53 protein-coding genes and 1 tRNA gene (1 of these 54 running past the window's edge) are annotated in these 56,684 nt (G+C 66.1%); 31 read left to right on the forward strand and 23 right to left on the reverse strand.

Annotation, left to right across the window (positions count from 1 at the left end; all coding sequences use genetic code 11):
• On the reverse strand, window positions 1-9,078 hold a 9,078-nt coding region (locus N7422_RS17620; protein ID WP_279807743.1), incomplete at its 3' end, for a non-ribosomal peptide synthetase.
• A gap of 231 nt (window positions 9,079-9,309) precedes the next feature.
• Between N7422_RS17620 and N7422_RS17625 the strand changes: the two genes are divergently transcribed.
• The 11 genes from N7422_RS17625 (at window position 9,310) to N7422_RS17675 (ending at window position 18,402) form a co-directional block, all read left to right on the forward strand.
• The gene (locus tag N7422_RS17625) at window positions 9,310-10,509 is read left to right on the forward strand and encodes a PepSY domain-containing protein (RefSeq protein WP_279807744.1); all 1,200 of its coding nucleotides are present in this window, start codon (window positions 9,310-9,312) and stop codon (window positions 10,507-10,509) included.
• On the forward strand, window positions 10,506-11,045 hold the full coding sequence (locus tag N7422_RS17630; protein ID WP_279807745.1) for a thiamine pyrophosphate-binding protein: 540 nt from the start codon (window positions 10,506-10,508) through the stop codon (window positions 11,043-11,045). The genes N7422_RS17625 and N7422_RS17630 overlap by 4 nt, the downstream gene beginning before the upstream one ends.
• Complete coding sequence (locus tag N7422_RS17635) at window positions 11,042-11,359, forward strand: hypothetical protein (RefSeq protein ID WP_279807746.1); 318 nt, start codon at window positions 11,042-11,044, stop codon at window positions 11,357-11,359. Before N7422_RS17630 ends, N7422_RS17635 begins: the two co-directional genes overlap by 4 nt.
• Entirely contained in the window at window positions 11,356-11,925 is a 570-nt protein-coding gene (locus tag N7422_RS17640; RefSeq protein WP_279807747.1) for a DUF6162 family protein, read from the forward strand. Before N7422_RS17635 ends, N7422_RS17640 begins: the two co-directional genes overlap by 4 nt.
• 16 nt (window positions 11,926-11,941) lie before the next feature.
• The gene (locus N7422_RS17645) at window positions 11,942-12,850 is read left to right on the forward strand and encodes a metal ABC transporter substrate-binding protein (RefSeq protein WP_279807748.1); all 909 of its coding nucleotides are present in this window, start codon (window positions 11,942-11,944) and stop codon (window positions 12,848-12,850) included.
• Window positions 12,847-13,593 (forward strand): metal ABC transporter ATP-binding protein, encoded by a 747-nt coding sequence (locus N7422_RS17650; RefSeq protein ID WP_279807749.1) that lies wholly within the window; start codon window positions 12,847-12,849, stop codon window positions 13,591-13,593. The genes N7422_RS17645 and N7422_RS17650 overlap by 4 nt, the downstream gene beginning before the upstream one ends.
• A complete protein-coding gene (locus tag N7422_RS17655) occupies window positions 13,593-14,492 on the forward strand; it encodes a metal ABC transporter permease (protein ID WP_279807750.1) in 900 nt (299 codons plus the stop codon). Before N7422_RS17650 ends, N7422_RS17655 begins: the two co-directional genes overlap by 1 nt.
• Window positions 14,489-15,358, forward strand: a complete 870-nt coding sequence (locus tag N7422_RS17660) for a zinc ABC transporter substrate-binding protein (protein WP_279807751.1) — start codon at window positions 14,489-14,491, stop codon at window positions 15,356-15,358. The genes N7422_RS17655 and N7422_RS17660 overlap by 4 nt, the downstream gene beginning before the upstream one ends.
• Window positions 15,359-15,448: 90 nt before the next feature.
• The gene (locus N7422_RS17665) at window positions 15,449-15,928 is read left to right on the forward strand and encodes a hypothetical protein (RefSeq protein WP_279807752.1); all 480 of its coding nucleotides are present in this window, start codon (window positions 15,449-15,451) and stop codon (window positions 15,926-15,928) included.
• Window positions 15,929-16,016: 88 nt separating this feature from the next.
• The gene (locus N7422_RS17670; RefSeq protein WP_279807753.1) at window positions 16,017-17,597 is read left to right on the forward strand and encodes a sensor domain-containing diguanylate cyclase; all 1,581 of its coding nucleotides are present in this window, start codon (window positions 16,017-16,019) and stop codon (window positions 17,595-17,597) included.
• Window positions 17,598-17,634: 37 nt separating this feature from the next.
• Window positions 17,635-18,402, forward strand: coding sequence for a hypothetical protein (locus tag N7422_RS17675; RefSeq protein WP_279807754.1), 768 nt, complete (start codon window positions 17,635-17,637; stop codon window positions 18,400-18,402).
• Window positions 18,403-18,438: 36 nt separating this feature from the next.
• On the opposite strand, the gene N7422_RS17680 is transcribed toward N7422_RS17675, so the two are convergent.
• A complete protein-coding gene (locus N7422_RS17680; RefSeq protein WP_279807755.1) occupies window positions 18,439-18,798 on the reverse strand; it encodes a VOC family protein in 360 nt (119 codons plus the stop codon).
• A 147-nt stretch (window positions 18,799-18,945) separates the two neighbouring features.
• Between N7422_RS17680 and N7422_RS17685 the strand changes: the two genes are divergently transcribed.
• From N7422_RS17685 to N7422_RS17700, 4 genes are all read left to right on the forward strand, one after another.
• On the forward strand, window positions 18,946-19,722 hold the full coding sequence (locus N7422_RS17685) for a ParA family protein (RefSeq protein ID WP_279807756.1): 777 nt from the start codon (window positions 18,946-18,948) through the stop codon (window positions 19,720-19,722).
• Window positions 19,723-19,820: 98 nt separating this feature from the next.
• A complete protein-coding gene (locus N7422_RS17690) occupies window positions 19,821-20,591 on the forward strand; it encodes a DNA/RNA non-specific endonuclease (RefSeq protein WP_279807757.1) in 771 nt (256 codons plus the stop codon).
• Between the two features lie 131 nt (window positions 20,592-20,722).
• Window positions 20,723-21,178, forward strand: a complete 456-nt coding sequence (locus tag N7422_RS17695) for a hypothetical protein (RefSeq protein ID WP_279807758.1) — start codon at window positions 20,723-20,725, stop codon at window positions 21,176-21,178.
• Between the two features lie 283 nt (window positions 21,179-21,461).
• Window positions 21,462-22,796 (forward strand): MFS transporter, encoded by a 1,335-nt coding sequence (locus N7422_RS17700; protein WP_279807759.1) that lies wholly within the window; start codon window positions 21,462-21,464, stop codon window positions 22,794-22,796.
• Window positions 22,797-22,838: 42 nt separating this feature from the next.
• Here N7422_RS17700 and katG read toward each other — a convergent pair whose 3' ends face one another.
• The 4 genes from katG to N7422_RS17720 form a co-directional block, all read right to left on the reverse strand.
• Window positions 22,839-25,073 (reverse strand): catalase/peroxidase HPI, encoded by a 2,235-nt coding sequence (gene katG, locus N7422_RS17705; RefSeq protein WP_279807760.1) that lies wholly within the window; start codon window positions 25,071-25,073, stop codon window positions 22,839-22,841.
• Window positions 25,074-25,426: 353 nt separating this feature from the next.
• The gene (locus tag N7422_RS17710; RefSeq protein WP_279807761.1) at window positions 25,427-26,839 is read right to left on the reverse strand and encodes a DOPA decarboxylase; all 1,413 of its coding nucleotides are present in this window, start codon (window positions 26,837-26,839) and stop codon (window positions 25,427-25,429) included.
• A gap of 95 nt (window positions 26,840-26,934) precedes the next feature.
• Window positions 26,935-27,879, reverse strand: a complete 945-nt coding sequence (locus N7422_RS17715) for a LysR family transcriptional regulator (RefSeq protein ID WP_279807762.1) — start codon at window positions 27,877-27,879, stop codon at window positions 26,935-26,937.
• Between the two features lie 86 nt (window positions 27,880-27,965).
• Window positions 27,966-28,676, reverse strand: coding sequence for a YebC/PmpR family DNA-binding transcriptional regulator (locus N7422_RS17720; protein ID WP_028688730.1), 711 nt, complete (start codon window positions 28,674-28,676; stop codon window positions 27,966-27,968).
• A 207-nt stretch (window positions 28,677-28,883) separates the two neighbouring features.
• Between N7422_RS17720 and ppnN the strand changes: the two genes are divergently transcribed.
• The gene (gene ppnN / locus N7422_RS17725) at window positions 28,884-30,257 is read left to right on the forward strand and encodes a nucleotide 5'-monophosphate nucleosidase PpnN (protein WP_279807763.1); all 1,374 of its coding nucleotides are present in this window, start codon (window positions 28,884-28,886) and stop codon (window positions 30,255-30,257) included.
• A 232-nt stretch (window positions 30,258-30,489) separates the two neighbouring features.
• On the forward strand, window positions 30,490-31,140 hold the full coding sequence (locus tag N7422_RS17730; RefSeq protein WP_279807765.1) for a TIGR04211 family SH3 domain-containing protein: 651 nt from the start codon (window positions 30,490-30,492) through the stop codon (window positions 31,138-31,140).
• 3 nt (window positions 31,141-31,143) lie between these two features.
• Here N7422_RS17730 and N7422_RS17735 read toward each other — a convergent pair whose 3' ends face one another.
• The 4 genes from N7422_RS17735 to N7422_RS17750 all read right to left on the reverse strand — a co-directional run bounded on the left by N7422_RS17735 (window position 31,144) and on the right by N7422_RS17750 (window position 34,251).
• Entirely contained in the window at window positions 31,144-32,079 is a 936-nt protein-coding gene (locus N7422_RS17735; protein WP_279807766.1) for a 5'-nucleotidase, read from the reverse strand.
• A gap of 41 nt (window positions 32,080-32,120) precedes the next feature.
• The gene (locus N7422_RS17740; protein WP_279807767.1) at window positions 32,121-32,819 is read right to left on the reverse strand and encodes an MOSC domain-containing protein; all 699 of its coding nucleotides are present in this window, start codon (window positions 32,817-32,819) and stop codon (window positions 32,121-32,123) included.
• A 137-nt stretch (window positions 32,820-32,956) separates the two neighbouring features.
• Window positions 32,957-33,226 (reverse strand): hypothetical protein, encoded by a 270-nt coding sequence (locus tag N7422_RS17745; protein ID WP_279807768.1) that lies wholly within the window; start codon window positions 33,224-33,226, stop codon window positions 32,957-32,959.
• Between the two features lie 104 nt (window positions 33,227-33,330).
• Window positions 33,331-34,251 carry a LysR family transcriptional regulator gene (locus tag N7422_RS17750; RefSeq protein ID WP_279807769.1) on the reverse strand — a complete coding sequence of 307 codons (921 nt, stop codon included), beginning with the start codon at window positions 34,249-34,251 and terminating at the stop codon, window positions 33,331-33,333.
• 111 nt (window positions 34,252-34,362) lie between these two features.
• Between N7422_RS17750 and N7422_RS17755 the strand changes: the two genes are divergently transcribed.
• Together N7422_RS17755 and N7422_RS17760 are read left to right on the forward strand one after the other, a co-directional pair.
• Window positions 34,363-35,097, forward strand: a complete 735-nt coding sequence (locus N7422_RS17755) for an SDR family NAD(P)-dependent oxidoreductase (protein ID WP_279807770.1) — start codon at window positions 34,363-34,365, stop codon at window positions 35,095-35,097.
• A gap of 18 nt (window positions 35,098-35,115) precedes the next feature.
• The gene (locus N7422_RS17760) at window positions 35,116-35,319 is read left to right on the forward strand and encodes a 4-oxalocrotonate tautomerase family protein (RefSeq protein ID WP_279807771.1); all 204 of its coding nucleotides are present in this window, start codon (window positions 35,116-35,118) and stop codon (window positions 35,317-35,319) included.
• 68 nt (window positions 35,320-35,387) lie between these two features.
• On the opposite strand, the gene N7422_RS17765 is transcribed toward N7422_RS17760, so the two are convergent.
• Window positions 35,388-36,269, reverse strand: a complete 882-nt coding sequence (locus tag N7422_RS17765) for a LysR family transcriptional regulator (protein ID WP_279807772.1) — start codon at window positions 36,267-36,269, stop codon at window positions 35,388-35,390.
• A 128-nt stretch (window positions 36,270-36,397) separates the two neighbouring features.
• On the opposite strand from N7422_RS17765, the gene argC reads away from it, so the two are divergent.
• On the forward strand, window positions 36,398-37,327 hold the full coding sequence (gene argC / locus N7422_RS17770; RefSeq protein WP_279807773.1) for an N-acetyl-gamma-glutamyl-phosphate reductase: 930 nt from the start codon (window positions 36,398-36,400) through the stop codon (window positions 37,325-37,327).
• A 66-nt stretch (window positions 37,328-37,393) separates the two neighbouring features.
• Window positions 37,394-38,080, forward strand: a complete 687-nt coding sequence (locus N7422_RS17775; RefSeq protein WP_279807774.1) for a GNAT family N-acetyltransferase — start codon at window positions 37,394-37,396, stop codon at window positions 38,078-38,080.
• Between the two features lie 68 nt (window positions 38,081-38,148).
• On the opposite strand, the gene N7422_RS17780 is transcribed toward N7422_RS17775, so the two are convergent.
• Genes N7422_RS17780 through N7422_RS17800 form a run of 5 tightly spaced genes read right to left on the reverse strand, consistent with a single transcriptional unit; the run spans window position 38,149 to window position 42,585 of the window.
• Complete coding sequence (locus N7422_RS17780; protein WP_279807775.1) at window positions 38,149-38,904, reverse strand: ABC transporter permease; 756 nt, start codon at window positions 38,902-38,904, stop codon at window positions 38,149-38,151.
• Complete coding sequence (locus N7422_RS17785) at window positions 38,904-40,109, reverse strand: ABC transporter substrate-binding protein (RefSeq protein WP_279807776.1); 1,206 nt, start codon at window positions 40,107-40,109, stop codon at window positions 38,904-38,906. The genes N7422_RS17780 and N7422_RS17785 overlap by 1 nt, the downstream gene beginning before the upstream one ends.
• Window positions 40,096-40,917 carry an ABC transporter ATP-binding protein gene (locus N7422_RS17790; RefSeq protein WP_279807777.1) on the reverse strand — a complete coding sequence of 274 codons (822 nt, stop codon included), beginning with the start codon at window positions 40,915-40,917 and terminating at the stop codon, window positions 40,096-40,098. Before N7422_RS17790 ends, N7422_RS17785 begins: the two co-directional genes overlap by 14 nt.
• Window positions 40,914-41,978: an acyl-CoA/acyl-ACP dehydrogenase gene (locus N7422_RS17795; RefSeq protein ID WP_279807778.1), complete on the reverse strand. Its 1,065-nt coding sequence runs from the start codon at window positions 41,976-41,978 to the stop codon at window positions 40,914-40,916. The genes N7422_RS17790 and N7422_RS17795 overlap by 4 nt, the downstream gene beginning before the upstream one ends.
• 46 nt (window positions 41,979-42,024) lie before the next feature.
• Window positions 42,025-42,585 carry a carboxymuconolactone decarboxylase family protein gene (locus N7422_RS17800; RefSeq protein ID WP_279807779.1) on the reverse strand — a complete coding sequence of 187 codons (561 nt, stop codon included), beginning with the start codon at window positions 42,583-42,585 and terminating at the stop codon, window positions 42,025-42,027.
• Between the two features lie 103 nt (window positions 42,586-42,688).
• Here N7422_RS17800 and N7422_RS17805 point away from each other — a divergent pair, with 103 nt between their 5' ends.
• Window positions 42,689-43,606: an AraC family transcriptional regulator gene (locus N7422_RS17805; RefSeq protein ID WP_279807780.1), complete on the forward strand. Its 918-nt coding sequence runs from the start codon at window positions 42,689-42,691 to the stop codon at window positions 43,604-43,606.
• A 48-nt stretch (window positions 43,607-43,654) separates the two neighbouring features.
• Here N7422_RS17805 and N7422_RS17810 read toward each other — a convergent pair whose 3' ends face one another.
• The 4 genes from N7422_RS17810 to sohB form a co-directional block, all read right to left on the reverse strand.
• Entirely contained in the window at window positions 43,655-44,071 is a 417-nt protein-coding gene (locus tag N7422_RS17810; RefSeq protein ID WP_279807782.1) for a hypothetical protein, read from the reverse strand.
• Window positions 44,072-44,115: 44 nt separating this feature from the next.
• Entirely contained in the window at window positions 44,116-44,448 is a 333-nt protein-coding gene (locus N7422_RS17815; RefSeq protein ID WP_279807783.1) for a hypothetical protein, read from the reverse strand.
• Between the two features lie 763 nt (window positions 44,449-45,211).
• Window positions 45,212-45,285 (reverse strand) — tRNA-Cys (locus N7422_RS17825).
• 144 nt (window positions 45,286-45,429) lie between these two features.
• Window positions 45,430-46,446: a protease SohB gene (sohB, locus tag N7422_RS17830; RefSeq protein WP_279807865.1), complete on the reverse strand. Its 1,017-nt coding sequence runs from the start codon at window positions 46,444-46,446 to the stop codon at window positions 45,430-45,432.
• A 198-nt stretch (window positions 46,447-46,644) separates the two neighbouring features.
• Between sohB and N7422_RS17835 the strand changes: the two genes are divergently transcribed.
• From N7422_RS17835 to N7422_RS17850, 4 genes are all read left to right on the forward strand, one after another.
• Window positions 46,645-47,358 (forward strand): histidine phosphatase family protein, encoded by a 714-nt coding sequence (locus N7422_RS17835; protein ID WP_279807785.1) that lies wholly within the window; start codon window positions 46,645-46,647, stop codon window positions 47,356-47,358.
• A 56-nt stretch (window positions 47,359-47,414) separates the two neighbouring features.
• On the forward strand, window positions 47,415-47,732 hold the full coding sequence (locus N7422_RS17840; protein WP_279807786.1) for an SCP2 sterol-binding domain-containing protein: 318 nt from the start codon (window positions 47,415-47,417) through the stop codon (window positions 47,730-47,732).
• 198 nt (window positions 47,733-47,930) lie between these two features.
• Window positions 47,931-48,998, forward strand: coding sequence for a phosphotransferase family protein (locus N7422_RS17845; RefSeq protein ID WP_279807787.1), 1,068 nt, complete (start codon window positions 47,931-47,933; stop codon window positions 48,996-48,998).
• A 27-nt stretch (window positions 48,999-49,025) separates the two neighbouring features.
• Window positions 49,026-49,793 (forward strand): SDR family oxidoreductase, encoded by a 768-nt coding sequence (locus N7422_RS17850; protein WP_011533483.1) that lies wholly within the window; start codon window positions 49,026-49,028, stop codon window positions 49,791-49,793.
• A 25-nt stretch (window positions 49,794-49,818) separates the two neighbouring features.
• Here the strand turns inward: N7422_RS17850 and N7422_RS17855 are convergent, their stop codons facing one another.
• Window positions 49,819-50,640 carry a class I SAM-dependent methyltransferase gene (locus tag N7422_RS17855; RefSeq protein WP_279807789.1) on the reverse strand — a complete coding sequence of 274 codons (822 nt, stop codon included), beginning with the start codon at window positions 50,638-50,640 and terminating at the stop codon, window positions 49,819-49,821.
• Window positions 50,641-50,773: 133 nt separating this feature from the next.
• Here N7422_RS17855 and N7422_RS17860 point away from each other — a divergent pair, with 133 nt between their 5' ends.
• Window positions 50,774-51,847 (forward strand): PAS domain S-box protein, encoded by a 1,074-nt coding sequence (locus tag N7422_RS17860; RefSeq protein ID WP_279807791.1) that lies wholly within the window; start codon window positions 50,774-50,776, stop codon window positions 51,845-51,847.
• Between the two features lie 14 nt (window positions 51,848-51,861).
• On the opposite strand, the gene N7422_RS17865 is transcribed toward N7422_RS17860, so the two are convergent.
• Entirely contained in the window at window positions 51,862-52,212 is a 351-nt protein-coding gene (locus tag N7422_RS17865; protein WP_279807792.1) for a hypothetical protein, read from the reverse strand.
• 69 nt (window positions 52,213-52,281) lie between these two features.
• Window positions 52,282-53,442: a GGDEF domain-containing protein gene (locus N7422_RS17870; RefSeq protein ID WP_279807793.1), complete on the reverse strand. Its 1,161-nt coding sequence runs from the start codon at window positions 53,440-53,442 to the stop codon at window positions 52,282-52,284.
• A 225-nt stretch (window positions 53,443-53,667) separates the two neighbouring features.
• Between N7422_RS17870 and N7422_RS17875 the strand changes: the two genes are divergently transcribed.
• The 4 genes from N7422_RS17875 to N7422_RS17890 form a co-directional block, all read left to right on the forward strand.
• Window positions 53,668-53,853: a hypothetical protein gene (locus N7422_RS17875; RefSeq protein WP_279807794.1), complete on the forward strand. Its 186-nt coding sequence runs from the start codon at window positions 53,668-53,670 to the stop codon at window positions 53,851-53,853.
• A gap of 74 nt (window positions 53,854-53,927) precedes the next feature.
• A complete protein-coding gene (locus tag N7422_RS17880; protein ID WP_279807795.1) occupies window positions 53,928-54,308 on the forward strand; it encodes a glycine zipper domain-containing protein in 381 nt (126 codons plus the stop codon).
• Window positions 54,309-54,487: 179 nt separating this feature from the next.
• Complete coding sequence (locus N7422_RS17885; protein WP_279807796.1) at window positions 54,488-56,317, forward strand: SLC13 family permease; 1,830 nt, start codon at window positions 54,488-54,490, stop codon at window positions 56,315-56,317.
• Between the two features lie 113 nt (window positions 56,318-56,430).
• Window positions 56,431-56,684, forward strand: partial view of a diguanylate cyclase gene (locus tag N7422_RS17890; RefSeq protein WP_279807797.1) — the beginning only. 1,177 nt of this gene lie beyond the right edge of the window; the window shows 254 of its 1,431 coding nt (coding positions 1-254); it begins with the start codon at window positions 56,431-56,433; the stop codon falls past the right edge of the window.

Consider the following 56,684-nt stretch of genomic DNA (forward strand, 5'->3'; position numbering starts at 1 on the left):
CTCGGCCACCGCGCGCTGCGGCTGGTCGACGATGCCCTGCAGCAGGTTGATGAAGTGCGTCGAAAGCCGCTCGATGGTCGAGTGATCGAACAGATCGGTGTCATACGTCAGGGAAATCACCAGCCCCTGCGCGGTCTCGCTGGTATCCAGCACCAGGTCGAACTGCGCGGTGGCACTGTCCCAGTGCAGCGGCTCGATACGCAGGTCGCCCCAGTCACGCTCGGCCGTCGCGCCGTGCTGGTGGTTGAACAGCACCTGGAACAGCGGGCTGTGGCTGAGGTTGCGCTCCGGCGCCAGGGCCTCGACCAACTGCTCGAACGGCAGGTCCTGATGGGCCTGGGCCTCCAGCGCCGCCTGGCGCACCTGGCGCAGCAACATGTCGAAGCCCTGGCCGCCCTCGACCTCGGCGCGCAGCACCTGGGTGTTGACGAAGAAGCCGATCAGGCGTTCGGTCTCGGCACGGGTACGGTTGGCCACCGGCACGCCGACGCGGATATCGGACTGGCCGCTGTAACGGTGCAGCAAGGCCTGGAATGCCGCCAGCAGCAGCATGAACAAGGTCGCATCCTGGGCCTTGGCCAGGTGTTGCAGGCCATGGCTCAATTCAGCGTCGAGCGGGAAGTCCAGGCGGGCGCCACGCAGGCGCCGCCGGGCTGGACGCGGCCGGTCGAACGGCAGCTCGAGCACGGTCTGCTCACCGCCCAGCCGCGCCATCCAGTACTCCAGCTGGCGCGCACGCTCGCCACCGTCGAGCCACTGGCGCTGCCAAGCCGCATAGTCGGCGTACTGCACCTGCAGCGGCGCCGGCTCACCGCCCTGATACCCCTGCAGCAGCTCCTCGACCAGCACCTCCAGGGACGCGCCATCGGAGACGATGTGGTGCTGGACGATCACCAGCACATGTGCCTGCTCGCTCAGCGCCAGCAGCTTGACCCGCAGCAACGGGCCGCGCACCAGGTCGAACGGTTCGCGGACCTGGGCATCGATCCAGGCCGCCACCGCGGCGTCGCCCTGCTCGTCCAGACGCTGTACCGCGATGGGCAGCGCCATGCCCGGGTGAATATGCTGACGCAACGGGCCGGCGGCGTCATCGAAGGTGGTACGCAACGGCTCATGGCGGGCGATGACGCGATCGAACGCCGCCTGCAACGCCGGCAGGTCGAGCGCGCCTTCCACACGCAAGGCGGCCGGGACGTTGTAAGCGGCGCTCTGCGGATCCAGTTGCCAGAGGAACCACTGGCGCTCCTGGGCATAGGACACCGCCATCGCCGGCTCGCGCGGCAGCACCGGGATCGTCGAGGTCGGCGCCTGGGCAAGCGTGGCGCAGCGGTCGGCGAAGGCGCCCAGGGTCGGCTGTTCGAACAGGTCGCGCAGGGGCACGTCGAGGCCGAGGGCCTGGCGGATGCGCGAGATCACCTCGGTCGCCAGCAGCGAGTGGCCGCCCAGGCTGAAGAACCCGTCGGCCAGGCCGACGCGCTCGACCTGCAGGGCCTGCGCCCAGATCGCCGCCAGTTGCGCCTGCAACGGCGTGCGGGGCGCCTCGTACGCCCGCTGCGCGGCACTGAAGTCCGGTGCCGGCAGGGCCGCACGGTCGAGTTTGCCGTTGTTGTTCAGCGGCAGCCGCTCCAGCACCAGCAGGTGGGCGGGGATCATGTAGTCAGGCAGCGCCTGGCCCAGCGCGCCGCGCACGCCTTCCAGCCAGTCTTCGGCCGGCGTGGCCTGGGCGGCGACCAGGTAGGCCACCAGCTGCGGCCCGGTCGGCCCTTCGAGGGCCAGGACCGCCGCCTCGCGCACCGAGGCCAGGCCTTGCAGGCAGGCCTCGATCTCGCCCATCTCGATCCGCATGCCGCGGATCTTCACCTGATGGTCGATACGCCCGACGTACTCCAGCACGCCCTGTTGGGTGTAGCGCGCCAGGTCGCCGCTGCGGTACAGCCGCGCGCCGGGTTGCGCCGCGTACGGGTCCGGCAGGAAGCGCTCGGCGGTCAGCCCAGGGCGATTGAAATACTGCTGCGCCAGGCAGTTCGGCGCGCCGATGCACAACTCGCCGACACCGTCGACCGGCAACAACTGGCCGGCGCTGTCCAGCACATACAACGAACGTCCCGCGATGGCCCGGCCGATCGGCACGCCATGGGCATCCCGTGCATCTTCCAGCTGGCAGTCATGCACGCTGGAGACCACGGTGGCCTCGGTCGGGCCGTAGGTATTGACCAGGCTGATCCCGCCCAGCCCCGCGGCATGCCACAGGCGCAGTCCTTCCACCGACATCGCCTCGCCGCCCACATGGACCTGACGCAGCGTGCCCAGGCCTCGACCCGGTTGCGCCGCGCAGGTCTTGGCCAGCATGTGCCAATAGGCGGCCGGCAGGTCAGCTAGGGTCACGCCCTGCTCGACGATCAACCTGGCCAGCTGATCGGCATCCCACAGTTCCTCGCCACGCATGACCAGCGCGGCGCCGACGCACAGCGGCGGATAGCACTGCTCGACGAAACCGTCGAAGCTGAACGTCGCGAACTGCAGCACCCGGTCATCGTGCTCCAGGCGGGAATAGGCCGTGGCGCTGTCGCTGAACTCGCGCAGCGCCGCATGGCTGATCGCCACGCCCTTGGGCCGCCCGGTGGAGCCGGAGGTGTAGATCACATAGGCGAGTTGCCCCTCAGCGACCGGCACCTGCGGGTCGTGATCGGCGAACGTCGCCGCCTGGGCACGCAGCGCGTCCAGTTCCAGACGACGCAGCCCCACCGGCAGCGCCAGCCCTGCAAGCAGGCCATCGTCGCACAGGAGCAGGTCCAGGCGGCTGTCCTCGACCATGTAGGCCAGCCGCTCGTGCGGATACTGGGCATCCAGCGGCACGTACGCAGCGCCGCACTTGAGTACCGCGAGCAGGTTGACCACCAGCTGCGGACCGCGTCGCAGAGCCAGGCCGATACGCTGGCCGGGGCGCACACCTTCGGCGATCAGGCAGTGCGCCAGGCGGTTGGCGCAGGCGTCGAGCTCGCCATAGCTCAAGCGCAGGTCACCGCACTGCAGCGCCAGCGCCTGTGGCTGACGGGCGGCCTGCGCGGCGATACGCTGGTGCACCATGTCCGGGCTGCTCAGCGCCACCGGCCCACCCTGGCTGTGGTCGCGCACGGCGACCTGGGACTGCGCGTCCAGCAGGCTCAGCGCGCCCACCGGCGCGGCAGGCTGCGCGACCATCTGCGCCAGCAACTGACGCAAGCCGGCGCACAACTGGCGAACCTGGGCCGCCTCGAACAGCGCGGGGTCGTAGCTGAACTCGAGGCTCACGCCCTCGCCCAGCTCGACACCGATCGTCAGCGGATAATGGGTACGCTCGTGGTTGCTCACCGCCCCGAAGCGCAAACCGGCCGGAGCGCCCTGGCGCAGAGCCTCGGCCACCGGGAAGTTCTCGAACACCAGCAGGCTGTCGAACAGCGCCGCGCCCTGCTGGCCCGCCCAGCCCTGGATGGCATACAGCGGCACATGCTCGTACTCACGCAGGCCCAGGTTGAAGTCCTGTACATCGCCCAGGTAGCGGGCGACTTCACGGTCCGGCGCCGCGTCGATCAGCACCGGCAAGGTATTGATGAACAGGCCGAGCTGGTCGTCGATGCCTGGCAGCGGTACCGAGCGCCCGGACACCGTCGCGCCGAAGGCCACGCAGGCTTGCCCGGTCAGGCGCTGCAGCAGCAGCCCCCAGGCAGCCTGGAACAGCGTGTTCAGGGTCACCTTGTGCTGGCGGGCGAACTGCTCCAGTTCACGGGTCTGGGCGGCGTCGATATGCGTACGGTATTCGCCTTCGCCCTGCGAAGGCACTGGCCGGCGCAAGGCCTGGGCGAGCAGCGTGGGTGCCTGCAGGGCGCCGAGGCGGGATTTCCAGAAGCGCTCGCCGGCACCGACGTCCTGGCGCTGCAGCCACGCCAGGTAGTCGTGGAAACGACCGACAGGCTCCGGCGCGTGGTCGCCGACGTAGTGCTGGATCACTTGGGCCAGCAACTGGGCGTTGCTCCAGCCGTCCAGCAGGATGTGGTGGCTGGTGTACACCAGGTGCCAGTCATCCTCTCCGGTGCGCACCAGCAACAGCCTGAACAGCGGCGCGCTGGAAAGCGCGAAGCCTGCCTCGCGCTCCGCGTGCGCCAACGCGTCGAGGTCGCTCACCGCCTCGTCGATGATCCGCAGTGGCAGCGCCAGCGCGCGATGGACGATCTGGTGGGCACTGTCCAGGCCCTGCCAGTGAATGCTGCTGCGCAGGATCTCGTGACGGGCCAGGGCTGCCTGCCAGGCCTCGCCGAAGCGTGCCAGGTCCAGGCCACCGATATCCAGGCGCAACTGGTTGATATAGGCCCCACCCTGCGTTTCATACAGCGAATGGAAGAACATGCCCTGCTGCATGGGCGACAGCGGATAGAGGTCCTCGATCTCGTGACCGGGCACCGGCAACGCATCCAGCTGCGCCTGGGTGATGCGCGCCAACGGGAAGTCCGACGGCGAAGGCTGCCCCGCAGGCACGCCCAGGCAGTGCTCGATGAGCGCCTCCAGCTCCTGGTCATAGGCCGTGGCCAGTGCCTGGATCGTGTCGGTGTCGAACATCGCCAGGCTGAAGCCCCATTGCAGCGACAACTCACCGTTGTAGACCTGTCCTTCCAGGGTCAGCCAGTTGGCCAGCGGCGCGTCCGCATCCTGGCCGTCGCCACCGCGTTCGCTGGCCGGTGCCAGCAAGGCCTGGGCATCGAACTGACTGTCGAACTGGCCCAGGTAGTTGAAGGTGATGCGCGGCGCGTCGAGCGTCGCCAGAGCCTCGCGCACCGAGGCGTCACCCAGGTAGCGCAGCACGCCGTAGCCCAGGCCTTTGTCCGGCACCGCGCGCAACTGCTCCTTGATGGCCTTGATCGAGTCACCGTGATCGGCTTGTGGGGTCAGGCGCACCGGGTAGAGGCTGGTGAACCAGCCGACGCTGCGGGTCAGGTCGATGCCCTCGAACAGCTCTTCGCGGCCATGCCCCTCCAGTTGCACCAACGCCGCCTGGCTGCCGCTCCATCGGCAGATGACGCGCGCCAGAGCGGTCAGCAGCAGGTCGTTGACCTGGGTGCGATAGGCCGCGGGCGCGGCCTGCAGCAACTGACGGGTCCGCTCGCGGGACAGGCGCGACGCCAGTTTGGCCCCATGCCGATTGCTCACCGCCGCGTCCGGCCTGTCACACGGCAGCGCGCCGTCGCCGCGTTGCGCCTGCCAGTAGGGCAACTGCCCAAGGAACGTCGGCACCTGTTCGTGCAACTGCGCCGACCAGGCCTGATAGCTGCTGGTGCGCGCCGGCAACGACGCCTCCTGCCCGGCCAGGCGCTGGGCATAGGCCTGCTCCAGGTCTTCCAGGAGGATGCGCCAGGACACACCGTCGACCACCAGGTGGTGGATGACCAGCAACAGGCGCTGCTCGCCTTCCGGCAAGTCGACCAGCAAGGCGCGCAACAGCGGGCCGCTACCCAGGTCGAGGCTGCGCTGGGCGTCGTCGCACAGTGCCGTCAGCGCCTGGGCATCCGGCGCCTGGCGCTGCCAAAGCTCGACCTGCGCGACCTGCGCGCCATAGTGCTGCCGCCAGCCTTCGGCGGTGGACTCGAAACGCAGCCGTAGCGCGTCATGATGGTTGACCACGTCACCCAGGGCGTCAGCCAGCGCCTGGACCGCCAGCGGTTGCCGGGCGCCGAGCAGCAAGGACTGGTTCCAGTGCTGGCGGGCAGGTATGGCCTGCTCGAAGAAGTGCCGCTGCACTGGGCTCAGGACCACCTCGCCGGTGGCCGGCACCTGCTCCACCGTCATCGATGGCTGGCGTCCGACCGCGCCGGCCAGGCCACGCACGGTCTGGAACTGGAACAGATCGCGCGGGCTGAACTGCAGGCCCTGGCGCCGGGCGCGGCCGACCACCTGAATGGCGATGATCGAATCCCCGCCCAGTTCGAAGAAGTTGTCGTCCAGGCCGACCTGCGCCACACCCAGCACGTCGCTCCAGACCTGTGCCAGGGTGTGCTGCACGGCGGTTTCAGGCGCGGCGTAGGCGCCGCGTGGCGCGGCATCCGGTTGCGGCAGGGCCTTGCGGTCGAGCTTGCCGTTGGGGGTCAGCGGGAAGTGCTCCAGTGGCACCAGGTGGCTGGGCACCATGAACTCCGGCAGCGCCTGCAGCAGCCAGTCCTTGAGCCCTTGCTGCCAGCCTTCGGGCGCTTCGTCGAGTACCAGGTAGGCCACCAGCTGCTTGCCATCGACGGCCAGCACGACAGCCTCGCGCACCCAGGCATGCTGGGCCAGGCGCGCCTCGATCTCGCCCAGCTCGATGCGCAGGCCACGGATCTTGACCTGGTGGTCGAAGCGCCCCAGGTACTCGATCACGCCGTCCGCGCGCTGGCGAACCCGGTCACCGGTACGGTACAGACGCTGCCCGGCGACGAAGGGGTCGGCGACGAAGCGCTCGGCGGTCAGGCCGGGGCGACGGTGGTAGCCACGAGCCAGGCCGATGCCGCCCAGGTAGAGCTCGCCAGAGACGCCCGGCGCCACCGGCTCGAGACCCGCGTCGAGCACGTAGGTGCGAATGTTGGCGATCGGCTGGCCGATCGGCACGCTATCGCGGCCTTCGTCGAGGCAGGTCCAGTGGGTGACGTCGATGGCCGCCTCGGTGGGGCCGTAGAGGTTGTACAGCGCCGCCGCCGGCAGCTTGCCGAACACCTGCAGCTGGGCGTCAACCGGCAACGCCTCGCCGCTGCAGACGATGCGGCGCAGGCTGTCACAGGCCTCGACGCCAGGCTCGTGAATGAAGGCCTGGAGCATCGAGGGCACGAAATGCAGGGTGCTGACCTGGTGGCGCCGGATGGTCTCGATCAGGCGCGCCGGATCGCGGTGGTCGCCGGGCGCTGCCACGGCGAGGCGCGCGCCGGTCATCAGCGGCCAGAAGAACTCCCAGACCGAGACGTCGAAGCTGAACGGGGTCTTCTGCAGCACCGTGTCGCCGGCATCCAGGCCATAGGCTTCCTGCATCCAGTGCAGGCGGTTGGCCAGGGCTTCATGGCTGTTGCCGGCGCCCTTCGGGCGGCCGGTCGAGCCGGAGGTATAGATGACATAGGCCAGTTGCCGGGGATCGACATCCACTTGGGGGGCGCTGTCCGGCTGGTCGTCCAGCGCCAGCTGGTCCAGGGCGATGCACTGCACGTTGCCAGGCACCGGCAGGCTGCCCTGCTGCGCCTGCTGGGTCAGCAGCAGGCTGATGCCGCTGTCCTCGATCATGTAGGCCAGGCGCTCCTCGGGGTATTCCGGGTCCAGCGGCACATAGGCCGCGCCGGCCTTGAGGATCGCCATCAGCCCGACGACCATTTCCACGCTGCGCAGCACGCTGATACCGACCAGGCTGTCGGCCCCGGCGCCCTGGGCGCGCAGGAAGTGGGCCAGGCGGTTGGCGCGGGCGTCGAGTTGCGCATAGCTGAGCACGGTGTTGCCGAACACCAGCGCCGGAGCGTCCGGCGCATCCCGGACCTGGTCCTCGAACAACTGGTGCACGCCACGCCCGAGCGGGTAGTCGCGGCCGGTGGCGTTCCAATCCTGCAGCACCGCGCGACGGCTGGCGTCATCGAGCATCGGCAACTGCCACAGCGCGTCGTGCGGCTGACTGACCAGCGCCTGCAACAGGGCCTGCCAGTGCCCGGCCATGCGCTCGATGGTGGCGGCCTCGAACAGGTCGCTGGCGTAGGTGAACGCGGCATGCAGGACGCCACCCTGCTCGTAGGTGTCCAGGCTCAGGTCGAACTGGGTGGTGCGGCTGCGCCATGCCAGGGTCGACAGCTGCAGCCCCGAGGCCAAGGTGACGGTGGCCAGGTCGGCGACCTGCGGCTGGTGGTTGTACATCACCTGGAACAGCGGCGCGTGGCTCAGGCTGCGCTCGACCTTGAGCGCCTCGACCAGGCGCTCGAACGGCAGGTCCTGGTGCGCCTGGGCACCGAGCACGACCTGCCGGATGCCTTGCAGGTAGGCCAGTACATCGCTTTGCGCGTCCGGCTGCACCCGCAGCACCTGGGTATTGACGAACAGGCCGATCAACCCTTCGACTTCGGCGCGATTGCGGTTGGCCACCGGACTGCCGATACGCAGGTCGGCCTGGCCGGTATAGCGCTGCAGGAGCAGGCCGAACGCGCCGAGCATGACCATGAACGGCGTAAGGTTGTGCTGACGGGCGAAGCCGCGCAGCTGCTCGGCCAGGGCCGCGTCGACGGGGAACGAGCGACGCTCGCCGCTGAAGCTGGGCGTGGCCGGGCGGGCGTGATCCAGGGGCAGCTCGAGCACGGGCTGCTCATCGCCCAGTTGCGCCTGCCAGTACCCCAGCTGGCGCGCCAGCTCGCCGGCTTCCAGCCAACGGCGCTGCCACAGGGCGTAGTCGACGTACTGGATCGGCAGGTCCGCCAGCTGGGGCGCCTGGCCGGCGGCGAAGGCGTCGTAGCAGCGGCTGAATTCGTCGATCAGCACGTTCATCGACCAACCGTCGGAAACGATGTGATGCAGGGTCAGCAGCAGCACATGCTCCTGCTCGGCCAGGCGCAGCAGACGCACGCGCAGCAGCGGCCCATGCGCCAGGTCGAACGGACGCAGCGACTCGGCCTCGGCTTCGGCGCGCACCTGCGCCTCACGCGCGTCCTCGGCCAGCTGGCGCAAGTCGACGCGCTCGATCGAGGCCTGGGCGACCGGCCGATGGACCTGGAGCAGGCTGTCGTCGGGCTGGACCTCGAACACCGTGGTCAGGCTCTGGTGACGCGCCAGCAGGGTGGCGAAGGCCTGTTCCAGCGCCGCCTCGTCCAGATGACCGGTCAGACGCACCGCACCTGGCAGGTTGTAGGCGCCCCCTTGCGGATCCATCTGCCAGAGCACCCACATGCGCTGCTGGGCATAGGACAACCCCTGACGGTCCGGCACCTGGACCCCGGCGGGGATGGGGAACTGGGAAAAGTCGATGCCCTCCTTGGCCAGGGTCTCGAGGAACACGCCGCGCTTCTCCAGCGGCAGTTCAATGAAACGGCGGGCCAGTAGCAGGGACTTTTCGGCATTCATCAGATTGCTTCCGTACGAGTGAGGTATCGGGCGGGGCCCGGCTATCCCTACGAAACGGATAAAACGGCGGAAAAATTACCGGCAAGCCACGGCTTGCGGTGAGCAGGGCAAATCCTGAAACATTTGCTTTCATTTAATCACGCAGGTTTCTGATTCTCATTCGTCCTATTAAGTGCAGCCCTCGAGGTTGAGCAGAGACTCGACCGCACTTTTCCCGCAGAAGACCGACTGATGGCCCGACAACCGAAAAAATCCAATTCCAAGCTGTGGTTCCTGGTCCACAGCTGGCTCGCCCTGCCGATCTGGTTCTTCGTCCTGATCGTCTGCTTCACCGGCATGCTCGCGGTGGTCAGCCAGGAGATCGTCTGGCTGGCCAACGCCGACGTTCGCGCCAGCAAGCCCAGCGACGACGCCGAGCGCCTGAGCTTCCAGCAGGTGCTCGACGCCATGCACAAGGCCGAGCCGGACATGGCGGTGAGTTCGCTCAGCCAGCCCGACGGCTCGCACTTCGCCCTGCAGGCCCAGGTCACCTATCCCGACGGCACCAGCCCGACGCTCTACGTCAACCCGTACACCGGCGCGATCCAGGGCAAGAGCCCGGACTTCAACTTCGAGGCCTTCACCCGCGCGCTGCACGGCTGGTGGCTGGTGCCGTTCACCAACGGCTACAGCTGGGGCTGGTATCTGGTTTCGCTGCTCGGACTGCCGATGCTGGCCTCGCTGGTCACCGGCCTGGTCGTCTACAAGAAGTTCTGGCGCGGCTTCTTCAAGCCGGTGCGGCTCAAGCATGGCGCACGCATCTTCTGGGGCGACCTGCATCGCCTGGCAGGGGTCTGGTCGATCTGGTTCATCGCCGTGATTTCCATCACCGGCACCTGGTTCCTGATCCAGGCGACCCTGGCCGACAACCACATCACCATTTCCAGCGAGCCGATCGTGCCGGTCATCGCCCGCGAGCAGGTGCCGCAGACCGCCGATGGCAGCCCAGCGCCGCGCATCGACCTGGACGAGGCGGCGCGCATCGCCACCCGGACCATTCCCGGCCTGGAGGTGAGCTTCATCTCGCTGCCCTCCACCGCCTACAGCCACTACAGCATGGGCGGCCGCGGCTGGTACCCGCTGATGTTCCAGACCGCCGAGATCAACCCCTACACCCGCAGTGTCGACAGCCAGTTCCTGCTTGGCGACCGCACGGCCCTGGAGTTCGTCACCGAATCCATGCGCCCACTGCACACCGGCGACTTCGGCGGCCTGCCGATCAAGCTGATCTGGTTCTTCTTCGGCCTGGTGCTGACCCTGATGGTGTTCAGCGGTCTGCTGATCTGGACCAAGCGCACCGCCCAGGCTACCGCCGCCGCTCTCAAACGTGCCGAGCGCCCGGCCCGGCCCCGCAAGACCCCCGAGCAAACCCCCGTGGAGGCCCAGCCATGAGCCAGGCGAACACCTTGCCGCACGGCGGCCTGAAGCAGTTCTGGCTCAAGTGGCGCTTCCACCTGAACGCCCTGTTGATCCTCATCCCGCTGGGCTTCATGCCCAAGTACTTCGCCGACGCCAGCCTGTTCCGCGGCGACAGCGGCCTGGGCGCCAACATCATCCAGGATGTCCAGGTGGGCCGCTGGACCCTGGACCTGGCCGAGCTGCGCGACGAAGCGCCTCGCGCCGACGGACCGGCGGGGCACTTCAAGATGTTCAGCGCCGCGCTGTGCAAGACCTGCGACGAAGGCGTCAAGGCCATTTACCTGCGTATCGGCAAGCCACGCAGCCTGCGCGCCGCCGGCACCATCTTCTTCGGCTCGCAGTACCGCATGGGCACCAACCTGCCGATCCCACCACGCACCCGCCCCGACGCCGACCTGTGGATCACCATCGAAGGCTGGGACGGCAAGATGTACCAGGCCTCGGTCCCGCTGGCCAAGGCATCGCCGGCCACCGTGGCCTGGCTCGAGAAACAAGGAGGCAAGAAATGAAACAGCTGATGCGCAGGCTCGCCCTGCCCCTCTTGGCCCTGGCCGCCACCCCGGCGCTGGCGCACAACCCGATGTGCGAATGCACCGAAGCCGGTGAGCAGATCACCTGCAAGGGCGGTTTCTCCGACGGCAGCGGCGCCCCGGGGGTGACCCTGGACGTGATCGGCTACGACGAGCAGGTGCTGGTCGCCAGCAAGCTCGGTGACGATTCGACCCTGACCTTCAAGCGCCCGGATGGCGAGTTCTACGTGCTGTTCGATGCCGGCCCCGGCCATGTGGTGGAAGTGGACCACGCCGACATCGGTGCGCCATGAGCCGCGCCCAGGTCGTGCGCCCGGCCGGTGCCGGGCACGAAACCCTCTACGTACTGCTGGTCGCGGCGTTGATCCTGATGTTGGCGGCCAGCGTGGTGAGCCTGCGTGGCGAGCGCCAGGACGAGGTGGCCATCGCCGCCCACCAGCTCGACGCCCGGCGCGACCTCAACGCCGCCGAGCAGGGCATCCACACCGACCTGTGGGTGGCCGCCGACGAGATCCGCGCGTTGCACGAGGAAACCGGCAGCGCGCCCGAGACCCAGGCCCTGGCCGATGAAGGGCTGCCGCCGTTCGTTGCCGATGCCAGCAGCCAGAGCCGCGGCGGCCACCAGTGGTCGCGGCTGGAGAACAGCACCTACCTGGGTCGCAGCCAGGATGCGCAGGTGGCCGGCAGCTTCCTGATGATCCTCGCGCCCAGCGCCGACACCCCACCCGATATCTGGCTGCGCCGCGACAGTACCGCCGTGGCGCCGGACGCGCTGGACCGCGACACCCTGATCGCCGCCGGTTGGCAGCAGGTCGTCACCCACTTCGATGCCGGGGTCACCCGCCAACACCGCCACTGAACCCAAGGACCCGCCCATGTTCCGCTTCGCCCGCGCCCTGGCGCTGCTTCTGGCCTGCACCCTGCCCGCCCTGACGTTCGCCGCCGACGGCAAGCCCCTGCGCATCGGCATCACCCTGCACCCCTACTACAGCTATGTGACCAATATCGTCGGCGACAAGGCCGAAGTGGTGCCGCTGATCCCCGCCGGTTTCAACCCGCACGCCTATGAACCTCGCGCCGAGGACATCAAGCGCATCGGCAGCCTGGACGTGATCGTGCTCAATGGCGTGGGCCACGACGATTTCGCCGACCGCATGATCGCGGCCAGTGAAAAGCCCGACATCAAGACCATCGAATCCAACGGCAACGTGCCGTTGCTGGCCGCCACCGGCATTGCCGCGCGCGGCGCCGGCAAGGTGGTCAATCCGCACACCTTCCTGTCGATCAGCGCCACCATCGCCCAGGTCAACAACATCGCCCGCGAGCTGGGCAAGCTCGACCCGGACAACGCCAAGTTCTACCAGCAGAACGCCCGCGCCTATGCCAAGCGCCTGCGCGCCCTGCGTGCCGAGGCCCTGGCCAAGGTCACCCAGGCGCCGGACGCGACCTTCCGCGTGGCCACCATCCACGCCGCCTACGACTACCTGGTGCGTGATTTCGGCCTGGAAGTCACCGCCGTGGTGGAACCGGCCCACGGCATCGAGCCGAGCCCGGCGCAGTTGAAGAAGACCATCGACCAGCTCAAGACGCTGGACGTGAAGGTGATCTTCTCGGAGATGGACTTCCCGTCGGCCTATGTCGAGACCATCCAGCGCGAATCCGGTGTACGCATCTATCCGCTGACCCACATTTCCTACGGTGAATACACCCAGGAGAAGTACGAAGTGGAGATGAAGCGCAACCTCGACACCGTGGTCCAGGCCATCCAGGAGAACCGCGCGTGACCGCCGCCGCCAACCTCACCGCCGCCTGCGGACCGCGTATCGAGTTCGACGGCATCGACCTCACCCTTGGCCGCACGCGCATTCTCGAGAACGTGTGCTTCAGTGTCGCCCCCGGCAGCGTGCATGCCATCGTCGGCCCCAACGGCGGCGGCAAGAGTTCGCTGATCAAGACCCTGCTCGGGCAGATGCCGCACCAGGGCCAGCTGACCCTGCACTGGCCGGGCGAGCGCGAAGTGATCGGCTATGTGCCCCAGGCGCTGGAGTTCGACCGTGGCCTGCCGATGACCGTGGATGACTTCATGGCCGCCATGTGCCAGCGTCGCCCGGCGTTCCTCGGCTTGTCCCGGCGCGTGCGCCCGGCGATCGACGCGGCGCTGGCGCGGGTCGGCATGCTCGACAAGCGCAAGCGGCGCATGGGCGCGCTGTCCGGTGGCGAGCGCCAGCGCGTGCTGCTGGCCCAGGGGCTGGTTCCCGAGCCGCAGCTGCTGGTACTGGACGAGCCGATGTCGGCCCTCGACGAAGCCGGTATCCAGGTGTTCGAGCAACTGCTGCACGGCTGGCGCCAGGCCGGTACCACCGTACTGTGGATCGAGCACGACCTGGAAGCGGTGCTGCGCCTGGCCGACCGGGTCACCGGGCTGAGCCGCCAGGTGCTGTTCGACGCCCCGCCGGCCCAGGCCCTGACCCCCGAACGGCTGCTCGGGCTGTTCTCCGTCCATCCGCGTAGCGAGAGCCTTGCCTGATGAGCTTCGAAACCTTCCGCCAACTGGTCCAGGAATGGGCCAGTGCTGGCTATCTGCCAGAGGCCCTGGCCTACGGCTTCGTGGTCAACGCATTGCTGGCCGGCCTGATGATCGGCCCGGTGCTGGGTGGCCTGGGCACACTGGTCGTGGTCAAGCGCTTTGCCTTCTTCTCCGAGGCGGTCGGCCATGCCGCGCTCACCGGGGTGGCCATCGGCATCCTGCTCGGCGAGCCCTACACCGGCCCGTACGGCAGCCTGTTCGGCTACTGCCTGCTGTTCGGCATCCTGCTCAACTTCCTGCGCAACCGCACCGGATTGTCCCCCGACACGCTGATCGGCGTGTTCCTCTCGGTGTCGCTGGCCCTGGGCGCGAGCCTGCTGCTGATGCTGGCCGGCAAGATCAACGTGCACATCCTCGAGAACGTGCTGTTCGGCTCGGTGCTCACCGTCAGCGCCCAGGACCTGGTGGTGCTGGGCATCGTCGCGGTACTGGTGCTGGCGCTGTCCCTGCCGCTGTACAACCGCATCATGCTGGCCAGCTTCAACCCGCAGCTGGCGGCGGTGCGCGGGGTGGCGGTGAAGACCCTGGACTACCTGTTCGTGGTCCTGGTGACCCTGGTCACCGTGGCCTCGGTGAAGGTGATCGGCGCGATCCTGGTCGGCGCCCTGCTGGTGATCCCGGCGGCGGCGGCGCGCCTGGTCAGCCAGTCGCTCAAGGGCTTCTTCTTCATCTCGGTGCTGATCGCCACCCTGAGCACCCTGCTCGGCATCCTGCTGCCGATCGTCTTCGACCTGCCGGTGCCCTCGGGCGCGGCGATCATCCTGGTCGCCGGCATCTGCTTCGCCCTCGCCGCCCTGGCCCGCGCCCTCGTCCCACGCCTGCAAGGAAACCCGGCATGACCCTGAAGAAACTCACCCTGGCGCTGGCCCTGAGCGGCCTGCCACTGCTGGCCAACGCCACTCAAGTGCTGACCACCCTGCCGGTGACCCACAGCCTGGCCAGCGCGTTGCTCGACGGCACCTCGGTGCAGCTCGAGCGCGCGGCCCCCGCCAACCTGCCGGCCAGCCGCCAGCCGTCGTACTTCAGCGGCCGCGGCGGCGCCAGCCTGCAGAAGGTGGCGCAGCAGGCCGACGCGGTGATCGGCGTGCGCTCGATCTGGCGTGACGATCCGCTCTACCCCATGGCCCGGCGCAGCAACATCCGCATCGTCGAGATCGACGCCGCGCGCCCGGTGGACGGCGCCCTGCCCGGTATCGCGGTCAAGGGCGAGGAAGCCTTCGCCGCCTACCCCTGGCTCAACCCGACCAACCTGGGGCGCATGGCCGATGTCGTGGCCAACGACCTGGAGCGCCTGTCGCCGGCGGACAAGGCAAAGATCCAGGCCAACCTGGCCGCCCTCAAGCGGCAGATGCTGGAACTGACCGCCAGCAGTCAGACGCAACTGGCCAAGGTGGACAACCTGAGCGTGGTCAGCCTGTCCGAGCGTCTGGGCTACCTGGCCAGCGGGCTGAACCTGGACGTGGTCGAGCAGCCGCTGCCCGCCGATGACAAGTGGGACGACGCCAGCCTCAAGGCGCTGGGCGACACCCTCCAGACCCAGGACGTGGCGCTGGTGTTGCACCATCGCCAGCCAGACGCCAAGGTCGCCGAAGTGATCGCGGCTTCGGGTGCCAGGCTGCTGGTGGTCGAGAGCGACCCGGACGATACGGTGGCCGGGCTCAAGGCCAGCGTCGCGCAGGTGGTGAAGGCGCTGGGACAAGGCTGAGGCCCCTCACGGGAGCGGGCCGGCCCGCTCCTGTTGTGCCTTCGCTTGCAGTAAACTCCCGAGCCTTACCTTGCGCCCAAGGCTCCTCCCATGCCCCGCCTGACGAAACTGCTGCTGCCCCTCCTGCTGCTCGGCACCCTCGCCGCCTGCGACCAGAAGCCCACCCGCGAGGAGAAGATCCTCGCCAACCTGCCGCTGCAGGAAGCCTACGATCACAATATCGAGCGCATGGCCGGCCTGCTGGCGATGACCCACACCCGGGTTCCCCAAGACACGATCAAGGACGTGCTGCGCAAGCACCTGACCGTCGAGGACCAGCGCCAGGACCTGTTCAAGCTCTACAGCGAAGAGCATTTCACCGACGCCGAATTCGACACCATCGCCCAGGCCACCCACGACCCGGCCCGGGCCAAGGCGCTGGGCGACACCGATGAGGGCAAGCGCCTGAGCGAAAAGCTCACCGCCCTGATGCGTGAAAGCGCCCGCGACCCGAAGGTGCAGGCGCTGGCGGAGCAACGCATGCAACAGGTCGAGGACGAACTGCAGGCGCTGCAACAGGCAGCCCCCTGAACGCCCTATCCACCTCCTGATTCCCCTTGGTGGCATATGGCCTTTACGAGTAAGGTAGCCCTCTCTTCTTCGTCCAGTGAGATCAGGATTGCCACACGCCAAGCATGGACTGCGCCTGGACCTGCGCACGCTCATACTCGTTCTCTGCGCGCTCACCGCCGTGGTGATGCTGCTGACCAGCTATTTCGCCAGCTATCGGGTGCAGCGCCAGTTGCTGATCGATCATTCGCTGGAGGCCAACCGCGTCTATGCCGCCAAGCTGGCCGCCATTGCCGAGACATTCCTAGGTAACGCCCTGCAACAGCTGGCTTTCAGTGCCGGGGTGCAGGGCCGGCAGTCCCACGACGGGGCGGCCATGCAGGCCGAGACCGAGCGCCTGCTGAACCAGAGCAGCGCGTTCAACTCCACCTTCCTGGTGGATGCCCAGGGTATCCTGCGTGCCATCTCGCCAGCACCCCTGCGCCATCTCACCGGCACGCCGTCCAACTCCCCCGGTGCCCAGCAGGCCTTGCGCGAGCGGCGCACGCTGGTGTCGACGCCGTTCCTGTCGGCGGCCAACAACCTGGTGGTGGTGCTGTCGCAGCCGATCTTCGATGCCCAAGGCCGCTACCTCGGCTACGTCGGCGGCAGCCTGTACCTGCGCGAGCGCAATATCCTCAACAGCCTTCTGGGCGAGCATTTCTACAAGGATGGCTCCTACCTCTATGTGGTCGATCGCAACCGCCGGCTGCTCTACCACCCCGATGGCGAGCGGGTCGGCACGCAGGTCGCCGGCAATGCGCTGGTCGATGAACTGGCCACCCGGGACAGCGGTACGCGGCGGGTCGTCAACAGCCAGGGCGTGGAGATGCTGGCCGGTTTCGCCAGCGTGCCCAGCAGCGGCTGGAGCATCGTCGCCCAGCAACCGCTGGCCGCGACCGTGGCGCCGCTGCGGCACCTGATTCTCAGTGTGGTGGGGATCTCCGCCCCTCTGGCGCTGCTGGGCAGCCTGCTGCTGTGGTGGCTGGCGCTGATCATCGTCCGTCCGCTCTGGCGCCTGGCCGCTGCCGCGCGCAGCCTGGACCGCGCCGGCACCGCCGAACGCCTGCATCAGGTGCCAGCCTGGTACTTCGAGGCCGCCGAGCTCAAGCGTGCCCTGCTGTTCGGCCTGAACCTGCTGCACGAGCGCATCGGCCGGCTCAACCGGGATGCCCAGACCGATCCGTTGACCGGGCTGGTCAACCGTCGCGGGCTGGAAGCCACGCTGGCAGAGCTGCAGGCCGAAGGGCGAGACTTTGCCGCCATCGTGCTGGACGTCGATCATTTCAAGCGGGTCAACGACGAACATGGACACGCGGTGGGCGATACGGTGCTGCAGCGCTTGGCCGATCTCATGCGCCGAAACTGCCGCACAGGCGACCTGCTGTGCCGTACCGGAGGTGAAGAGTTTCTCATGCTGCTGCCCGGAGCCAGTCGTGAAGTGGCCAACGCAGTTGCAGAGCGCCTGCGTTCATCCGTCCAGCAAACCCCCGTTGCGCCGGTCGGCAATGTGACCATTTCGCTGGGCGTCGCACACTGGAGGGCCGCTGCCCAGGAGGCTCCGCCAGCAGCGCTGAGCAGAGCAGACAATGCGCTGTATGTGGCGAAACAGAGCGGTCGAAATCAAGTTTTCGAAATGCTGGTCGACTAGTTCTCCAACCCCTGGCTGCCCATTTTGGAGACTTGGCATGACCGCGCATACAACCGCCCCCTCACCCAAAGCGTCCCGAGCGATCTACGCGTATGCCCTGAGTGCCTGGATCGTACTCATCCTGCTCACGCTCACGCTCGACAGCGCCTTGATCGCCGCCGTCGCCATTGGCTACACAGGCCTGCTGCCATTCCTCATTGCCGCGATCTGGATTTCACGACTCAACGAACGCTACAAGCTTTCCGACAGGCTGAACAACTGGCTGAGCAAGATCGTTCTGACCTGGCTGCTGTTTAGCTATGCGGCCTATGCGCAGAAGTGGGCCGCCTCAACAATCAATGAGATCTTCTCTATCGACGCCAGCCAGCTTGGCATCACATACATGGTCCTGGCGGCATTCTTTACCCCCTTCGGCCTGCTCTACCAAGGCTCGCTCATGGGGCTGGGGGTAACTACCATCACCATTGTCGCCATGATTGGCGTCACCGCAGTGGCCCCTCTGCTGGTCAGTTCCATCTCACTGCGCAAACTCGCAAAGGGGGCCGCCGTCGCCCTGCTCGTGCTCGCCCTTTGCCTCGTCTTTTTCAGCATCGGCGCAAACATTGCTCGTGATAAGGCCAAACTGATCAAGTCATTCGCCGTCTGGGCCGACTTCAACAGTCATCATCTGTGCTCCGATGACTGGACCAGGCAGACGTCCAGCGTGGTGTTCCTTGGTGGTGACAAGGTTCTGGCCTACCACCCTTACGCCAGGGATGGTCAGTTCAAAGTGCAGACTTGCAATTTTCGCAAAGCCTTCGATTGAGTCGCGCAAGGTCTGTGCGAGGAGTAAACAGGCACGTTATGTCTCGTTGGCCGACCACACCGCCAGCTCATAGCCATCCGGGTCGATGAAGTGGAACCGCCGCCCGCCGGGAAACGCGAACACCGCCCGGCTGATACGCCCCTGCGCCGCCTCGATGCGGCGCTGAGCTTCGGCCAGATCATCGGCATAGAGGATCACCAGCGGCCCGCCCGGGCGCACCGGCTCCCCGGTGGTGAAACCACCCGTGAGGCGGCCATCGCTGAACTCGGTATAAGTCGGCCCGTAATCGGTGAAGCGCCAGCCGAACACGGCGCCGTAGAACGCCTTGCTGCGGGCGATATCGATCACGTTGAACTCGATGTTGTCGATCTGTCTGTCCTTGCCTTGCGTACCCATGGGACCCCTCCCTGCGCTCATGTGGGCCGCGCTGACAGTGCAATCATTGCCAACGCCGCATATGTAACAAAGCTTGTCTTAATATTGTCATCTTTCGGTCATAGGATTGACCTCGTTCTGACATTTCCCACTCAAGGATGACCTCCCATGCGCCGTGTCGTGTTCAACCAGAAAGGCGGTGTCGGCAAGTCCAGCATTGCCTGCAATCTTGCCGCCGCCAGCGCTGCGGAGGGTTACCGAACCTTGCTGGTGGACCTCGACCCTCAGGCCAACGCCACCTATTACCTGACGGGCCTGGCCGGTGATGCCATCCCATCCGGCATCGCCGACTTCTTCCGCCAGACCCTGTCACCAAACCCGGCCACCGGCAAGCGGCATCGGGTGGCGATCACGCAAACCCGCTACGCCAACCTGCACCTGGTCACCGCCAGCCCGGACCTTGCCGACCTGCAGGGCAAGCTGGAGAGCAAGTTCAAGATCAACAAGCTGCGCAAGCTGCTGGTGGAACTGTCGGCGGATTATGAGCGCATCTACATCGACACGCCGCCCGCGCTCAACTTCTACACCTTCAGCGCCCTGGTCGCGGCCGAACGCCTGCTGATCCCCTACGATTGCGACAGCTTCTCGCGCCAGGCGCTGTACAACGTGATGGCCGAGGTGGATGAGCTGCGTCAGGACCATAACGCCGCCTTGCAGGTCGAGGGCGTGGTGGTCAACCAGTTCGCCAGCCGCACGGCGTTGCACCAGACCCTGGTCGATCAGTTGCGCGGCGAGGGGCTGCCCGTGCTGCCGGTGTACCTGAGCAGCTCGATCAGGATGCGCGAGTCCCATGAAGCGGCAGTGCCGCTGGTGCACCTGGCACCACGGCACCGGCTGGCGCAGGAGTTCGTCGACCTGCTGGATGTGCTGGAACGAGCGGCCTGACCCCAGGCCGACACTCAGGTGCCACAGGCAAATACCCCCTCTGCCAGGTCGCTGCCGTCTGCTGTAACATCGCGCGCTTTGTTCAAGGAAGACGCGCCATGCGCCGTTTGCTGTTCCTGCTGTTCCTGCTCACCTTGACCTCCTGCGCACCGCGCCTGCCGCCCCCCGCACCAGCCCCCACGCCGCTCACCCTCCTCGACCATGGGCGCTTCCAGCTCTGGTACGACTGCCAGCGCGGCGAGCCGCACCGCTTCGCCTTCACCCTGGGCAAGGACGAAGGCCACCTGGCGCGCGTCGACAACTTCCGTATTGATCGCAGCCTGCCCGAAGGCTGCAAAGGTCAGTACTCGGCCAAGGCCTACTCCACGCCCAAGGGCTACCACCGTGGACACCTGGCCGCGAACAACCACTTCGACGACGATCGCACGGCCATGGACGCGTCCAACCTGATGAGCAACATCGTGCCGCAGTTGGCCTCGCACAACAGCCGCACCTGGTACCAGACCGAATTGCTGAGCGAGTGCTACCGTGACCTGCATCCGCTGACGGTGATCGGCGGCGTGGTATTCGGCCGTGAAGGCCAGGCCCTGGCCAACGACCACTTTGTCCAGTCCCACGGCATCGCCACGCCGGAAGCCTTCTGGAAGGTGCTGCTGACCGAGGATGATCATGGCCAGGCGCAGGTGATCGCCTGGTGGATTCCACACCAGGCTGGACTGGGTAGCGACCTCGACCCGTACCTGCGCAGCGTGCACGAGATCGAGGCGCTGCTGGGGCCGGGTGAAATGCCGATCGATGTGCCCGAAACGCTGAAGGACCAACGTCCTGCGCAGACCTGGCCCGTGCCGACAGGCTGCGATCGACAGTGACCCCTTGTACCGTCGACAACGGTAGCCGATCATTGAAGATCCTTTGCCCTGGCACGTCTCGTAACAGGGCATCTGCCTCTTTCCCGCCAGGCACACGAACGTGCCGGGTCCCCTCTGCCAAGGATGTTTCCGTGTCGAAGATTCATCGCTTCACCCTGCTCCCTCTCGCCGCGCTCGGCCTGGCGACGCTCATGGCCTGCGGCAGCGCGAGCAAGGCGCCGCCAACGGTCGACGCCGCTACCATGGCCGCCTTTGTCGCGGCCATGCAGAGCTCGCTGATCAACCGGATCGCGCCCGCCAACCAGGGTCACCTGGTTGGCGTGGTCACGCTCAAGATCACCCTGAACAGGCAAAACCAGCCGATCGCCTGCGAGGCGCGGCGTAGCGCGCCAAGACATGCCCGACTGTTGCCGCGGGGCCTCGTCGCTTCGGACTTTCGCCAGATGGCGCAACTGGTCGAGCGCCAGTGCTGGCTGACGGTCTACCCGCCTGTTCCCGAAGGCTTGTTCGAGGAGGACCGGGTCGAGGTGATGGCGCCGCTGGTGCTGCTGCCTTATCCAGAGTCCCCGGCACCTGATCGGCTGTAGCGGAGTACTCAGGCGCTACCAGGACACTGTGGGGGAGATCTATCGGGGCATCGCGACGCCTGTTTCGTGACGGTTCGACGCCCCGATGAACCCGCTCCCGCAGGGTCTTGCACTTCACCCAAGACCTGCGCCACGGTCCACCAGCGACCCTATCAGACATCCCAGCGTCGCCCACGAAGAAGCAACCGCTCTGTCTCCCCTGTCTACTGGCCGGACAACAACGACGGCGCCCCCGAGCGCGCCGCATTCGTCCAGGCTGCCCAGACCACCGGAGAGCACATCCATGTCCATCGTCCATGAGGTCCCGCCCGCCACCTTGCGTCGGGTGATCGCCGCCTCGGCCATCGGCAACTTCGTCGAATGGTTCGACTTCGCCGTCTACGGTTTTCTCGCCACGCTGATCGCCAGCCAGTTCTTCGCCAGCGAAGCGCCCGGCGTCGCCCTGCTCAAGACCTTCGCCGTGTTCGCCGTGGCCTTCGCCCTGCGCCCGCTGGGCGGCATCGTGTTCGGCGCGCTGGGGGACCGCCTCGGGCGCAAGCGCATCCTGTCGCTGACCATCCTGCTGATGGCCGGCTCCACCACGCTGATCGGCCTGCTGCCGACCTACGCCAGCATCGGCGTGCTGGCCCCGACGCTGCTGACCCTCGCCCGCTGCCTGCAGGGCTTTTCCGCCGGGGGTGAATATGCCGGGGCCTGTGCATACCTGATGGAACATGCGCCCCGGGGCCGGCGCGCGTTCTATGGCAGTTTCGTGCCCGTCTCGACGTTCTCCGCCTTCGCCTGCGCGGCGGTCATCGCCTATGGCCTGGAGGCGAGCCTGTCAGCGGAGGCGATGAACGCCTGGGGCTGGCGCGTGCCGTTCCTGGTGGCGGCGCCCCTGGGCCTGGTCGGGTTGTACCTGCGCTGGCGCATGGAGGAAACCCCCGCGTTCCGCCAGGCCCTGGCCGAGGGCAAGACCCACGCCCACTCGCCGCTCGGCGATACCCTGCGCCACCATGGCCGCACCATCCGCAACCTGGGGGCGTTCATCTCGCTGACGGCGCTGTCGTTCTACATGTTCACCACCTACTTCGCCACCTACCTGCAAACGGTCGGCCAGCTCAGCCGCGCCCAGGCACTGCTGGTCTCGACCGTGGCCCTGCTGTTCGCCGCCGCCGGCTGCCCGCTGGCCGGCGCCTTCTCCGACCGGGTTGGCCGGCGCCGGACCATCGGCTTCACTTGCCTGTGGGTCATGATCGCGGTGTTCCCGGCCTACTGGCTGGCCAGTTCCGGTTCGTTGTCGGGGGCGCTGCTGGGGGTGATCCTGCTGGCGATCGGCGCGCTGCTCAGCGGCGTGGTCACCGCCGCGCTGCTCTCGGAGTGCTTCCCCACCCGCAGTCGCTACACGGCCTCGGCCATCACCTACAACGTGGCCTACACCCTGTTCGGCGGCACCGCGCCGTTGGTGGCGACCTGGTTGATCGAGCAGAGCGGCAGCCGCCTGGCACCGGCGTTCTACCTGGTGGTGATCGCCTTGCTGGCGTTGATCGGCGGGCTGGCGTTGCCGGAAACCTCGAAGGTCTCGCTGCATGATGAAAGCCCGGCTGCCGATGAGCCGGGCATGACGCAGAACCTGTAAGAAGGTGCGGGCCGGGGCGCGCGAAGCGCCCCGGCACTGCTGTCACGCCAGATCGAATCGATCCAGTTCCATCACTTTCACCCACGCGGCAACGAAGTCCTTGACGAACTTCGCCTTGGCGTCGCTGCTGCCATACACCTCGCTGATCGCGCGCAGCTGGGCATGGGAGCCGAGCACCAGGTCGACCCGGCTGGCGGTCCACTTCAGCTGCCCGGTCTTGCGGTCACGACCTTCGAAGGCTTCGTTGTCGGCCGAGGTCGGCTTCCACTCCACGCCCATGTCCAGCAGATTGCGGAAGAAGTCGTTGCTCAGCACGCCCACCTTGTCGGTGAACACCCCTTCCTTGCTACCGCCATGATTGGCGCCCAGCACACGCAGGCCAGCGATCAGCACGGTCAGTTCCGGCGCGGTCAGGGTCAGCAACTGGGCCTTGTCCAGCAACAGCTTTTCGGCCTTGACGCTGTAGCGGGCCTTGCTGAAGTTGCGGAAACCATCGGCCAGCGGCTCGAGCACGGCGAACGACTCGACGTCGGTCTGTTCCTGCGAGGCATCCACACGGCCCGGGTGGAACGGCACATTGACCGCGTGCCCGGCGTCCTTGGCAGCCTTCTCCACCGCCACGCCGCCGGCCAACACGATCAGGTCGGCCAGGGAGATCTTGTTGCCCCCCTCGTTGCGGATCTTCTCCAGTGCGGTCAGCACCTTGTCCAGGCCCTGGTTGGCCGTCCAACCGTTCTGCGGTGCCAGGCGCAACCGGGCGCCGTTGGCGCCACCGCGCTTGTCGGAACCGCGGAAGGTCGAGGCCGAGGCCCAGGCGGCGGATACGAGCTCGGCGACACTCAGCCCCGAAGCCTGCACCTTGGCCTTGAGCGCGGCGATATCGGCTTCGCCTGGCTGAGGGCCAGCCTTGGGCAGCGGGTCCTGCCACAGCAGTTCCTCATTGGGCATTTCCGGGCCCAGGTAACGGGCCAGCGGGCCCATGTCACGGTGGATCAGCTTGTACCAGGCACGGGCGAAGGCATCGGCGAGCTGGTCGGGATTGTCCTTGAAGCGCCGGGCGATGGGCTCGTAAATGGGGTCGAAGCGCAGGGCCAGGTCGGAGGTGAGCATCGAGGGCGCATGACGCTTGGAGGCGTCATGGGCATCAGGCACGGTGCCGGCGCCCTTGCCGTCCTTGGGTCGCCACTGGTGAGCACCCGCCGGGCTCTTGGTCAGCTCCCAGTCGAAGTTGAACAGGTTGTTCAGGTACTCGTTGCTCCAGCGGGTCGGCGTCGACGTCCAGATCACCTCCAGGCCGCTGGTGATGGCATCGCCGCCCACGCCACTGCGGAACTTGTTCTGCCAGCCCAGGCCTTGCTGCTCCAGCCCCGCAGCCTCCGGCTCAGCACCGACATTGTCGGCAGGGCCGGCGCCGTGGGTCTTGCCGAAGGCGTGGCCGCCGGCGATCAGGGCCACGGTTTCCTCGTCGTTCATGGCCATGCGGCCGAAGGTGTCGCGGATATCCTTGCCCGAGGCGACCGGGTCGGGGTTGCCGTCCGGTCCTTCAGGGTTCACATAGATCAGGCCCATCTGCACCGCGGCCAGCGGGTTTTCCAGGTTGCGCTCGGCGGCCAGGTCGCGGCTCTGCTCCTCCGGGCGCTTGGACGGTTCGGCCACCAGGTCGCCCTGACCGGGCGCCTCGGTCTTGCCGTAGCGGGTGTCGCCGCCCAGCCAGACCTTTTCCGACCCCCAGTACACGTCCTCGTCCGGCTCCCACACATCGGCGCGACCACCGGAGAAGCCAAAGGTCTTGAAGCCCATGGACTCGAGGGCGACGTTGCCGGTGAGCACGATCAGGTCGGCCCAGGAGATCTTGTTGCCGTACTTCTGCTTGATCGGCCACAGCAGACGCCGGGCCTTGTCCAGGCTGACGTTGTCGGGCCAGCTGTTGAGCGGGGCGAAGCGCTGCTGACCGGAACCGGCGCCGCCACGGCCATCGCCGATGCGATAGGTGCCGGCACTGTGCCAGGCCATGCGGATGAACAGCGGGCCGTAGTGACCGAAGTCGGCGGGCCACCAGTCCTGCGAGTCGGTCATCAAGGCCTTCAGGTCGCGCTTCAGGGCCTGGAAGTCCAGGCTCTTGAAGGCCTCGGCATAGTCGAAGTCCGGGTCCATCGGGTCGGACTTGCGGGTATGTTGGTGGAGGATCTTCAGGTTGAGCTGGTCGGGCCACCAGTCACGGTTGGTGGTGCCGCCACCTGCGGTTTGATGGAACGGGCATTTCGATTCGTTCGCCATCTGCTTCTACCTTTTGGGTCGGGTCTGTCCAGATTTCCAGGCGTTCTTGTAGGTACGGTGCCGGGTGTTCGATCGGCCGCGCGCGAGGGCGCGTGCCTACCCCTCATCAGGTGTGGTCGGTCGCTGCCGACCCAGGTCCGCCAGGCGTCCGGGCGCGTCTGCGCGCCGGCTTTTCGCGGAACCAGCACAAAGACTAGTCGAGCGTGGGCAGAGGTCTAATAGAAGCGCTATTGCGCGGTGATAGCCTGGCTCTGTCAGGGCCATGATCGGGAACGGCGAACACGGGCATGGCCCGTGTCCCGTCCCGCGGTGTCACTTTCGCCGGTGAACCCGCTGCCACGCAAGGGTGTGCGCTACTCAGTCACGATCGCCTGCAAGCGCTGCCACAGCTGCTCGACATGCTCGCGCTCGGTCGGCAGCGCTCCCACCGACACCCGCACCATCCAGCGCCCCTCCAGGGTCGCCGGAGTCACGTAGGCGTCTCCCGAGCCATTGAGCCGTTCGGCCCAGCCACGGGTATGGGCATCCAGCGCCTCCTCTTCCAGCCCGGCTGGGCGGTGGCGGATGCACAGGGTCTGCAGTTGCACCGGCGCCAGCAGCTCCCAGTCAGGCGATGCCTCGACCTGCGCGGCCAGCCAGCGGGCGTTGTCCAGGTCGCGGCGCAGGCGCTGCTGCAAGGCCTCGACCCCTTCGCTGCGCAGCATGAACCACAGCTTCAGGGCACGGAATCGGCGCCCCAGCGGGATGCCCCAGTCGCGCAGGTTCTTCACCTCGCCATCGACCGCCGACTGCAGGTAGCTCGGATTGGTGCTCATCACCCGGATCAGATGCTGCGGGTCACGCACGTAGTAGATCGAGCAGTCGAAGGCCACGCCCAGCCACTTGTGCGCATTGACCACCACCGAGTCGGCCAGCTCGATGCCGTCCCACATCCAGCGGCACTCGGGCAGGATCATCGCCGAGCCGGCCATGGCCGAATCGACGTGCAGCCACAGCTGGTTGGCCTGGGCGATCTCGCCGATCGGGCGCAGCGGGTCCAGCGCGGTGGTGGTGGTGGTGCCGGTGGTGGCGACCACGGCGCACGGCTGGTTGCCGGCGACCAGATCCTTGGCGATGGCCTCCTCCAGCGCTTCGGGGCGCATGGCGAACCGCTCGTCGGTGGGGATCAGGCGGATGTTGTCGCGGCCGAAACCGGCCAGCAGCGCGGCCTTGTCCACCGAGCTGTGGGCGTGGGCGCTGACGTAGACGATCAGCGGCCGGGCCTGGGCCTGCAGGCCACCGCGCACCTGGGCGTGGTCGCTGGCGCGCTCGCGGGCGCAGATCAGCGCCACCAGGGTGCTGGTCGAGGCGGTGTCCTGGATCACCCCGCTCCACTGGTCGCTCAGGCCCAGCAGCTGGCGCAGCCAGTCCAGGGTGGTCTCCTCCAGCTCGCTCAGGGCCGGGCTCGATTGCCAGGACAGGCCAAGCACGCCCAGGCCAGTGCTGAGGAAATCGCCCAGCACCGAAGACAGGCTGCCGTTGGAGGGGAAGTAGCCGTAGAAATTCGGGTGTTGCCAGTGGGACAGGCCCGGCATGACCAGCCTGTCGACATCGCCCAGGATCGCCTCGAACGGCTCGCCCTGTTGCGGCGCCGCGCCGGGCAAGGCGGCCTTGAGGTAGCCAGGTTCGACCTGGGCCATGACCGGACGCTCGGCGACGGTCTGGCGGTAGTCGGCGATCAGGTCGATCAGTTGGTGGCCGTACTGGCGGAATTGTTCGGGGGTCACACCGTGTCTCCTGGAGTTTGCCCGCGAAAGGGCCGGGATGACGTCCAGTCTAGGCGCCCCTGCCCCGGCGAATAACCCCACTTCGCGCATAGCTGCTATGGCGAAGGCGCATATCCGCCCTGCACGCCGAATTGCGACTGGCGCCACACCTCGAACACCCGGTTGCGCAACCAGCGATGCTCCGCCGAGGCCTGCAAGCGCTGGTGCCAGACCACCCAGTAACGCTGGGTGTGCTCGACGAACCCCAGCGACCGCCAGGCCAGGCCATGCAGCCGTGCAAGTTGCCGGGCGATGTGCTCGGGCACCGTGGCCAGTGCCTGGCCATTGCCGATCACCTGCACCATGGCGCTGAAGAACGGCACCTCCAGGCTGACGCGCCGCTGCAGGCCCTGGGCGCGCAGGTGACGGTCGATGAAGCTGTCCTTGTCGCCGCCACCGGATACACGTACGTGCTTGAACCTCAGGTAGTCATCCTGGCTTACCTGGTCGAGGGCGCTCAGCGGGTGATCGCGGCGCATCAGGCACACCGCGCGATCCTCGCCCAACAGGCGGCCATGCAGGTTGGGCGGCGATTCGTCGAACAGCGTGGTGGCCAGGTCGATCTCGCCACTGGCCAGCAAGGCATATTGCCCGGCCTGCCAGGTGCGGTACTCCAGCGACACCCCGGGCGCCTCCTGCTCCAGCACCTTCACCAACTGCGGCAGCATGTGTTCAGCCACATAGTCGGAGGCCGCCAGGCAGAAACGTCGCTCGCAGCGCGCCGGGTCGAACGCCGCGGGCTGGCGCAGGGCGTTCAGTTCCTCCAGCACCTGGCGCAACGGCTCGACCAGCGTCTCGGCGTGCTCGCTGAGCACATAGCCTCGGCCCTGGCGCACCAGCAACGGGTCGTCGAAGGCCTCGCGCAGGCTGGCCAGCTGGCGGCTCAGGGTCGATTGGCTGCACCCCAGGCGCTCGGCGGCGTGGCTGAGGTTCTTCAGCTGCAGGAGGCAGTCGAGGGTGCACAGGTGGGCGAGGCTGAGGGAGGCGAAGGTGGGGTGCATGGCACGGGTCCGGAAATGATCGCGGGGCAAGCCCGCTCCCACACATGCACTGGGAGCGGGCTTGCCCCGCGAGGATGACGCTCGGCTCAGTCGGTCAGGCCGACATAGACGTTCTGCACGTCTTCGTTCTCGTCGATCGCCTCGAGGAAGGCCTCGACCTCGGCCAGGGCTTCGGCGCTCAGGCCGGCGGCGCTCACCGGGTTCTTCGGGGTGTAGCCGATCTTCGCCGAGGTGACGGTGAAGCCATGCTCCGGCAGGGCCTTCTGCACGGCGTCCAGGTCGGTGGTGTCGGTGATGAACAGGGTCGAACCCTCTTCCTCGCCGTCCTCGAAGTCCTGGGCACCGGCTTCGATGGCCGCCATTTCCGGGTCGGCGTCGCCTTCCGGGGTGGCCTCGATCAGGCCGACATGGTTGAAGTCCCACGCCACCGAGCCGCTGGCGCCCAGCTGGCCCTTGCGAAACAGCACGCGGATCTGCGCCACGGTACGGTTGATGTTGTCGGTCAGGCACTCGACGATCAGCGGCACCTGGTGCGGGGCGAAGCCTTCGTAGCTGACGGCATGGTACTGCACGGCCTCGCCGTCCAGGCCTGCGCCTTTCTTGATCGCGCGTTCCAGGGTCTCACGGGTCATCGAGGCTTTCTTGGCCTGGACGATGGCCAGGCGCAGGCGCGGGTTCATGTCCGGGTCGGCGCCCGACTTGGCAGCGATCTGGATCTCCTTGGCCAGCTTGCCCATGATCTTGCCTTTGGCATTGGCCGCTGTTTCTCTATGTTTGGCTTTCCACTGTGCGCCCATATCGACTCTCTTTGTTTCCGCGGCCGGTTCAGGAAGCGACCGGCCAAAAGTGGGGAGCAGTTTATACGCCCTCGCCGGGCTGTTCGACAAGAAATCACGTCACCGGCACCGACCGGCCGCTTTTTCCGCCGCCCCCTCGTTGCCGCGCGCATTTGCTTGTATGGTGTTGCCCAAGAAGGATGTTTTACCCGCACAGGAAAGACTTACATGCCCCAACGCAATGTCATCAACGCCTCCGTCAGCCCCAAAGGCAGCCTGGAGACGCTGTCGCAACGTGAAGTCCAGCAACTGAGCGAAGTCGGTACCGGCAGCCTCTATACCCTGTTCCGCCAGTGCGCCCTGGCCATCCTCAACACTGGCGCCCATGTCGACAATGCCAAGACCATCCTCGAGGCCTACAAGGACTTCGAGGTGCGCATCCACCAGCAGGATCGTGGCGTGCGCCTGGAACTGCTCAATGCCCCCGCCGATGCCTTCGTCGATGGCGAGATGATCGCCAGCACCCGCGAGATGCTGTTCAGCGCCCTGCGCGACATCGTCTACACCGAGAGCGAGCTGGCCAGCCAGCGCATCGACCTGGAAAGCTCCCAGGGCATCACCGACTATGTCTTCCACCTGCTGCGCAACGCCCGCACCCTGCGCCCCGGCGTCGAGCCGAAGATGGTTGTGTGCTGGGGCGGCCACTCGATCAGCAGCGAGGAGTACCAGTACACCAAGAAGGTCGGCCACGAACTGGGCCTGCGCAAACTGGATGTCTGCACCGGCTGCGGCCCGGGCGTGATGAAAGGCCCGATGAAAGGCGCCACCATCGCCCACGCCAAGCAGCGCATGCACGGCAGCCGCTACCTGGGCCTGACCGAGCCAGGCATCATCGCCGCCGAGGCGCCCAACCCGATCGTCAACGAACTGGTCATCCTGCCGGACATCGAGAAGCGCCTGGAAGCCTTCGTCCGTGTCGGCCACGGCATCATCATCTTCCCCGGCGGCGCCGGCACCGCCGAGGAATTCCTCTACCTGCTCGGCATCCTCATGCACCCGGACAACCAGGACCTGCCGTTCCCGGTCATCCTCACCGGCCCGCGCAGCGCCGAAGCGTTCCTGCTGCAGTTGCACGCCTTCGTCGGCGCCACCCTCGGCGAAGCGGCGCAACGCCACTACCAGATCATCATCGACGACCCCGCCGAAGTGGCCCGGCAGATGGTCGAAGGGCTCAAGGCGGTCAAGCAGTTCCGCCGCGAGCGCAACGACGCGTTCCATTTCAACTGGCTGCTGAAAATCGACGAAGGCTTCCAGCGTCCGTTCGATCCGACCCACCAGAACATGGCCGAACTGGCCCTGCGCCGCGACCTGCCCCCTCATGAGCTGGCGGCCAACCTGCGCCGGGCGTTTTCCGGCATCGTCGCGGGCAACGTCAAGGACAAGGGCATCCGCCTGATCGAAGAGCACGGGCCATACCAGATCCATGGCGACGCGGTGATTCTCGATCCGCTCGGGCGGTTGCTGCAGGCGTTCGTCGACCAGCACCGGATGAAGTTGCCGGGTGGGGCTGCCTATGTGCCGTGCTACCAGGTCGTGACCTGACCCCTGTGGCAGCGGGCTTGACCCGCGATGGCGCCGCCCAGGCAAACGCCATCGCGGGTCAAGCCCGCGCCCATCGGGTAACTGCATTTCGTAATATCTCGCAGATATTTCCCACGCCAAGCAGTGAACCTGCCTACAAAAAAGCGGTCTTTCGCTGACGGTCAATCCACCCGACCGGATCGCCGGCCCAGTCATCGGGCCTTCATTCGTCCCGTATTCAGCGAAGACCAGCATGCCAGACAACCAGCCAGCCTCCCCTGCCCTCGCCACCCTGCGTGGCGGCCTGATCGCCGCCCTGATCGCCGTCGCCGCCCCGGCCCTCGCCGAAGAACCGGCCAGCGATGCGCGCTGGGTCAGCGACAGCCTGAGCACTTACGTGCGCAGCGGTCCCACCGATGGCCACCGCATCGTCGGCACGCTCAAGTCCGGGCAGCGGCTCACGCTGGTCACCAGCCAGGGCAACTACAGCCAGGTGCGTGGCCAGAATGGCGACCTGGTGTGGATCCTCACCAGTGACCTGCAGGCAGTGCCTGGTCAAAACGAACGCCTGCCGCAGCTGGACGCACAGGTGGCCGAGCTGTCCGGTCAGCTCAAGACCATCGACGACAGCTGGAAGAACCGCGTGCAGGGCATGCAGGAAACCCTCGATTCGCGCAAGGCGCTGATCGACGAGCTGGAAACCCGCAACAAGGCATTGAACGAGCAGCTCGACCAGGCCCAGTCGAGCCTGCGCGACACCCAGGCGCGGCTCGGTGACGAGAACAAGCAGGTGATGATGCGCTACATGGTCTACGGCGGCAGCATCGCCGGCGCCGGGCTGCTGGTGGGCCTGATCCTGCCGGCGCTGACCCGCGGCCGCAAGCGTAACGACCGCTGGTTCTGAAGGTTACTTCGGCTGGTTGGTGACGCCAAAAGGTATATGCACGGAGGGCACTACGGTGCGAGAGCCCTTCAGGTGCGCAGGATGGTCCTCGAAGAAGATGTGAGGCTTCAGCACCTGCAAAACCCGGCGTTTCTCGATGCCGCCAAGGAAGAAGGCGTCATTGGCCATGACTCCCCAACTCTTGAGGGTGTTGAGCGCTCGCTCGTGGGACGGCGCGTTGCGCGCGGTGACGATCGACACCCGCAGGCGGTTCACATAACCGGGGTGTTCGAGCTTGTACTGCTCCTCGAACGCCTGGATCCGCGCGACACGCACGAAGAACTCCTTCAGCGGGCCAGGATTGTGCGGTTGGGCGACATTGATCACCTCGTGGGCATGAAAGCTGTCCAGCCCGCCCGACTGCATCACGGCCTCCGACTCGTCCCCCGCCAGCACGCCGTCGAAGTCGAAGGCGATGCGCAGGTTGTCCTCGCTCTCGTCGTCATCGAACTGCGAGTCGAGCACCTGGCCGGCCGGATAGCCACTCTTGATCGCCGCATCCACATGCTGTTTGTCGGCGGAGAGGAACAGGGCGATGTTCAGCGCGGGGATGTACTCGTATGGCGAGCGTCCCTGAGTGAAGATCGCCCGGGTCATGTTCAGGCCGTAGTGGCCGATGGTCTTCATGACCCGCATGCCGGTGTCCGGGTCGTTCTGCGACAGCAGCACCACCTCCACCAGTGGGTCTTCGGGGTCCGCGCGCAGGTCGTTGAGGGCCAGCAGACGCTTGATGAAGGGATAGGCGATACCCTTGCCCAAGGGCACGTCCAGGTGCTGCTCCTGGTACTTGCGATACTGCGCCTCACCGTCGCGTCGGAACACCGCGTCGGACTCGCTCAGGTCGAACACCGCGCTCGAGGCAACGCCGATCACCAGGCGGTCGTCCAGTTCGAAGGGCATCGGGGCTTTCCTTGTCGTGTAGAAGTTGAAGTTGCGGGTAATCAGCCGTCGATACGGCCCTGCAGGCGTGACGTCCAGTCCTCGACCTGGTGCTGCTCCAGGCGTTTTTCCAAGGTACGACGCCAGCTCGGCACCAGCGGCAACGCCAGGCATTCGCGCAGCAGCTCGGGCTCCAGCCGCTTGTCGAACAGCACCGCCGACAGCCGGGCCACCGACCACTGCGCATGGGGTCTTTCGACCAGCTGCAAGGTATCCCCCGCCGCGAGCGTACCCTCTTCCAGAACCCGGTAGTACCAACCGGTGCGTCCGCTCTGCTGCACCCGCAGCGCCATCTGCGCCACATCGAAACGATCGTTGAGTTTCCAGCAGGGCATGCGCCCCTGGGAGATCTCCAGCAATGCCGAGCCCACGCGGATGCGGTCGCCCAGGCAGACATCCGCTTCGCGCCAGCCATGGCTGCTGAAGTTCTCGCCGAATGCGCCGGGCCGCTCCAGCAGCGGGTGCGTGCCGAGCTCGGCGAGCCAGTCGGCGTAGTGCTCGCGGGGGTAGTGGTGGATGGCCTTCTCGACGCCGCCATGCACCCGCAGGTCGCCCTGTTCGTCGCCGGCGATGCCAAGGAAGGTGACCTGGTGCGAACCTTCGCGGGGTTGTTTGTCGATGGCGCTGCGCGAACCGGGACGAGTAAAGGGCCGGGCGATGCCGGTGAGCAGGCTGTCGAGGCGTGGACTGGGCGGATGCATGCGGCGGTCTCGCGGAAAGGACTGGGCGAGCTTACACCAGCGCCGTTGCCCGTGCAGTCCTGCAGAAGCGGGTTTGTCGGCGTGCCGAAAAAACCCGCTCCCACAAGGTACCAGGCTCGATCTCGCGCAGAGCCCGGCTACTTGCCGCGGGCCTTGTTATAAATGGTCTTGGCACGGTCGGCCGAAGACTGGCATGTCGCCATGTCGCCTTTGGCCTGGGCTGCCTTGGCCTGTTTGAGCAGCTCATGATAGTCATGAGCCATACCGCCATGCAGCGCCTGACCATCGGTCCTGCTGATGTACTCCAGATCCTCGATCTTGGCCTCACAGTTGGTCGCAGCCTTATCCTCGGCCTGAGCAGTGAAACTCAGTACGCAAGCAATCACTAGCAGTGTCATGGATTTCATGGAGTGTTCTCCTGGGAAACAGCCTGACTACTGGAGTGTGAGCCGGACTGCAGGTCGGCCCAGCAGCAAGGAGAATAGTTCTCCAGCGCACGGCGCGCGTGGCTTCAGCCCAACGGTAGCGCCACCTCGGCCAGCAGAAAATCGATGAACGCCCGTACCCTCGATGGCATGTGCCGGGCTTGCGGATAAATCAGCATGAACGGCCGCGACGTCCCGCCATGCTCGGCCAGTACCTCCACCAGCTCGCCACTGTCCAGAGCGTCCTGCACGGTAAAGCGATAGGCCTGCATCAACCCGCCGCCGTGAAGCGCCAGGGTGGTGGTGGCGAGAAAATCGCCCTGGCAGGTGAACGCACCCTGGGTGTCGAGCTCCACCAGCTCGCCATCACGACGAAAGCTCCACGGCGCACGTCGCCCAGTGCTGGGCATTTCGAACTGGATGCACTGGTGCCCGGCCAGGTCGTCCAGCGTGCCTGGCGTCCCGCTCCGGGCCAGGTAGCCCGGGGTGCCCACGACCACCAGCTCGGCCTGCTCGAGGCGCCGCGCCACCAGGCGTGAGTCGGCCGGCGCCCGCCCGCGGATCGCCAGGTCGAAGTTTTCCTCGAAGAAGTCGACATTGCGATTGCTCACATGCACGTCCACCTGCACCTGCGGATAGCGCTGCTGAAAACGCGGCAACATCGGCAACAGCCGGTGGTGGGCGTAAGGCGTGGGGGCACTGATGCGCAGGCGGCCACTGGGCTGGAGCTGCCCACCGGCAACCTGGCGCTCTGCCTCGACGAGCTGGCCAAGGGCTTCGCGGCATTGCTGGTAATAGGCCTGGCCAGCCTCGGAAAGGCGCATCTGCCGGGTGGTACGCACGAACAGGCGCACCCCCAGGCGCTCTTCCAGGCGCGCCACCGAGCGGCTGACCGCAGCCGGGGTGACGCCCGCCTGGCTGGCCGCCTCGGTAAAGCTGCCGGCGTCGGCGGCAAGGCAGAACAGCTCCAGGCTGCCCAGTTGCAGGTCATCGAAATGGCGGGTCATGGCGGCTCTATTGTTTACATGGTGTATCGATTGAAATGCCATGCGCCTCATTTTTCAAGCTGAACTTGCCGCCTAAAGTGGCTCCATCCGCGATCAACCGGAGTTCGCAGCATGAGTACAGCAAGAACCGTCATCATCACCGGCGCGTCCAGCGGCCTGGGCTTCGCCCTCGCCAAGGCGTTCCTCGAACGCGGCGACAACGTGGTCGGCAATGCCCGCACCGAGGCCCGTCTGAACGAAGCCGCCGCGCTCCTCGGCCATCCACGCGGCTTCATCGGCGTGGCCGGCGACATCGCCGAGAAAGCCACCGCCGAGCGGTTGTTCAACGCGGCAGTGGAAGCCTTCGGTCAGGTCGACATCCTGGTCAACAACGCGGGGATCTTCATTCCCAAGCCGGTCACCGACTACACCGAGGCCGATGTCGACGCACTGGTCGGCACCAACCTCAAGGGCTTCTTCTACCCCGCCCAGGCGGCGGCACGGGTGATGAAAGCCCAAGGCCATGGGCATATCGTCGCCATCACCGCCTCGGTGGCGATGCAACCGGATACCCGGGTCCCGGCACTGCTGCCGGTACTGGTCAAAGGTGGCCTGAACCAGGCGGTCAAAGGCCTGGCGCTGGAACTGGCGAGCAGCGGCGTGCAGGTCAATGCCGTGGCGCCCGGCATCATCGATACCCCGCTGCATGGCGACGGTGCCGAGGGGCTGGGAGCGCTGTCGCCGAGCGGGCGCACGGGCAAGCCCGAGGATGTGGTGGATGCCGTGCTGTACCTGACCGACGCCGGCTATGTCAGTGGCGTCATCCTGCCCGTCGACGGTGGCAGCACCGCCGGCACCTGGCACTGAAACCTGGAGAACCGCAGCATGCCCTACGTCCATATCCGCGTGACCGATGAAGGCGTCACCGCCGAGCACAAGCGCCAGCTGATCGAAGGCACGACCCGCTTGCTCGAACAGGTACTGAACAAGCCACCGGCCAGTACCTTCGTGGTGATCGAGGAAGTGTCCACCGACAACTGGGGGGTTGGTGGAGAGACGGTGACCGCGTTGAGGCAGCGCGAACGGTAGCACCTCTGTGGGAGCGGGTTAACCCGCTCCCACAGGGCCGCGCATGCGCCTTGCCCGAACCTGCCCCCCTACTGCCGTAACCGCTCCAGCGCCTCCAGCACGAACCCCGTCGCCCGCTCCACCTCGCCGTCCCGGCAGGCAATCCCCAGTTGCCGCCACAACCCCGGCCGCAGTGGTCGCCGGACGATCCTTGGATCATGCGCCTGCACCTCCCCCTCCTGCGGCAGCAAGGTCGCGCCATAGCCCGCCGCCACCAGGCTCTTGATCGCATCGTTGTAGTTCAGTTCGATCCGCGGCTCGGGGTACAACCCTGCGCCGGCGAACCACTCCGAGGTCACCCGCGACAACTGCGTGGTGCTGTCGTTGAGGATCAACGCCCGCCCTGCCAGCCACATTGGCGTGATCCGGGCCGGTGGCTGCCAGTCGGCGGGCACGTAGGCCATGATCGGATCGCGCCGCCAGGGCGTGACCCTGAGCCCCTTGCCCGCCACCTGCGGCAGCGCCACCAGACCGATGTCCAGGGTGCCCTCGCGCAAGCGCGCCAGGGAGGCCTGCGAGGTGAGCACCTGAACCTGCACGTCGATGCCTGGATGATCCACCCGCAAAGCCTCGAGCGCCTTGGGCAACAGATGGGCGATGGCCCCGGTGGAAGCGCCCAGGCGCACTCGCCCCTGCAAACCTTCGACCTGGCGGCGGACTTCGTCCAGGGCCTGGTCGGCGTCGGCCAGCAGGCGCCGGGCACGGACCAACAGCGTCTCGCCGATGACGGTGGGACGCACCTGCCCGCGGGTCCGGGTAAGCAGAACCGCACCAATGCGCGCCTCAAGCTCGGCCACGTGCAGGCTGATGGTCGGCGGCGCCAGGTTGAGCTGGCGGGCGGCGTCAGCGAAGGAACCCTGGTCGGCGATCACCACCAGGGTGCGCAGGCGGTCGAGGCTGATTTCGCGCATGGAGCTCCAGAAAGGTTCAAGGCCATCATTCAGAAATTCTGAACAGCAGTTTCATGATATTCAAATTTTCTTTCGTGGCGACAACAGCGAGCATGACGCCATCGTTCTCCTGCTATCGGACACTTACCATGCACCAGCCCCTTGTCTTCATCGACGGCAACCAAGGTACCACCGGCCTGCAGATCCACGCCCGCCTGCACGGGCGCCAGGACCTGCGTCTGCTCACCCTGCCCGAGGCCGAGCGCAAGCACCCGGCGCGCCGACGCGAAGCGATCAACAGTGCCGACATCGCCCTGCTCTGCCTGCCCGATGACGCCGCCCGCGAGGCAGTGGCGACGATCAGCAATCCGGCGGTGCGGGTGATCGACGCCAGCTCCGCGCACCGCACCACGCCCGGCTGGGTCTACGGCCTGCCGGAGCTGGACCAGGGACAGGCCGAGCGCATCGCCCGGGCCACTCGGGTGAGCAACCCCGGCTGCTACCCCACCGGGGCCATCGCCCTGCTGCATCCATTGGTCAAGGCCGGGCTGCTGCCAAGCGACTACCCGTTGAGCATCCATGCGATCTCCGGCTACTCCGGCGGCGGCCGGGCAGCGGTCGAACGCCACGAGCAGCGCAGCGACGCCTATCTGCCGACCGTGCAACTGTATGGCCTGGAACTGGCGCACAAGCATGTGCCGGAGATCCAGCAGCATGCCGGCCTCGGTGCCCGGCCGGTGTTCGTGCCGGGCTACGGCGACTATCGCCAGGGCATCGTGCTGAGCATCCCGCTGCAGTTGCGTCTGCTGCCGGGTGTCCACGCCGAACAGCTGCAAGCCTGTCTCGAGCGGCACTACCAGGGCGCCCGTCACGTGCAGGTACTGCCCCTGCACCAGGCAGGCCCGGCCCCGGCGCTCGACCCGCAGGCGCTGAACGACAGCAACAACCTGCGCCTGGCTCTCTATGCCAACCCCGAGCACGGCCAGGTGCTGCTGACGGCGGTGTTCGACAACCTCGGCAAGGGCGCCTCGGGCGCCGCCGTGCAGAACCTCGACCTGATGCTGGCCGGCCTGCGCTAGCGTAGACTAGGCACCCCGCGTCGCTTCGACGCGGGGTGTTTCCGCCCAGCTGGAGTCCGACCCGCGATGTTCATCCTCCGCCGCCTCGACGGCGTGCCACCTGAATCCTTCCAGAACCAGATCCGCCAGCTGGTGATTGACCATGTCGGCCAGCTCAGCAGCGTCGCCATCAGCCCGGACAACCCGCTCTACCCGCTGTACCAGTACGGCGTGGGCATGGAAGTGCATCAGTACCTGATGGCCCTGGACGGCACCCGTGGCCTGAAGGTGGAGCTGACCCTGGCCCTGGACGCCGACGCACCGGACCAACTGCTCGGTTTCGCCTTGTCACTGCCGGCCCAGGATGATGCCCAGGCCTGCTCCCTGGCCTACCTTGCCGTGGCCTCCAGCCACCGCCGCCAGGGCATCGCCCGGGCACTGCTGGATGACCTGCGTGCGCGCTACGCCTGCGTCGAGCTGAGCGCTTTCGCCGAGCAGGTTCCCTGGTTCGAGGCCATGGGCCTGCAAGTGGTGGCCAGCGCCGGGCCGCAAGTGCTGATGAGCAGCAGCGGGCACGCCAGCGGGGCGTTGATCGGGCGGCTGGATATCGCGCCGATCTACCAGAGCACCGAGGTGCGGCAGATCCATGCGTACCTGCTCAAGCAGCGTGGCGAGGAAGCGATGGTGGCAGCCGAACGCCTGCGTGACGAGCGGCTGGACAGGTTGACGGAGCAGGCGAACGCGTGTGTCAAACAGCGACTGACCCGTCATTGAGCGATAGCACTGGGGCCGCTTGGCAGCCAATCGCCAGCGACAGGGCCGCATAGCGGCCCCGGCAATCTTCAGGCATGTACCCAGCGCCGATGCAGCCCACGGGCCAGGGCATCGAGCATGAAGCCCAGCCCCCCGATCAGCAGCACCATGGCCATCAACTCGGAATACGCCAGCCGGTCCCGGGTATCGAGAATGAAGTACCCCAGCCCCGCGCTGACCCCGAGCATCTCGCACGGCACCAGCACGATCCACAGGATGCCGATGGCCAGGCGCACCCCGGTCAGGACGTGGCCGATGACCCCGGGAACGATCACCTTGCACAGCGTCTCCCAGCGCGTGGCACTCAGGCTGCGGCTCAACTGCAACCAGCGCGGGTCGAGCTGACGCACGCCCGCGGCGGTGTTGAGCAGGATCGGCCACAGCGCGGCGAAGGCCAGCAGGAAGTAGATCGGCTGGTCGCCCACGCCCATCAGCATCACCACCACCGGCATCCACGACAGCGGCGAGATCATGCGCAGGAACTGGAACGCCGGCGTGGTCGCCGCCTCCAGGTGGCGGTAGCTGCCCACCAGCAGCCCCAGCGGCACACCGATCAGCAGCGCCAGCAGCAGGCCGACCAGGATGCGCTTGAGGCTCACCCAGATATGCCCATAGACCTCGCCCTGCCCGAGCAGCTCGACCAGGCTCTGCAACGTGGCCTGGGGCGAGAAGCGCGCCGACAGCCCATCGCTGGCGCCGAAAACCTGCACCCCTGCCCACCACAGCAACAACAGCACCACCAGACCCACCAGGCCCAGGGCGCCATGCACGACATGCCTGCGCATCAGACCGCGAACTCCTCGCTACGCTGGAAATTCTCGGCGATGCCGAAGGTTGCCGGGCCACCCACGGCGGCGATGGCGTTGCGCACGAAGCGGTCGTCCACCAGGTCACGCGCGGTGTGCGCCGGATCCAGCCCAGCGAGGAAACCACTCTCGCCTTCGATCAGGGTGTTCTTCAGGCGCTTGACCAGCTCCTCGGTGTAGCTGGGGAACGGGTATGGCTGGAAGTCGATGCGCTTTTCATCCCATTGCTGATGCTGGATCGCGCCGCTGGCGATGTACCCGGCGCGCTCTTCGGCGGAAGGTGCCAGCACCTTGGTCAGCACCGCCGGCTCGTGCGGGGTGTACTTGTTGGGGCCGGCCTTGGACAGCAAGGCGGCGGCCTCGGCACGATGTTCACGGGTCCACTGCTGGGCCTTGACGATGGCATTGACCACCTTCTGCGACCATTCCGGGCGATTGTTCAGATCATGCTCGTGCATGAACACCACGCAGCATGCATGGTTGCGCCAGACGTCGCCGGTGAAGCGCTGCACGCGGCCGACCTTGAGGTTCTCGGCCAGGGCGTTGAACGGCTCGGCGACGATGTAGCCGGCGATGCGCTTGCTGGCCAGGGCCGGCGGCATATCCGACGGTGGCAGCACCAGCAGGTTGACCTCGTTGTCCGCCAGCTGCGCGCTGGCCGGCTTGGACACCGGCTTCAAGCCGTTGTCGTCGAGCATCTGCTGCAGCACCACGTTATGGATCGAGTACCAGAACGGAATGGCCACGGTCTTGCCGCCAAGCTGCTTCATGTCGGTGATGTCCGGCGCCACGGTCAGTCCCGAGCCACCGACATGGTTCCAGGCCACGACCTTGGCCGGCACCTTGCTGCCATAGCGCGCCCACACGGTCATCGGCGACAGCAGGTGAATGACATTGACCTGCCCGGAAATGAACGCCTCGATCACCTGCGCCCAGCTGCGCAGCAACACCGGGCGCTCGGCCTTGATGCCCTCGGCTTCGAACAGGCCGTTGTTGTGCGCCACCAGCAGCGGCGTGGCGTCGGTGATCGGCAGATAGCCGATGCGTACCGGCGCGTCCGGCTCGGCGGCGGCGCGCGCCTGCAGGCTCGCCAGCAACGGCACGGCGCCGGCGGCGGTGAGCATGGCGCTCAGCTTGAGAAAATCGCGACGAGACGTCGTGGAACAGCAGTCATCCATGCACATGGACAGCCTCCGAGGGCAAGGGAGAAGGAGTGGGTTCGGCTGTGCGGCTTGCCCGCCGAAGGGTTTTCAGAATTTCGATGCGCAGCGCGCCCAGTTCCTCGACCCGCTGCGCGCGGGGCTGCGGCAGGTCGATATGCCATTGACCCAGGGTGCGCGCCGGCTGGTTGCCCAGTAGCAGCACGCGATCGGACAGCAGCAGGGCTTCGTCGATGTCGTGGGTGATCAGCACCGCGGCGGTGTTGTGGGTGGCGATCAGCTGCAGCAGCAATTGCTGCATGTCGGCCCGGGTCACCTCGTCCAGCGCACCGAACGGCTCATCCAGCAACAGCACCTCGGGCTGGCGCGCCAGGCAACGGGCCAGCGCGGTGCGCTGGGCCATGCCGCCGGAGAGCTGGGCGGGGTACTGGTTGCGAGCGTGGGCCAGGCCCACCGCGTCGATGGCATGCTCGATCCGTGCACGCCGCTCGCTAGCCGTCAGCCTGGGCTGCCGAGCGAAATCGAGGCCGAAGGCGACGTTCTTTTCCAGGCTCAGCCAGGGCAGCAGGCTGGGATCCTGGAACGCCACGGCCAGACGCGGATGCGGGCCTTGCAGCGGCTCGCCGTGCAGGCTGACGCTGCCGCCGCGAGCCTGCTGCAGGCCAGCCAGCACGCGTAACAGGCTGGATTTGCCAACGCCGCTGGGGCCGAGGATGGTGACCACCTCCCCCGGCGCGAGCGACAGGTCGAACTGTTCCAGCACGGCCTGCCAGCCACCTTCGCACGGATAGCCCAGGCTGATGTCGCGGGCTTCGAGCAACACGTCGGTCATGCAGCGGCCGCCTGGCGTTGCAGTTCGGCGCGCAGTTGCACCAGGCTCGGCGTGACGATCGGCACGAAGGCCGACTCGCGCCAGCGGCGCGCGAAACCTTCGCCATAGGCCGTCAGGTAAGCCTTGCCACCACTGGCTTGCAGCTCTAGTTGCACGGCATCGGCCGCACTTTCGGCCAGCGTGATGCGCAGCTTGAACAAGGCAGCCGGCTGCCCGAGGAAGCGGCCGTCGAGCAGGCCTTGCTTGAGCTCGCCGACGGTGTTTTCCAGGCGCGCCTGGAGCACCTGGCAGGCTTCCTCGAGGAACGAGCCGCGGCCCTGCAGGTGCTCCTGGGCTTCCTCGAGCGCACGACGGGCCAGGCCGATGGCCATGCCGCACTGCAGCGCCAGGAACGCCGGACGCACCTTGGGCAGAAACTCGCGGGCATTGTCGTGCAGCAGCCAGTCGCGAGCCAGCGGCACCTGGTGGAACGCCAGCGCCGCGGTGTTGCTCGATTGCAGGCCCATCAGCTGCAGGTCGGCGGAACGCTCAAGGCCCGGCGCATCCGAGGGGATGGCGACCACGAACGGCGCACCGCCCGCGTCATTCTCGATGGCCGCGGCCACCACGAAACCGCTCTTGCGCAGGTTGGTGACCCAGTGCAGGCGCCCTTCGAGGTTCCAGCCATCGGCTGCCGCCCGCGCGCTCACCTGCAAGGCCTCGATGCCGGAGAGAAACTTCATGGCGTTGGAAAGCCCGGTGGCCCCGGCCAGCTCGCCCTTGAGCAGCGCGGGCATCAGCCGTTCGCACAGTAAGCGGTTGGGGCTTTGCAGCAGGTATTCGATGAAGGCGCGCTGCCCCCAGCAGACGAAGGCCGCTGCCAACGAGCGGCTGGCAATCGCGGCAATGGCCTCGACCGCCTCGGTGACGTCGCCGCCCGAACCACCCTGGGCCGGATCGACGCCGATGCGCAGCAGCTGCGACTCGGCGATGTGCGCCAGTACCAGATGCGGATCGCACTGACCTTGGTCGATAGCCTCGGCATTGGCATCCAGCCACTGTCGAAATGCACAATCAAGCATGTCCCTACTCCTTTTGAAACACCGGCGCGCCGGCATCAGGCTTCGATTACGCCGAAGGCTGCCAGCGGTACTTGCTCAGTTCGTCGTTGAGCGGCGTCTGGGCGAACACATTAGCAAAGTTGCACAGGGTTGCGAGACTCACCCCGAGAATCACTTCCAAAGCGTTGCCCTCGGTGAAGCCGGCGTCGCGCAAGGCCTGATAGGTGGCGTCGCTGACATTGCCACGGGTGGCGATCACTTCGCGGGCGAACGCGGCGAGCGTCTCGTAACGGGCATCGGGCAGCTCGCCACGGGCACGCAGGGCATCGACCACCTCCTGCGGCAGCTTGGCCTTGTTCAGGGCCACGGCGGTGTGGCCGGCGACACAGAAATCGCAGCCGTGCTGGGTGGCCGCGATCAGTTGCACCACCTCGCGCTCTGCCAGGGTCAGCTCGGACTTGCCGTTGAGGGCCGAAACGGTGACGTAGGTTTCCAGCGCGGCCGGGGCGTTGGCAAGGATACCCAGCAGGTTGGGAATGAAGCCGGAGTTCTTCTGGGCGTTTTCAAGGAACGGACGTGCGGCTTCCGGAGCGGTCTGCAGGCTGTGTAGAGTGATGCGCGCGGACATTGGAGTGGTCTCCTTTGATGTAGGTCGCTACAGTCTGTTGGTTATAAGAAGTAGCATCCATATTCATCAGTCGCCTTTCCTTGCTCCAGAGTCTTTGCATTAGATGATTTCATCCAGCCATCTTGTCGATTGGTTATTAGAGAGCCTGGAGCTCGACGCCAGCCTGTTCCATGTCGGTCGCTACTGCGGCGGCTGGCACGCCAGCACCCAGGGCATGGGCCGGGCCAGTTTTCATCTGGTGGTACAGGGGCGCTGCTGGCTGCACATCGATGGCCAGCCCGAGCCGGTCCGGCTGGAAAGCGGCGATGCGGTGTTTCTGCTGCGCGACCTGGCCTATCGGCTGTCCAGCGATCAGGATCCGGCCGCAGCCTGCGCCCAGCCACGCCAGACCATGCAGGCACTGGATAACGAAGCGCCCGACGGCGTGGGGCTGGTCTGTGGGTTCTTCCACTTCCACCCAGGCTTGTCGTCGCTGATCGTCGAAGGGCTGGCCGACTGGATCCTGCTGCGCGCCGACGACCCGGCCGGCAGTGCGGCACGGGCACTGTTCGAGCTGATCCTGGAAGAGTGCCGGCGCATGCCGCAACCTTCCGAGACACTGCTCGAACGCCTCACCCATCTGCTGTTTCTGTATGTACTGCGCCAGCAGGTGCATGCCGGCCAGTCGCTCGGCGGCCTGGTCGCCCTCGCCCGTCAGCCGGCGTTTGCCGGGTTGCTGGAGCGCTTGATCGACGAGCCGGGGCAGGCGTGGACGCTGGAGAGCATGGCGGCGTGCACCGGGCTTTCGCGCTCGGCGTTCTTCAAGCGGTTCAATGAACTGGCCGGGCAGTCGCCCGGGCAGGTGCTGCTGGCGTTGCGCATGCGCCACGCGTGCCAGTTGCTCAAGGCCGGGAATACCGTCGAGCAGGTAGGCGCACAGGCGGGATATCAATCGGTGGCGGCGTTCACCCGGGCGTTTGCCAAGGCGGTCGGCGTACAGCCCGGGGCTTATCGCAAGCAGCATGAAGGGCGGGCGGCTTGAGTCGATACTCCCACCCTGGCAGACCGCGAGCTTGCAAGGGTCGCTATTTCATTCAGCGATCTGCAAGCGCTTTCGATTACGTTGATCGATGGCCACGGCGAGCCCTGCCAGCAAAATGGCCAGGGTGTAGGCGACAAGGCCGAGGTTGAGCCCCAGAATCATCTTCTCGGATCCATCCGAGAGCACCATCGACCCGCCGTAGCCATCGCGCAGCCAGTAGGCCAGCAGAAATCCGCCCGTTACAAACACCGTAAGCAGGCTCGCCAGCTGAAGATCGCTCCTGCCCCAGACAAGCCAGACACTGAATGCGCCGAGCGCGGTATTGGTAAACAGCTGCCACGTCTCGTGAAGCCTGGCATGGGCCTCCCACGCCGGGTTGAATACATGGGTATCGTTGATCTCGAGAATCGGTACGACCACGGCGTAAAAGACGATTCCGACCGTTACCAACAACTTCGCCAGCATCAGCGACCTCCTTGTCCATTTTGGCGGTACCGACCCAGTAGCGGCTACGCGGAAAAATACCGGAGCCAGTAGGCCTCTCTGCACGGATTGGTAAAGCTGATGTGGGTGGGGCTGACCACCGCGCCGCGTGGTTGGCGAATGACTTGGTAGCTGATCCAGCATTCAGCGCAGCCCCCATCACAGGGGAAGTTGTCCTGTTCGGCTAGCCGTTTGATGAGCGTGCCGTCGTCAAAGGCATAGGTTTTTTCCTCAGCGGTGACGGTGAAGCCTTGGTCAAGCCAGGTTTCTTGATGCGAACGCTCAAGATGCGCGGCCCGAGGCGAGCACAAACCCAGGATGGCGCTGACATAGTTGGCGAGGTGATCCAGCTGGGTCATCGGCGGTGTTCGGTCTATGGCGGCCAGGGAAAGTGCGGCAACTTTACTAACAAGGCTGCCCTTGCGACAACTCTGCCCATCACCAGGCAGCTCGATCCTGCGTCCTCGTGGCCATTTTCATTTTCGCGGATCTGGGTCGAGCAATGGAGTGAACGTTCACGCACGCTGCGCGCACACCGGTAACGCTTGGCTACTGGCCGGCGCGAATGGCAAAGATGACGCCGCTCTTCGCCCTGGCGCTTGTCGCGCACACCTCAAGATGAATCGATTCTTCATGCAACACGGCGATGCCGGGCCTTGCCCTCACCCTCCTCTACGGCTACTACTAAAGTCTTAGGCAAGGAGGCATAGAAAATGATTTCGAGGTTCGTAATCGTTCCAGCAGTACCCAATGAACATGATCGACAGCGTCTTGGCCTACGTTACTGGACGCCGACCTACTCAGGCGGCTTCGACATCTACGACAACAAGGAAAAACAACGGCTCACGCCGACCTATCCGAGCAGGGAGGAGGCAGAGACGGCATGCAAGAAGAAAAACCTGGAGGCGGATTGCCCCAACGGAGTGCTTCCTAGACTGCAAACCCGTTGATCCGGCACGAACCGGATATCCGCATGGGTTCGAAAGCAGCCATGCTGCCGAAAGCCCGAGCGGCACGCGATTTTCTTCGGTATCCCAGATTTGTCCCAAACAGAGCGCAGAGGGACAATGCGCAGGCATGAAAAAGCCCCGCAACCTTAAAGATTGCGGGGCTTTCGAAGAGTGGAGGCCGAGGTCGGAATCGAACCGGCGTAGACGGATTTGCAATCCGGAGCATAACCACTTTGCTACTCGGCCTCAAAGTCGGAGTCAGCTTTCGCTATCTCCTTGAAACCGCTGAACTTTTTCAAGCCAGCTGCGTTTCGATGGACGCCATTATGTCGGCATTCGATGGACCTTGCAACCCCCTTCAAGAAAAAAATCTTCAAGGGGGTCAAGGTGTTAGCGAAGGCGCCCGAGTTTGCTCCACAACCCGACCAGGGTGTTCTCCACCGCGCCACTGGCGGCCATGCCGATGCGCTCCTGCAGGCTCTTGCGCTCGGCGAAGTGCAGATGGAACACATTGGCCTCGCGGGCGCTGCGGCTCAGGTATTCGTCGCTGGTGCCCAGTTCATCCACCAACTGGCGGTTCAGCGCGGCGATACCGAGCCAGACTTCGCCGGTGGCCACTTCATCGATGTGCAGTTGCGGACGGTAGCGAGCAACGAAATCCTTGAACAGCTTGTGGGTGATGTCCAGGTCCTCCTGGAATTTCTCCCGCCCCTTCTCGGTGTTCTCGCCGAACACGGTCAGGGTGCGCTTGTACTCGCCAGCGGTGAGCACTTCGAAATCGATGTCGTGCTTCTTCAGCAGGCGGTTGACGTTGGGCATCTGTGCCACCACGCCGATCGAGCCGAGCACGGCGAACGGTGCGCTGACGATCTTCTCGCCGATGCAGGCCATCATGTACCCGCCACTGGCGGCGACCTTGTCGATGCAGATGGTCAGCGGGATGCCGGCTTCGCGGATCCGCGCCAGCTGCGAGGCTGCCAGGCCGTAGCTGTGCACCAGGCCGCCGCCGCTCTCAAGGCGCAGGACCACTTCGTCACGCGGGGTGGCCAGGGTCAGCAGCGCGGTAATCTCGTTGCGCAGGCTCTCGGTGGCCGACGCCTTGATGTCGCCATCGAAATCGAGCACGAATACCCGGCGCTTGTCTTCGGGCTTTTTCTTCTGCTGCTTCTCGGTCTTCGCCTGCTGCTTGCGCAGTGCCTTGAGCTGGGCCTTGTCGAGCAGGCCTGACTCCAGACGCTCGCGCAGCTCCTTGTAGAACTCGTTGAGACGGGTGACCTGCAATTGCCCACCCGGCTTGCGTCGCCCCTTGCCGCGCAGCCCGGCGATGGCCGACAGCACGACGAGGATGGCGATCACCAGCGTTGCGGTTTTGGCGAGAAAGCTTGCGTATTCGGCAAGAAACTCCACGTTGACTCCTTGATAGACCAGCACCTGAACGGCGCGAAATGTTGCAAGCATACCGGTGCGCCTGGGCCGCTGCCAGCCAGGGAAAATGCTGGCAACACAGTTCAAACGACCTTTTCAAACGCTTGTATGTTTTTTCGTTGACAGCCTGCCTGGGGCAACCTAACCTCGCAGCAACCTTCAACCGGGCCGGACTTCCACGTGGGCAACCTGTACCTGATCCGACATGGCCAAGCTTCCTTTGGTGCCGCCGACTATGACGTGCTTTCGCCGGTGGGCGAGCGTCAGAGCCTGGCACTGGGCGAGCACCTGGCTCAGTTGGGCCTGCGCCTGGATCGCTGCGTGGCCGGCACCTTGCGCCGCCAGCAGGACACCGCGCGCCTGGCACTGGATGCGTTGCATGCCCATGGCAATCCGGTCCCGGCCATCGAGACCGACGCCGCGTTCAACGAGTTCGACGCCGACGGCGTGATCCGCGCCCTGCTCCCCGGTCTGCTGCCCGACGAGCCCGATGCCCTGCATGTGCTGCGCAACGGCACGCAGAACCGCAGCGAGTTCCAGCGCCTGTTCGCCTTGATGGTGCAGCGCTGGCACGCCGGCGAACATGCCCACGACGACAACCTGGAAACCTGGCAGGCGTTCACCGGCCGGGTCGGCGATGGTCTGTGGCGCCTGCTCGACAGCGCGGCCAGCGGCGCCAACATCGCTCTGTTCACTTCTGGCGGCACCATTGCCGCCCTGCTCCACCTGGTTAGCGGAATCACGCCGGCGCAGGCCTTCGCCCTGAACTGGCAGATCATCAACACGTCGCTCAGCCACCTGAAATTCCGGGGGCGCGACGTGGCACTGGCTTCCTTCAACAGCCAAGCCCATGTGCAGCTGTTGAGGGCGCCGGAGCTCATCACCTATCGCTGAGCCCGGCCTGTTTTGTCCCTTTGGGGACGCGAATATCACTCTATAAGGAATGCGCCATGACCTCCGTAGCTGATGCCGTCAAGAAGATGCAAGAGAAGTTCAACCCAGTCGCTGCCGAAGGCCTGGACCTGGTGTTCGGCTTCAACATCACCGACGAAGACAAGCACTACGCCCTGATCGTCAAGGATGGCACCTGCGACATCCAGGAAGGCGAGAACGCCGACGCCAACTGCACCCTGGTGATGGACAGCGAAACCCTCAAGGGCATCGTCAGCGGTGAAACCGACGGCATGCAGGCCTTCATGGGCGGCAAGCTGCGGGTCGAGGGCGACATGATGCTGTCGATGAAGCTCAGCGAGCTGTTCCCGGCCTGATCGGCGCGACGAATCGCGAATGAAAAAACCGAAGCCTGATGCGCTTCGGTTTTTTTTTGCCCGCGCCAAACCGCTGCCCATCAGGGCCGTTGATCGCCCGGCAACACCCAGGCCAATAAGCGTCTGGCACGCTTGTACCAGCTTCGACAGGAAATTAGATTAGCCAATAATCCTTGCTCCAGATCATAAGGAAATCGCATGACGCTCACCGACCAGTCCACCCAGGTCCGCCCCGGCGAAGAACTCGATGCCGCCGTCATCGATCCTTATCTGAAGGATCATATCCCCGGCCTGCAAGGCACGCCGACCATCAGCCAGTTCCCCGGCGGCGCCTCCAACCTGACCTACCTGGTGGCCTATCCCGGCAAGGAGTTCGTCCTGCGCCGCCCACCGTTCGGGCACAAGGCCAAGTCGGCCCACGACATGGGCCGGGAGTTTCGCATCCTCAACCAGCTCAACGACGGTTTCCCCTATTGCCCCAAGGCCTATGTGCACTGCACCGACGAATCGCTGATCGGCGGCGAGTTCTATGTGATGCAGCGGGTCAGCGGCATCATCCTGCGTTCGGATATCCCGGCCGAGCTCGGCCTGGACGCCAACCGCACCGAGGCCCTGTGCAAAAGCTTCATCGACCGCCTGGTCGAGCTGCACCAGGTCGACTACCACGCCTGTCGGCTGGCCGACCTGGGCAAGCCCGAAGGCTACGTGCAGCGCCAGATCGAAGGCTGGGCCAGCCGTTACGAGAAAGCCCTGACACCCGACGCGCCGCGCTGGGAGCAGGTGATCGCCTGGCTGCGCGAGAAGATGCCCGCCGACCACCCGCGCCCGGGCATCATCCATAACGACTACCGCTTCGACAACGTCATCCTGGACAGCGCCAACCCCATGCGCATCATCGGAGTGCTGGACTGGGAAATGGCCACCATCGGCGATCCGCTGATGGACCTGGGCAACAGCCTCGCCTACTGGATCGAGGCCGACGACCCGGCGCCGGTGCAACTGATGCGCCGCCAGCCGAGCAACGCCCCGGGCATGCTGAGCCGCCAGCAGTTCGTCGATTACTACGCCGAGCGCGCCGGCATCCGCATCGACAACTTCGACTTCTATTATTGCTACGGCCTGTTCCGCCTGGCCGGCATCGTCCAGCAGATCTACTACCGCTTCTTCCACGGCCAGACCCAGGACAAGCGCTTCGCCCAGTTCATCCACATGAACCGGCTACTGGAGCAGATGAGCCTGCAACTGATCGGCAAATCCGGCCTGTAACTCCGGCAGACAACAAGGAATACCCGCATGTCCAAGACCCACCTGTTCGACCTCGACGGCAAGATCGCTTTCGTTTCCGGTGCAAGCCGCGGCATCGGCGAGGCCATCGCCCACCTGCTGGCCCAGCAGGGTGCCCATGTGATCGTCTCCAGTCGCAAGCTCGACGGCTGCCAGCAGGTCGCCGAAGCGATCATCGCCGCCGGTGGCAAGGCCACCGCGGTGGCCTGCCACATTGGCGAGATGGAGCAGATCCAGCAGGTGTTCGCCGGCATCCGCGAGCAGTTCGGCCGCCTCGACATCCTGGTCAACAATGCCGCCACCAACCCGCAGTTCTGCAACGTGCTGGATACCGACCTGGGGGCGTTCCAGAAGACCGTCGACGTGAACATTCGCGGTTACTTCTTCATGTCGGTGGAGGCCGGCAAGCTGATGCGCGAGCACGGCGGCGGCAGCATCATCAACGTCGCCTCGATCAACGGTGTCTCGCCCGGACTGTTCCAGGGCATCTACTCGGTGACCAAGGCGGCGGTGATCAACATGACCAAGGTGTTCGCCAAGGAATGCGCGCAGTTCGGCATCCGCTGCAACGCCCTGCTGCCAGGCCTGACCGACACCAAGTTCGCCTCGGCGCTGGTGAAGAACGACAGCATCCGCAATGCCGCGCTGCAGCAGATCCCGCTCAAGCGCGTCGCCGACCCGAGCGAGATGGCCGGTGCGGTGTTGTACCTGGCCAGCGACGCCTCCAGCTACACCACCGGCACCGCGCTCAATGTCGACGGCGGCTTCCTCTCCTGACCGACGCGGGAGCAGTGGCGGCGGCCTACGCTTTCGTCGCCTGCAACGTATAGCTCAACGGCAGGCGCCAGGGCGCGTCGACCAGGCGCCACTCACCATCGGCGCCCTTCGCCATCTGCCCAGGCAGCGCCTCCCAGGGGATGCTCTGGTGTTCCTCCAGGCCGGTGATCCGCAGCCCATTGCTCAGCAAGGCGGTGATCACCTCGCCCAGGCCATGGCTCCACTCATGGGTCTCGGTCTGGGTCAGTGCCTGGTCGGTGTCGACGTAGGTCTGGTCGTTGTGCCATACCGTCGGGGCCTCGCGCTCGAAATAGGGATACTCCACTTGCAGGCGATCCTGCTGGTCCTCGTCGATGGCCATCAGCATCGGGTGGCCGTCACGCAGGAACAACCGCCCACCTGGCTTGAGCAGCGCCGCCACGGTTCGCGCCCAGCGCTCGATGCTCGGCAGCCAGCACAACGCACCGATTCCGGTATAGACCAGGTCGAAAGCGCCGGGGGGCAGCACCTGATCAGCCTGGTACACGTCCGACTCGACATACCCGATGCCCGCGCCACAGCGCTCGGCCAGCAGACGCGCCTGGGCCAGGGAGGCAGCGGAAAAATCCAGGCCACAGACATCGGCGCCGAGGCGTGCCAGCGACAGCGTGTCGGTGCCGATATGGCATTGCAGGTGCACCGCGCGCAGGCCCTGGATGTCACCCAGCCGCGGCAGATCGAAGCGCACCACCTCGGACAGATGCCCAGGCTCGGCAAGGAAACGCTCGACCTCGTAATCCTTGGAGGCGGCGTGCAACGGTGCGCGTTCATCCCAGCTGGCGCGATTGAGTTCCAGTGATCGGCTCATGCGGTGCTTCCCTGTCCAGTGTGAGTCAGGCGCCACGTTAACCGGCGCCGGGATGCCAGGCAACTCCCCGTCAACCTCAAGTTGACAGCTCAGGTATACTGCCCGCTTCGTCCCGCCCAAGGATCCAGCGCCCATGACGGAAAACAGTTTCGCCTTTCGCCTCAAGGAACTGCTCGAACACCACAAGCTGACCCTGCAAGCCGTCGGCACGGCGCTGGGGATCTCGCGCACGGCGGTGCACAAGTGGACCCGCGGCGGGGAGATCGACTACGACAACCTGCGCAAGCTGGCGAATTTCCTCAAGGTCAACTGGATCTGGCTGCGCTACGGCGAGGAGGCCTTGCACAGCGTGCAACAGGCCGAAGTGGTCGAACTGCCCATGACCGATGTGCGTCGCCGCTACACCGCCGAAATCATGGAAAGCGAAACGCGCATGAAACTGGCCCAGGAAGGCGCCCGCATCGTCACCTGGGAATGGAACCTGGTCACCGACGCAGTGACCTACTCGCCCAACGTCGAGGCCGTGTATGGCTGGGCGTTGCAGCGCAACGAAGACTTCTGGCTGCACATCCACCCCGAGGATGCCCAGCACATGCAGGGCATGTACGCCCAGGCGGTGGCCGACGGCACCGGTTGCGAGTGCGACTTCCGCATCACCCGCCCCGACGGCAGCCAGCGCTGGATCGCCTCGCGCGCCACGGTGCTGCAGGACAGCGTCGGGCGGCCGGTGAAGATGGTCGGCATCAGCATGGACAACACCGAACGCAAGGTCGCCGAAGAGGAGCTGCGCCAGAGCGAGGCGCGCTTTCGCACCATCTTCGAACTGGCCTGGGGCGCGCTCGCCTATATCGACCCGGACGGCAGCTGGCGGCGGGTCAACGGTAGCTTCTGCGAGCTGCTGGGCTATCGCGAGGACGAGCTGTACGGCAACACCTTCCAGCAGATCACCCACCCCGATGACCTGCCGGACAACCTGACGCTGCTGCAACGCCTGCTCGCGGGCGAGATCGAGCGATACGAGGTGGAAAAACGCGTGCGCCACAGGGACGGGCGCTACATCTGGGTAAGGGCCCGCACTGCCCTCGAGCGCCGGGTCGACGGCCAACCGGAACATCTGATCAGCGTGTTCGAGGACATCACCGCCGAGCGCGAGGAGCATGAACGCCTGCAGACCCATATTGCCGGGCTGGAAGCACGGCTGGCCTGACGCCGAAGCGCCGGCTACAAGCAGGTCGCCGCCGCCGCCCGCCGCCGCAGAGCCATTTCGTCGTCGCTTCGCGCGTAATAGTCGACCCGCGTCCCGCCCGCCTGAGCGTACACATCGACGAACGACTCGGCCTCACGGGTATAGACCGTGAACCCGCCCTGCTTGCGCGCCTCGAGGTAACCACTGGCGTCGACCCCGAATGCCTTCTCCTCCTGCCAGCTGAACTGGATGCACTGGGCGACCAGGTCGGGCGTCTTGTGCGAATCCAGACGTGCGGTCGGAGCACCGCCACGCGCCGCCTCCATGGTCGACGACGCACAGCCCACCAACAGCAGCGCGACAGTCATCGGCAGAATTGCTCGCATGTTCCATCCTCGGAAAAAAGAAGGCGACTCTAGCACCACCGGGCAGGCAGGTGAATTGCCAGGCAAGCGTCAGTTCGCCCCCAGCCATGCGGCCATGCGCACGGCGTTCCGGCCACCGGCCTTGGCCTGGTACAGCGCGGCGTCGGCCTGGGCGATGAGGCTGGCGATGCAATCGTCCGCCCCAGGCACGCCGCACCACAGCCCGACACTGAACCGCAGCGGGATATCACTGCCAGCGTACCGGGCCGGGCTGGCGGCGATGGCCTCGCGCAGGCCCTGCAACGCACCCATGGCGCCTTCGCCATCGGTGCCCGGCAACAGCAGCAGGAACTCTTCGCCGCCATAACGCCCCAGGCTGTCGCCGGCCCGCAAGCGCTGCTGCAGTTGGCGCACGCAGTGACACAGCACTTCGTCGCCGGCCATGTGGCCGTGCAGGTCGTTGATCCGCTTGAAGTGATCGATGTCGATCATCGCCACGGCCAGGCTGGCGTGGTCGATACGCGCCTGCGCCAGCTCCACGGCAAAGCGCTCGAGGATGGCCCGGCGATTGTAGGTGCCGGTGAGCACGTCGCGCTGGGCCAGGTATTGCAAGCGCGATTCGCTGCGCTCCTTGGCCATCAGGACCAGACCGATCGAGTACATCATGACGGTGACCGTGCCGATGCCCACCGAGATCGTCTGCTTGAGGTTGCTGGCGTCGTAGCGCATTTCGGCGGCACCACCGGCGAGCACGGCGAGCACCCGCATGCCCAGGCCGACCAGGCTGATCGCCGCGCCGATCGAAATCAACAGGTGCGCCCTGCCCGCCGCCGTCCTTGGACGGTGCGCCCAGTACAGCAGCAGCGCGCACTGCAGCATCAGCACCAGTGTCGCCAGCAGCATGCGCGGCTCCAGCGTGTCGAGCAGCAGCGTCAGGCCGCCCAGCATGAGCAGCGGAATGGCGAAGATCCAGCGCCAGGGCACCCGCTGTTCGCGCACCCGGAAAAGGCTCGCCGTGTAGAACGCCAGGGCCAGCGACAACAGGCTGTTGCCAAGCCCGTAGCTCACCCATAGCGACGCATGGCCATACAGGGTGTAGCAGACATACGCCAAGGCATGGGAAAGCAGCCCGCAGCCCGTCAGCAACAGGTTGTCACGCTGGTTGAACTGTCCGACCAGCAACAGGCAAAAGGCCAGGATGGTCGCGACCAGGGCAACGGCAGCGAACAATGTCGGGGTGTGGGCGATCATCGTGATTCACCGTGCGTGGCAGATGGCCGTCTTGACTGCGGCCTGCCAGCAAGTCTAGGTGGGCCCGGCGACAGCGGCCATGGCCGTGCGGGACAGAACAGCAGCCCACAGGCACGCCGCTCATCGCCACGGCAGTAAAATTTACCGTGGCAAAGAACCAAATCGACCGTTCCAGGTCTCAGCAGGTACCGCGTAATCCGTTACGGATCAAGGACCTATATCTTGATGACTCGCCTTGCAAGCCTTTCGCTGATCGCCACCCTGCTGCTGCTCGGCGGCTGCCACAGCCACCACTACCACGACGACGATGGCTGGCGCGACGGAGATCGCGGCCACCGTCATCACCATCGGCATGACCGCGACCACGATGACGACGACAATCGCCAGTACCGTGACCGTTACTGGCGCTGAAGCGTCCTTGCAACCCTGACAACACCGCCGCCCGCGCGGCGACTTTCCCTGATGACTCCCCTGAGGTTCAAAACATGCGTCTGACTCTGCCCTCCCTCGCCCTCGGCCTGCTGCTCTGCCAGGGCGCCTTCGCCGGTGACGGCACCTCGGCAATCGGTGGCGGCCTGGGCGGCGCCCTGGGCAATGTGGTCGGCAAGCAGATCGGTGGCAGCACCGGCGCGGCCATCGGTGCCGGCCTGGGTGGCGCCGCCGGCAGCGCGGTCGGCGCGCGCAAGGGCAACCGTACCGAAGCGGCGATTGGCGGCGGCCTGGGATCGGCCGGCGGCTCGCTGCTCGGCGGCAAGCTCGGCGGCTCGAACGGCTCGACCATCGGCGCCGGCCTGGGCGGCGCGGCCGGTGGCGCCATCGGCAACCATGTGGGCGACAGCAACCGCAAGCACAAGCACCGCCACTGATCCAGCCTTCACGGCATCGCGGGGCAAGCCCGCTCTCACCGACTACGTGAGAGCGGGCTTGCCCCGCGATCGTTGGAAGCCGGTAAAACATTGCAGCACATCAACGACGTGTTCACGCCGAGCTGTCACACTGGGGCCATCGCCTTTTCGTGCCTGCGTGTGAAGGAACACCCCTCCCCATGAACCATGAGCTGCTCTGGGTCCTCGGCCTCCTGGCCATCGTCGTCGTCCTGTTCATCATCAACCGCCCGCGCATGGATGTGGTCGCCCTGCTGGTGATCCTTGCCCTGCCATTGTCCGGCATCCTTACCGTCGAGCAGGCCCTGGCCGGTTTCAGCGACCCCAACGTGGTGCTGATCGCCGCCCTGTTCGTGATCGGTGAAGGACTGGTGCGCACCGGCATCGCCTACCGCATCGGCGAATGGATGAGCGAGCGCGCCGGTAACAGCGAGGCGCGCCTGCTGGTGCTGCTGATGGTCGCGGTGGCCGGACTCGGCTCGGTGATGAGCTCCACCGGGGTGGTGGCGATCTTCATCCCGGTGGTGCTCAGTATCGCCGCGCGCCTGCAGCTCTCGCCCAGCCGGCTGATGATGCCGCTGAGCTTCGCCGGCCTGATCAGCGGCATGCTCAGCCTGGTGGCCACGCCACCGAACGTCGTCGTCCACAGCGAACTGGTGCGCCATGGCGAAGCGGGTTTCGGTTTCTTCAGTTTCACCCCGTTCGGCCTGGTGGTCCTGCTGCTGGGTATCGGTTACATGCTGCTGACCCGCCACTGGCTCAACGGCGAGCTGCGCAAGGATGGCCGGGTGGAAAGCCGGCGCACCCTGCTCGACCTGGTCCTGGACTACAAGCTCAGCGGGCGCGAGCGCCGCCTGCGTATTCGCCCCCATTCACCACTGATCGGCCATACCCTCGGCGAGCTGGAGCTGCGCACCCGCCATGGCGCCAACGTGGTCGGCATCGAGCGCCAGCACAAGTTCACCACCCGGGTGATCGCCGCCGACTCCGGCACCGTGCTGCAACAGGGCGATGTACTGCTGCTCGACCTGTTCGCCAATCGCGATGACCTGCGCAGCCTGTGCCAGGCCATGCTGCTCGAGCCCCTGCACTTCAAGGCGGCCTATTTCATCGACCAGTCCCAGGAGCTGGGCATGGCGGAAGTCTCGCTGCCACCAGGCTCGCAGTTGATCGGCAAGAGCATCCTCGAGCTGGCCTTGCGTACTCGATACGGCCTCAACGTGGTCGGCCTGCGCCGTGACCAGGTCGCCATCGAGGACCAACTGGTGGAAGAAAAACTGCGCCTGGGCGACACCCTGCTGGTGATCGGTCCGTGGAAAGCCGTGCGCCAGCTGCAGGGCGAACCCCGCGACTTCCTGGTACTGAGCCTGCCGGCCGAAATCGATCAAGTCGCCCCTGCGCGCGCACGCGCACCCTATGCGCTGATCAGCCTGGCGGTGATGGTCGGCCTGATGGTCAGCGGCCTGGTACCCAATGTCATCGCCGCGCTGATCGGCTGCCTGCTCATGGGCGCCGGCCGCTGCATCGACATGAACAGCGCCTACCGCGCGATCCATTGGCAGAGCCTGGTACTGATCGTCGGCATGCTGCCCTTCGCCCTTGCCCTGCAGAAGACCGGCGGCATCGACCTGGCCGTCGACGCGCTGGTCGGTTTTCTTGGCGGCGCGGGCCCCAGCGCGATCCTGGCGTGCCTGTTCGCCCTCACCGCGGTGATCGGCCTGTTCATCTCCAACACGGCCACGGCGGTGCTGATGGCGCCGGTGGCGATCAGCACCGCCCAGCAACTGGGCATGTCGCCGTACCCCTTCGCCATGACCGTGGCCCTGGCGGCTTCCGCGGCGTTCATGACCCCCGTGTCATCGCCGGTGAATACCTTGGTGCTGGGCCCAGGCCAGTACCGTTTCGCCGACTTCGTCAAGGTCGGCGTGCCCTTCACCCTGCTGGTGATGCTGGTCACGGTGGTGATGGTGCCGTGGGTGTTCGGGCTGTAGGCCATCGCCATATTCTGGCGGTTCGCAGCGAATTGACATCAATTGCCGACTGAAAGACACTGACGCGACTTGTCCCAGGTGCCTACAGCCGTTTTCCTGGATTCCGTCTTCGCTTGCCGGTCGAGCCCATGGTGTCTCCAGTCCCATCGCGCCTGCTGCCCGTCCTGAGCCTGTTCGGCCTGACCCTGGCCCTGACCGTGGCAGGCATCCTGGCTCGCCCGATAGAGTCCCTTTCGCTGTTCTGGCCGGTCAACGCGGTGCTCGCCGGCGTGCTCCTGCGCAACCCGCGGCAAGCCAACCTTTCCGGTTTCGTGCTGGTCTACCTGGGTATGGTCATCGCCGACCTGGCCTGTGGCAGCGCCTGGGT

It is taken from the genome of Pseudomonas sp. GD04091 (assembly GCF_029836165.1).
GTDB lineage: Bacteria > Pseudomonadota > Gammaproteobacteria > Pseudomonadales > Pseudomonadaceae > Aquipseudomonas.

Coding starts and splice junctions, on each gene's coding strand:
- N7422_RS17625 (WP_279807744.1), top strand. CDS start 9,310: ATGGCCCGACAACCGAAAAAATCCAATTCCAAGCTGTGGTTCCTGGTC.
- N7422_RS17630 (WP_279807745.1), top strand. CDS start 10,506: ATGAGCCAGGCGAACACCTTGCCGCACGGCGGCCTGAAGCAGTTCTGG.
- N7422_RS17635 (WP_279807746.1), top strand. CDS start 11,042: ATGAAACAGCTGATGCGCAGGCTCGCCCTGCCCCTCTTGGCCCTGGCC.
- N7422_RS17640 (WP_279807747.1), top strand. CDS start 11,356: ATGAGCCGCGCCCAGGTCGTGCGCCCGGCCGGTGCCGGGCACGAAACC.
- N7422_RS17645 (WP_279807748.1), top strand. CDS start 11,942: ATGTTCCGCTTCGCCCGCGCCCTGGCGCTGCTTCTGGCCTGCACCCTG.
- N7422_RS17655 (WP_279807750.1), top strand. CDS start 13,593: ATGAGCTTCGAAACCTTCCGCCAACTGGTCCAGGAATGGGCCAGTGCT.
- N7422_RS17660 (WP_279807751.1), top strand. CDS start 14,489: ATGACCCTGAAGAAACTCACCCTGGCGCTGGCCCTGAGCGGCCTGCCA.
- N7422_RS17665 (WP_279807752.1), top strand. CDS start 15,449: ATGCCCCGCCTGACGAAACTGCTGCTGCCCCTCCTGCTGCTCGGCACC.
- N7422_RS17675 (WP_279807754.1), top strand. CDS start 17,635: ATGACCGCGCATACAACCGCCCCCTCACCCAAAGCGTCCCGAGCGATC.
- N7422_RS17680 (WP_279807755.1), bottom strand. CDS start 18,798: ATGGGTACGCAAGGCAAGGACAGACAGATCGACAACATCGAGTTCAAC.
- N7422_RS17685 (WP_279807756.1), top strand. CDS start 18,946: ATGCGCCGTGTCGTGTTCAACCAGAAAGGCGGTGTCGGCAAGTCCAGC.
- N7422_RS17690 (WP_279807757.1), top strand. CDS start 19,821: ATGCGCCGTTTGCTGTTCCTGCTGTTCCTGCTCACCTTGACCTCCTGC.
- N7422_RS17700 (WP_279807759.1), top strand. CDS start 21,462: ATGTCCATCGTCCATGAGGTCCCGCCCGCCACCTTGCGTCGGGTGATC.
- katG (WP_279807760.1), bottom strand. CDS start 25,073: ATGGCGAACGAATCGAAATGCCCGTTCCATCAAACCGCAGGTGGCGGC.
- N7422_RS17715 (WP_279807762.1), bottom strand. CDS start 27,879: ATGCACCCCACCTTCGCCTCCCTCAGCCTCGCCCACCTGTGCACCCTC.
- N7422_RS17720 (WP_028688730.1), bottom strand. CDS start 28,676: ATGGGCGCACAGTGGAAAGCCAAACATAGAGAAACAGCGGCCAATGCC.
- ppnN (WP_279807763.1), top strand. CDS start 28,884: ATGCCCCAACGCAATGTCATCAACGCCTCCGTCAGCCCCAAAGGCAGC.
- N7422_RS17730 (WP_279807765.1), top strand. CDS start 30,490: ATGCCAGACAACCAGCCAGCCTCCCCTGCCCTCGCCACCCTGCGTGGC.
- N7422_RS17735 (WP_279807766.1), bottom strand. CDS start 32,079: ATGCCCTTCGAACTGGACGACCGCCTGGTGATCGGCGTTGCCTCGAGC.
- N7422_RS17740 (WP_279807767.1), bottom strand. CDS start 32,819: ATGCATCCGCCCAGTCCACGCCTCGACAGCCTGCTCACCGGCATCGCC.
- N7422_RS17745 (WP_279807768.1), bottom strand. CDS start 33,226: ATGAAATCCATGACACTGCTAGTGATTGCTTGCGTACTGAGTTTCACT.
- N7422_RS17750 (WP_279807769.1), bottom strand. CDS start 34,251: ATGACCCGCCATTTCGATGACCTGCAACTGGGCAGCCTGGAGCTGTTC.
- N7422_RS17755 (WP_279807770.1), top strand. CDS start 34,363: ATGAGTACAGCAAGAACCGTCATCATCACCGGCGCGTCCAGCGGCCTG.
- N7422_RS17760 (WP_279807771.1), top strand. CDS start 35,116: ATGCCCTACGTCCATATCCGCGTGACCGATGAAGGCGTCACCGCCGAG.
- N7422_RS17765 (WP_279807772.1), bottom strand. CDS start 36,269: ATGCGCGAAATCAGCCTCGACCGCCTGCGCACCCTGGTGGTGATCGCC.
- argC (WP_279807773.1), top strand. CDS start 36,398: ATGCACCAGCCCCTTGTCTTCATCGACGGCAACCAAGGTACCACCGGC.
- N7422_RS17775 (WP_279807774.1), top strand. CDS start 37,394: ATGTTCATCCTCCGCCGCCTCGACGGCGTGCCACCTGAATCCTTCCAG.
- N7422_RS17780 (WP_279807775.1), bottom strand. CDS start 38,904: ATGCGCAGGCATGTCGTGCATGGCGCCCTGGGCCTGGTGGGTCTGGTG.
- N7422_RS17785 (WP_279807776.1), bottom strand. CDS start 40,109: ATGTGCATGGATGACTGCTGTTCCACGACGTCTCGTCGCGATTTTCTC.
- N7422_RS17790 (WP_279807777.1), bottom strand. CDS start 40,917: ATGACCGACGTGTTGCTCGAAGCCCGCGACATCAGCCTGGGCTATCCG.
- N7422_RS17795 (WP_279807778.1), bottom strand. CDS start 41,978: ATGCTTGATTGTGCATTTCGACAGTGGCTGGATGCCAATGCCGAGGCT.
- N7422_RS17800 (WP_279807779.1), bottom strand. CDS start 42,585: ATGTCCGCGCGCATCACTCTACACAGCCTGCAGACCGCTCCGGAAGCC.
- N7422_RS17805 (WP_279807780.1), top strand. CDS start 42,689: ATGATTTCATCCAGCCATCTTGTCGATTGGTTATTAGAGAGCCTGGAG.
- N7422_RS17810 (WP_279807782.1), bottom strand. CDS start 44,071: ATGCTGGCGAAGTTGTTGGTAACGGTCGGAATCGTCTTTTACGCCGTG.
- N7422_RS17815 (WP_279807783.1), bottom strand. CDS start 44,448: ATGACCCAGCTGGATCACCTCGCCAACTATGTCAGCGCCATCCTGGGT.
- N7422_RS17840 (WP_279807786.1), top strand. CDS start 47,415: ATGACCTCCGTAGCTGATGCCGTCAAGAAGATGCAAGAGAAGTTCAAC.
- N7422_RS17845 (WP_279807787.1), top strand. CDS start 47,931: ATGACGCTCACCGACCAGTCCACCCAGGTCCGCCCCGGCGAAGAACTC.
- N7422_RS17850 (WP_011533483.1), top strand. CDS start 49,026: ATGTCCAAGACCCACCTGTTCGACCTCGACGGCAAGATCGCTTTCGTT.
- N7422_RS17855 (WP_279807789.1), bottom strand. CDS start 50,640: ATGAGCCGATCACTGGAACTCAATCGCGCCAGCTGGGATGAACGCGCA.
- N7422_RS17860 (WP_279807791.1), top strand. CDS start 50,774: ATGACGGAAAACAGTTTCGCCTTTCGCCTCAAGGAACTGCTCGAACAC.
- N7422_RS17865 (WP_279807792.1), bottom strand. CDS start 52,212: ATGCGAGCAATTCTGCCGATGACTGTCGCGCTGCTGTTGGTGGGCTGT.
- N7422_RS17870 (WP_279807793.1), bottom strand. CDS start 53,442: ATGATCGCCCACACCCCGACATTGTTCGCTGCCGTTGCCCTGGTCGCG.
- N7422_RS17875 (WP_279807794.1), top strand. CDS start 53,668: ATGACTCGCCTTGCAAGCCTTTCGCTGATCGCCACCCTGCTGCTGCTC.
- N7422_RS17880 (WP_279807795.1), top strand. CDS start 53,928: ATGCGTCTGACTCTGCCCTCCCTCGCCCTCGGCCTGCTGCTCTGCCAG.
- N7422_RS17885 (WP_279807796.1), top strand. CDS start 54,488: ATGAACCATGAGCTGCTCTGGGTCCTCGGCCTCCTGGCCATCGTCGTC.